Here is a 57,671-nt window from a genome sequence, read left to right on the forward strand (position 1 = left end):
CTTTAAAGCATTAGACAACCGCTATGTTACTGTTTCTGTTCTTAACAAAACAATATCGATCGCTGGTGTGGTCCTTTCAGAAGATTCGAAAAATCCTTTAAATGGAGCAACAATAATCGCTGATAATCAAGTTGCAATTACAACCAAAAACGGGTATTTTAGTTTAAAAAATATTCCTATAACTGCTGCAGTTACTATTTCATATATCGGTTTTGAGTCTCGAGAATACAGAGCAAACGAATTATTTTCGAATCAAACAAAACCCAAAGAAATACTTTTAAAATCCAGCAATGAAGAACTGAATCCCGTTTTAATCAATGTATATTTGACTCCGGGATTACAAAAATACTTAGACGGAAGTACCGTTTTGAACACTAAAAAATTTGGAATCTTACCGGGTTTAATTGAACCTGACGTATTGCAATCGATTCAAGCATTGCCAGGCGTAGAAAGTACGAATGAAAGTATTGCCAACATCAATGTGCGTGGTGGCACAAATGACCAAAATCTAATGGTTTGGGACAATATAAAAATGTACCATTCGGGTCATTTCTTCGGACTCATATCCGCCTATAATCCCAATTTGACTAATAAAGTTATTGTTACTAAAAATGGAACCAGTGCAGAATATAGTGATGGGGTTTCCAGTACCATCAATATGTTTACCAATGATGAAGTGAGCAATTCCTTTTCGGGCGGTGCAGGAATTAACTTAATCAATGCTGATGCTTTTTTGGCTATTCCCATAGCTAAAAACTTAGAAATTGACATCTCTGGAAGGCGTTCTGTAACGGATCTTTTTAACACGCCAACGTTTACCAACTATTACAAACGAAGTTTTCAGGATAGTGAAATTAATGCCGACAGCCATCAGAACAATACCAATTCGGATTTTTACTTTTACGATTATACCGCTAAAATTTTATTTGATCTCAACGAAAAACACCAATTTAGAGCAAATCTTATTGGAATCAACAACGCCTTGAATTATACAGAATACAATGCTAATGACACTAATTCCGAAACCAAAGCAAGCACGCTTTCGCAAAAGAATATTGGGTTTGGGGGAAACTGGAAAGCACAATGGAATTCTAAATTCAGTTCCAATCTGATTACGTATTTTTCCAAATACAATATTGATGCTGCGGATTACAGAATAGAAACAGCTCAACGACAAACCGAAGCCAATGAAGTATTGGAAACAGGAATTAAATTAAATACCCATTATAAAGCCAACGAATACTTTACCCTCTTGGCAGGTTATGAATTTAATGAAACGGGTATGCTCAACCAGACCACCGTAAGCGCTCCATCCTACTCTAGTACTAAGAAAGACGTACTAGATAATCACGGACTATTTACGGAAGGAGAATACCATAAAAACAACACCTATTTCAGAATTGGCGTTCGCTTGAATTATTTTCAAAAGTTTGATAAATTACTCGTAGAACCTAGGATAAACATCTGGCAGCAACTATCCAATCAATTTGCACTAAAACTGGAAGGGGAATTTAAAAACCAAACCGCTACTCAAATTATTGATTTTGAAGATGATTTTCTAGGTGTTGAAAAAAGACGTTGGGTATTAGTCAATAATCAAAGTATTCCTATTGCCACAAGCAAACAAGGTTCTTTTGGTGTAGAATTTAATGCCAATAAACTCAATATTGACCTGACTGGATTTTACAAAGTGGTTAATGGCATCACTGCGTCCAATCAAGGTTTTTATAATAATTTTCAATATAAAAATGCTCATGGAAGCTATACCGCAAAAGGAATTGAGTTTTTGGCTAATAAAACGGCAGGAAAATACAGCACTTGGTTAAGCTATACTTTTAGTATTAATAATTATGAATTTGATAGTTTCACACCCAATACATTTCCAAACAATGTAGACATCAGACATTCTGTTTCTCTAGGTTTCAATTATGATATTGTGAAAAATTTCAAACTCTCAGTAGGTGGAATTTGGCGAAATGGACAACCTTACACGGTACCATTAGAAGGTAATGAAACAGTGAAAAATGGTAATACAACCATGGTGAATTACGATTCTCCTAATAGTAAAAATTTGGATAATTTCATGCGTCTCGATGCCTCTTGCAGTTACCAGTTTAATCTTGCAACCGGAATCAAGGGAATCCTTCGTGCTGGAGTGATTAATACAACCAACGAAGACAATGTAATCAACCGGTATTACAAAGTAGACCCAAATGATTCTAATAAAACGATAAAAGTGGATAACAAATCCCTTGTTATGACTCCTAATTTGAGTTTTAGAGTGAATTTTTAATAGTATATCTTTTAATTCATACATTCCATTTTAGCTATTTTTATACGAATAGTCTTAAAGATAAATCCCTGTTCTTGTAAAAAGAATGCTATATTTGATTAAAATGCACTACTTAGTAGCGACTATATACAAGTTGACTGTTAGTTTAGAAAACCGAATTAAAAGTAAAATGAAATCTATTATAAAACATAAGATTTTCAAGGGATTAATTTTAACAACAATTCTTTGTTGTTCAATTGTGATTATTTGCTTTTTCTTTTTCTCATCTAGAGTTCAAATATAAGTTTGATATAAAAGCATTCATTGGAAAAGATTATTATAGTCTAAATTGGACAGAACATAAATAAAAAAACTTTAATTAATGGAAGCACTTTGGATTTTTCCTCTGTATTTTGTTTGTCCAATAGTTGGCATAATTTTACTAATCTTTGGCATATTTCAATATTATAAAAGAAAAGATAAATCTAGAATCATTACCGGAATCTTTTTTATTTCATTGCCAATCATTCATTTATTTTTAATGGAAGTAATTCAAAATAATTTTGAAAAAAATGTAGTTGGACATTATAATATCCTCGGAAAAAACGAAATAGTTTTAAAGATCAAAATTGATGGAACTTTTGAACTTAACAATTTACTTGGATTAAAACAGCAGGGAAAGGGTAAATGGGACATATTTAGGGGTGATATTACAACGCTTGATTTACACTTTAAAAATAATCAAGAAGCAGATGTTTCTTTTGAAATAAATGATGAAAAAAAACATCTAAAATTAACATCTAGTCCTTTCGAAAATTACCCTTTCGAGCTAATAAAAAAATAAAATATATTAATAACTAAGCGCTTATATTTAGTTGCACTTGTAGCACAAACCTTAAAACCGTATTAAACGGAACCGCTCTACATCCATCCCCTATGAGTTTAAAATCAATAAGTCATAGCAATTTCAAGAAGCCATTGTGCTTCTTTTTTTTTAGTCTTTTAATTAACAATCCTTTAGTCCTATTTTTTTTATTTATAAAACTACGGATGTTAAAAAACATCTATTTAACTGTTATTTAATACTTTAGATTTTTTAATATTTGTATTTTTAATAAAAATAAAATTGGAGTACCCTACTAAACTCTTATTTATTTAGTTATTAAATACTTTTCCAGAATAATTACCAACTACTCCTATAAATGAAATATAATTTTATAAAAAGTGGAGACCAGAAACCATTTTAAAAACGGGGCGTTATCGAAAAGCCAAACGAGTAGAAAATAAAATTACTACAAAATGGAAAATAAGAAAAAAGTTATGGTTCAATTTGACTTTCCTGGAATGTCAGTAAAGGAATACGATCAAATATGGAATGACCTTCGTGCCGCTGGACATCAAAACCCACAAGGATTGATTCACCATGCTGGTGCTCCAACCGATAAGGGCGTCAAAGTAGTTGATGTATGGGAAAACGCAGATAAGTTCAATGAGTTTGGACAAGCGCTAATGCCAATTCTAAACAAACACGGTGTCAAAGAACCTAAACCCGTTATTTTACCGCTACACTATGAATATAATAATGCCAAATCAGCGGTATTATAACCCAAACCAATCGCATTTAAAAAATAAAACCCTTTCAAAACAAGCATTTGAAAGGGTTTTACTATTTATAAAAACAGACCTTTTTAAACTTAATCTCAATTGTTATCTTCTAAATACTTTTATCAAAACCAATCAATTTGTATTTTAATTCCTTTATATTTACAGTATAACACCGTATTATGACTAAAATATCTGCTTAGTTTTATCTTAAATAGAATTTCAAATCTGCGTATTTAGTCCATTATTAATTAAAAACCAACCTTATGAAAACAATGACATGTAAACAACTAGGAGGAGCGTGTGATACTGCATTTCAAGCTAAAACTTTTGAAGAAATAGCTGAATTGAGCAAAAACCACGCTATGGAAATGATTCAAAAAGGGGATGAACCACATAGTAAAGCTTTGAGAGAAATGCAAGAACTCATGCATTTTCCGGAAGGAATGAATGCATGGTTTGAAAACAAAAGAAAAACTTTCGACTCTTTGTCATCTGATAAAATATAATAATCATAACAAAACATATAAATAGTACAACTAAATAAATGAAGTTAATTAGTTTTAAAGTACTATTCTGTCTTTTCATCTCTTCAAAAAAACACTAATCAATTATTAATATTATGAATAAAAATACCAATCTAGCCTTATTAATACTTCGAATTTCAGTAGGTGCATTAATGTTATTTCATGGAATCGCTAAACTAGGAGGCGTATCATTCATTGAAGGTATGTTAGGCGAAAAAGGGCTACCCTCTTTTCTAGCCTATGGGGTTTATATCACTGAAATTATTGCACCGCTCCTAATTCTAATTGGGTATAGAACAAGATTAGCCTCTGTAGCCTATATTTTTGGTTTATTATTTGCTACCCTATTAGTACACACTGGAGATTTATTTTCTTTAAACGAAAATGGTGGTTGGCAATTGGAATTAATAGGTTTATACCTTTTAGGTGCCCTTGCTTTATTCTTTTCTGGTAGTGGGAAATATGCAATTTCAACAACAAATAAATGGGATTAAATAAATTAGTGCTATTACTTTTTTTTAAATTATGTTCGTTCCATTTCAAGCTTAAAAACAAAACCCCTTTCAAAATAAAATTTGAAAGGGGTTTACTATTTAATAAATACGTTTTTTAAATTCCAGCTACCGCTTTTATTTCATCTATAATGCGCAATGCTAACGTATCCGCTTGAGCTTGCGTAGGTGCTTCTGTATAAATACGAATAATCGGTTCCGTATTTGATTTTCTTAAATGCACCCACTCATTAGCAAAGTCAATTTTCACTCCGTCAATTGTAGTGATATCTTCGTTTTTATACTTCTCAGTCATAGCAACCAGAATAGCATCAACATCAATTTGTGGTGTCAATTCAATCTTATTCTTACTCATGTAGTATTCTGGATAGGAAGCACGCAAAGCAGAAACTGTCATTTTTTTATTGGCCAAATGCGTCAAAAACAACGCTACGCCTACTAAACTATCACGACCATAATGCGATTCCGGATAAATGATTCCACCATTCCCTTCACCACCTATAATGGCATTGTTCTTTTTTATTAAGTCAACTACATTCACTTCACCTACAGCCGATGCTTCATAATTCCCGTTATGCTTGTTTGTCACATCACGCAAAGCACGAGAAGACGACATATTAGAAACTGTATTTCCTGGCGTTTTACTCAATACATAATCGGCGCAAGCCACAAGGGTATATTCTTCTCCAAACATTTCTCCGTCTTCACAAATGAAAGCCAAACGATCCACATCTGGATCAACAACAACACCTAAATCTGCTTTTTCTTTAACAACTAATTCTGAAATATCAGTCAAATGTTCTTTTAGAGGTTCTGGGTTATGAGGAAAATGACCATTAGGTTCACAGTACAATTTTACTACTTCTACTCCCATCAATTCTAGTAACTTAGGAATAATAATTCCTCCAGATGAATTCACACCATCAACAACCACTTTAAATTTAGCTGCTTTTACAGCTTCAACATCTACCAAAGGAAGATTCAATACTTCATCAATATGAATATCCATATAAGCATCGTTCTCTGTTATTTCTCCTAAACTATCTACATCCGAAAAATCAAAAGCTTCAGCCTCGGCAATAACAAGGATTTTTTCTCCTTCAATTCCATTCAAGAATTCCCCTTTTCCATTCAATAACTTTAAGGCATTCCATTGTTTTGGATTGTGAGAAGCAGTAAGAATAATTCCACCATCTGCATTTTCCAAAGGAACTGCTATTTCTACTGTAGGAGTTGTAGATAAACCTAAATCAATAACGTCAATTCCTAATCCAATCAAGGTATTTACTACTAAGTTATGAATCATTGGTCCTGAAATACGAGCATCACGACCTACGACTACTTTTAGTTTAGCATTTGTTCTTTCTAGTGTATTGTTTTTCAACCAAGTACCATATGCTGAAGCAAATTTTACTGCATCCACTGGCGTTAAGTTATCTCCCACTTTACCTCCTATAGTTCCACGAATTCCTGAAATTGATTTTATTAAAGTCATTTATATCTATTTAAATTTTGAGTGATTTATTTATAATTTCCACAAATATAATAATTGACAGTTTAAAAATGTCAATTAGAATTCATAATTTAGGCGAATGAATTTTCTAGCACACATCTATCTTTCAGGCGACAATGATTTAATCAAAATTGGCAATTTTATGGCTGATGGTATTCGAGGGAAACATTTTGAAACTTTTCCCTTGGATGTGCAAAAAGGGATTGTCTTGCATAGAGCCATTGATACTTTTACAGATGCCCATCCCGTTTTTAGACAAAGTACTAAAAAATTGCACAAAAGATACCATCATTATGCTGGTGTAATTGTCGATGTCTTTTACGATCATTTCTTATCAAAAAATTGGAATAACTATTCTAATGAAAGCTTAGAAAATTTTGTACAACGATTTTATCAGTCCTTGGATGACAACCGATCAATCCTTACTGAAAGAACCATTGGTTTAATGCCTTACATGGTCAAACAAAATTGGTTGTCTAGTTATCAAACGGTTGAAGGAATAAATCAAATCTTGACCCAAATGGATAGTCGGACTAAAAACAAATCAAAAATGCGTTTTGCAACTGATGAACTACTAGAATTTTATGTAGATTTTGAACAGGAATTCACTGATTTCTTTGAAGATTTAAGAGCACATGTAATACAAAAATTAACAACCTTATAAAACATATAATAAACCACAACCAAAACATGAAAAAAATAATTCTATTCCTTTCCTTAAGTATTCTAGGCTGTAAGTCAAATGAAAAAGTAATATCCCCAACTGGTCTTGTAACAAATAAAGCAATGGTTGTTTCGGCACGAGAAGAAGCCTCAGCAATAGGAGTTGCCATAATGAAAAAAGGCGGAAATGCATTTGATGCTATGGTTGCGACTGAGCTGGCTTTGGCTGTTTCTTATCCGCAAGCTGGAAACATAGGTGGTGGTGGTTTTATGGTATATAGAAAAGCAAACGGAGAAACGGGGGCCTTAGATTATAGAGAAAAAGCACCTTTGGCTGCATCGAAAGATATGTTTCTAGATAAAGATGGAAATGTAATCGAAGGTAAAAGTAGAGAAACTGCATTTGCTTCAGGAGTTCCTGGAACACTCGCTGGTTTATTTGCCGTGCATAAAAAATACGGTTCTTTACCGATTGCGGAAATTCTGGCTCCCGTAATCGCTTTAGCTAAAAAAGGAGTCGTTGTCACCGATCATCAAGCAAAAAGCTTATCTGATTATAGAGCTACTTTTATTAAAACCAATGGCCCAAATAGTTTGTTTTCTCAAGAATATAAGGCGGGAGACACTATAAAATATCCAGCACTAGCTGCCACTTTACAAAGAATATCTGATAATGGTCGTGATGAGTTTTACAAAGGGGAAACGGCTCAAAAGCTAATTACTTTTTTGAATAACAAAGGAGGTAATATGACTGTTAAAGACTTGAATACCTATGAAGCAAAATGGAGAACACCAATTACTTTTAAATACAAAGATTTAAAAATTACATCTATGTCTCCGCCTAGTAGCGGTGGAATTTGTTTGAACCAAATAATGAAAATGATTGAGCCTTTTGATCTGGCACAAATGGGACACAACAGCGTGAAAGCAATTCAGGTAATTACAGAAGCCGAACGCAGAGCGTATGCGGATAGAAATTCATTCTTAGGCGATCCTGATTTTGTACAACTTCCTGTAAAAGAACTATTAGATTCTACTTATATCAAAAATAGAATGAGTGATTTCTCATTCGATAAAGCATCAAAATCTTCTGAAATTGGAAAAGGTAAAATCCCAGGCTACGAAAGCAAACAAACCACACATTACTCTATAGTAGATGCCGAAGGTAACGCCGTTTCAGCTACAACAACTTTAAATGATAATTATGGCTCTAAAATATACTGCGATGAATTAGGCTTTTTTCTAAACAATCAAATGGATGATTTTAGTGCTAAGCCTGGTGTTCCTAACCTCTATGGCCTTACAGGCACTGAAGCGAATAGTATCGCTCCAGGAAAAAGAATGCTAAGTTCTATGACCCCAACTATTGTAGAAAAAGACAAAAAACTATTCATGGTAGTTGGAACTCCAGGAGGATCTACTATTATCACCTCAGTTTTACAAACGATTTTGAATGTATATGAGTATAATATGAGTATGCAAGAAGCGGTTAATGCTCCTCGTTTTCATCATCAGTGGTTGCCTGACGAAATCACATTTGAGCCCAACTCATTTGACAAAGAACTATTGAAAAAAGTAAAAGAAAAAGGATATAAAGTCAATGAGACTAATAAAGAAATAGTGGGTCAGGTTGATGCAATTTTAATCTTGGCCAATGGAAAATTAGAAGGTGGTGCAGATAAAAGAGAAGACAATAAAGCCGTTGGTTTTTAAAATTAATTTATAATTTATTCTATTCCAAAACAATTATTAAAATACCCCAGAAATGAAAAAAATTATTATTCTACTTAGTGTCATTTGTTTCGGTTGTAAAGCTCAAAACACTTCAGTAAAACCAACAGGACTGGTTGCCAATAAAGCTATGGTCGTTTCGGCACGAGAAGAAGCTTCTAAGATTGGTGTCGAAATCATGAAAAAAGGCGGAAATGCATTTGATGCTATGGTTGCCACAGAATTATCTCTTGCTGTTGCTTATCCTTATGCAGGTAACATAGGCGGTGGCGGCTTTATGGTGTATAGAAAAGCCAATGGAGAAACGGGGACTTTAGATTACCGTGAAAAAGCACCATTAGCAGCTACAAAAGATATGTTTCTTGATAAAGAGGGAAATGTAATCAAAGGAAAAAGTACTAAAACGCCTTTGGCCATAGGAATTCCAGGAACTATAGCTGGTGTTTTTGCTGTGCATAAAAAATTGGGTTCTTTACCAATGGCTGAAATTTTGAAACCTGTTATCGAGTTAGCTGAACGCGGAGTGATTGTGACTCACAAACAAGAAGAACGCTTAAATGAATACCGAGAGGAACTGACAAAAATAAACGGAGCTAACTCTGTTCTTTCTAAAGTGTATAAAGAGAATGACACTATTAAATATCCCGCTTTAGCAAAAACGTTAAAAAGAATCTCAAAAAATGGAAGAGATGAGTTTTACAAAGGAGAAACAGCAAGAACATTAGTAGCTTATTTAAAAGAAAAAGGAGCTATTATTACCATGGAAGATTTGGCGAAGTACGAGGCCAAATGGAGAAATCCCATTACGTTTAAATATAAAGATTTAAATATTATTTCTATGGCGCCTCCTAGCAGTGGTGGTATCTGCTTGGCGCAAATTATGAAAATGATTGCTCCTTATGATTTAGCAAAAATGGGTCACAATTCGGCTCAAGGAATTCAAGTTATTGTAGAAGCTGAGAGAAGAGCTTATGCTGATAGAAGTTACTTTTTGGGTGATCCAGATTTTGTAAAGATCCCTTTGAAAGCGTTAATGGATGACACCTATTTAAAAGGTAGAATGAGTAGTTTTAACGTTGATAAAGCCACATTATCCTTTGATATAAAAGAAGGAAAAGTAACTTACAATGAAAGCATGGAGACCACCCACTACTCTATTGTCGATCAGTTTGGTAATTCAGTTTCGGCAACAACAACACTGAATGCAGGATATGGTTCTAAATATTATTGTGACGAACTGGGCTTTATGTTGAATAATGAAATGGATGATTTTAGTTCAAAACCAGGAACCCCAAATATGTTTGGATTAGTTGGGAATGAAGCCAATAGTATCGCTCCCGAAAAAAGAATGTTGAGTTCTATGACTCCAACGATTGTTGAAAAAAACGGAAAATTATTTATGACCGTGGGTTCACCAGGAGGCTCTACTATTATCACTTCGGTATTACAAACCATTTTGAATGTATATGAATACCAATTGAGTATGCAAGATGCGGTAAATGCACCTCGTTTTCATCACCAATGGTTGCCTGATTTAATTACTTTTGAACCCAATACTTTTGACGTTAAAACATTAGAAACATTAAAAGAAAAAGGGTATTTGATTAACGAAAAAACGACTCCTGTTATCGGTAAAGTTGATGCAATTCTTGCGCTTCCAAATGGAAAACTGGAAGGTGGAGCCGACTTTAGAGGCGATGACAAAGCAGTCGGATTTTAGATTATGCCTTTTATTAGTGAGCTAGACAATACTTTTCAAGAAAATAGCCATGCCGAAAATGGTTTTGCTATGGCAAAATACATGAAAAATAAATTTCCTTTTTTTTTGGATAAAAACGCCCGAAAGAAGAAGTCTTTTTACAGCAATCTGGAAGAAAAACAAAATAGAAGTCACCGCTAACGCAAGAGCGATAGCGGTGCTTTTATTTAAAAAGAAAGAAAGGGAATTACATTATTGTGCAATTGAAATCATAATCAAAGAACTCAAAGGAAAATACCTATATGATGATATCGAACTTATTAAAAAATTAATTACAACCCATCCTTGGTGGGACAGTGTGGATAGCATTTCTAAATATATTTTAGGTCAATATTTAGTTGAGTTTCCAAAATCTATTCACTTAATCGTAACTGAATTTTCAAATTCCGAAAATATGTGGTTGAATAGAAGTGCCATTTTATTTCAACTTGGATATAAAACAAAAACCAATTTTGATCTATTAAAAAAGGTTTGTCTGAAACATCAAGATTCCTCCGAATTTTTTATTCAAAAAGCAAGTGGATGGTCATTACGAGAATATGCCTAAACAAATCCTCTTGATGTAGAAAAATTTGTTAATAGTGAAACCTTAAAGCCATTGAGCAAAAAAGAAGCTTTAAAAAATTTAAGAAATGCTTAAAATAATAGTAATTTAGCATTTTCAAATAAAGATAAATGTTCAAAAAATTTAGATCTAAATTAGAAAGCATAATAGCTTGGTCCCAATCCATCCTGACAGAAAAGCAATTTATCTTCTTATCTAGCGTACTAGTTGGTATCACTTCAGCATTTGCTGTAATTGTTTTAAAAACATTTGCCCACTGGGTTTTTTCATTTGCTACTTATATCAACGGAATTTTAAAATTGAGTTTCATCAATAGTGTTTTACCCATTGCCGGACTTTTACTTACCGTTTTTGTAGTCAAAAGAGTACTTGGTGGCTCAATTGAAAAAGGAACTTCACAAATTTTATACGGTGTAGCCAAGAAAGCCAGCATTATTCCCAAAAAACAAATGTATGCACAAATTCTTACTAGTTCCCTAACAGTAGGTCTAGGAGGATCCGCAGGACTGGAAAGCCCAATAGTAGTTACTGGTGCCGCTTTTGGATCTAATTATGCTCAAAAATACAAACTCAGTTATAAAGACCGAACTTTACTCATAGGTTGTGGAGTAGCCGCCGGAATTGCAGCTGCATTTAATGCTCCTATTGCGGGAGTTTTGTTTGCAATTGAATTTCTTTTGGTAGATGTGAGCATCTCTGCTTTTACACCTATTATGATTGCTGCTGCGACAGGAGCCCTAGTATCCGAAATTGTATTGGATGAAACGATCTTATTAAATTTTAGACAACAGCAAGTTTTTGATTACCACAAAATACCGTTTTATATTCTTTTAGGAATATTTACTGGATTTATTTCTATTTATTATACCCGAAATTTTCAGAAAACGGAGCACTTTTTTCACCGACTCAAATTAAACCCTTATAAAAAAGCTTTACTAGGTGCCTCCATTTTAGCCGTTCTAATATTCATTTTCCCTACTTTATTTGGAGAAGGTTATGAAAGTATTAAAGTATTATCTGATAATGATCCTGGAAAATTATTAGAAAACACCCTTTTTAGTGATTTTAGAAATAATAGTTGGGTTCTACTAGCATTCGTTGGTTGTACAATGATGTTAAAGGTTTTCGCCACGGGAATTACATTAGGTTCTGGAGGAAATGGAGGGAACTTTGCCCCTGCTTTATTCTTGGGTTCTTATCTTGGTTATTTCTTTTCAAAATTTATAAATTTAACTGGACTTACAAAATTACCCGTTAGTAATTTTACCATGGTAGGAATGGCTGGAATTTTGAGTGGCTTGTTTCATGCACCGTTAACAGCTATATTCCTTATTGCTGAAATCACAGGTGGCTATAGTTTAATGCTCCCACTAATGATTGTGGCGTCTATTAGTTTTGCTATTTCAAAACGTTTTGAAAAACATTCGATGGACGTAAAAGATTTAGTTCAAAAAGGACATGCTTTTACAAGTAATAAAGATACCAATGTACTTTCAACCCTAGACACTAATTCTATCATACAAACGGATTATTTAACCATTTCTCCAGATGAAAATCTAGAAAAATTAGTTGATTTAATATCACATTCCAATCAAGTGATTTTTGCTGTTGTTGACAATGAAAAACATTTATTAGGTATAGTTCATTTCAATCATATCCGAGAAATTATATTTAATTCTTATCGTGTTAAATACACTTTGGTCAAAAATATTATGTCAACCCCTGCAGAAGTTATCTATCCTTTTAATAGTATGGAGACGGTTATGAATAAGTTTGAAAGATCCAAAATGGCTTTTCTCCCTGTTATTAAAGATGAAAAATACCATGGATTCATCTCAAAATCTATTGCGTTAGAAGCTTACAGAACCAAGTTAAAATCAATGACCATCGAATAAATTCAATAAAATAGTTTATTTTAATATCGGATAGGTTAATTTTGTGATATTCCCGATAATAAGAGTATCTTTGTAGTTATGTGGAAGATAGATCTAAGCTATAGAGAAGAATTTCAAACAACCTTTGATCGTTTGTATGAAAAAAAGCAAGTTTTGCAAACCAGCAGACCCTTGCCCAATATCGCTTTGAATAAAATCAAAGAAAGTCTTTCCATAGAATGGACTTACAATTCTAATAGTATTGAAGGAAACACACTAAGTTTAAGAGAAACTCAAATGGTCCTACAAGAAGGAATAACCATCAAAGGAAAATCATTACGAGAACATTTTGAAACACACAATCACGATAAAGCAATCGATTATTTATTTTCAATTGTAAACGATGATTATGTATTGCGCAGTATTGATATTTTATCATTGCATGGACTAGTTTTACGTTCCATTGAAGATGATTTTGCAGGTCGCTTGCGCAATGGAGGTGTACGAATTTCTGGAGCTAATTTTGTCCCACCAAATGCCAATAAAGTCTCTGATTTGCTAGATGAGTTAATAGATTTTATCAATACAAATCCGCTAGGTCTTAATGATATTGAGCTCGCGGCAATTTTTCATCATAAACTCGTTTGGATTCATCCTTTTTTTGATGGAAATGGTCGTACGTTTCGCTTAGCTATGAATTTATTATTGATGCGTTGTGGTTTTCCACCTGCGATTATCTTAAAAAATGACCGCAAGAAATACTATGAAGCACTCAACCAAGCCAATGGTGGTAATTATCAAAAAATGACCTTATTGATGTGCCAAGCTTTGGAGCGTACGCTTAATATCTACTTGAATGCACTTCCTGGTAATGATAATGAATACATTGAAATTTCGAATCTTGTTCAAGAACCAGGGATGGCTTATGGTCAAGAATATATTAGCTTATTAGCAAGACAAGGTAAAATAGATGCTTACAAAGAAGGTCGTAACTGGCTTACTACAAGGGAAGCTGTCGAAAATTATATGACTACAAGAAAAAGAAAACGCTAACACAATTGTTAGCGTTTTTGTATTTAACTCTCAAATAAAAATTTAGTGCTCAATACAAATTCCTCATTTCAACAACAAAAGCCTCTCTCTAGCCCCGATTGAAGTGGAAATCCTTGTGGGGCAAGTGTTTTGCCACACAAGATTGAAATGAAAAGCGGGAAGACAACCTAATTGAAAACTAAATCGTACTGCTCCTAAAAAACAACAGCTTTTTTCTAAAAAATGCACTCCATTTTAACATAAACTTCTAAAGTGTTCTATGGAAAGAATAAATCAAAAGGTTAACTTTGCTTTTTTGCAAAAATTATGTTAGACAAAGACAATACCATAGAAGTTCAAGGGGCACGCGTTCACAACCTTAAAAACATAGATGTTTCGATTCCAAGAGAGAAACTAGTTGTTATAACTGGGCTTTCGGGTTCTGGGAAATCCTCATTGGCTTTTGATACTATTTATGCCGAAGGACAGCGTCGTTATGTAGAAACATTTTCGGCTTATGCACGACAATTCTTGGGCGGTTTAGAGCGTCCGGATGTCGATAAAATTGATGGACTTTCGCCTGTTATTGCCATTGAACAAAAAACGACTAGTAAGAGTCCGCGTTCGACCGTGGGAACTATTACAGAAATATATGATTTCTTGCGTTTGCTTTATGCTCGTGGCGCCGATGCTTACAGTTACAACACGGGTGAGAAAATGGTGAGCTACAGTGATGAGCAAATTAAAGACTTAATTACCCATGATTTTACCAATAAACGCATCAATATTCTGGCTCCAGTAATTAGAGCTAGAAAAGGGCATTATGGCGAATTGTTTCAACAAATTGCCAAGCAAGGTTTTCTAAAAGTTCGTGTAAACGGAGAAGTTCGCGAAATTACAACTGGAATGAAACTGGATCGCTATAAAACACACGATATCGAAATTGTTGTGGATAGAATGCTAGTAGAAGAAACGCCCGACAATCAAAAACGATTATCAGAAAGCATTAATACGGCCATGCATCATGGAGAAAATGTATTAATGGTGCTGGACCAAGATTCTAACGAAGTTCGTTATTTCAGTAGAAATTTAATGTGTCCTACAACGGGAATATCCTATCAAAATCCAGAGCCTAATTTATTTTCGTTTAACTCTCCAAAAGGAGCCTGTGATCATTGTAATGGTCTGGGAACGGTAAATGAAATCAACGTTAAAAAGATTATCCCCAATCCTAAATTGTCGATTAAAGCAGGGGGTTTTGCGCCTTTGGGCGAATACAAATCCTCTTGGATTTTTAAGCAACTGGAAATCATAGGAGAGAAATACGATTTTAAAATTACAGATCCCATAGAAAAAATTCCAGAGGAAGCGATGGAAATGATTTTGAATGGTGGGAAAGAAAAATTCACAATAAACTCGGCTCTTTTGGGAGTTGCAAGAGATTATAAAATTGATTTTGAAGGTATTTCTCATTTCATAAAAAACCAACATGATGAGAGTGGTTCAACTACTATTAAGCGTTGGGCCAAGGAATTCATGGACGAAATAAAATGTCCCGTTTGTGAAGGATCTAGATTAAAAAAAGAAGCGTTATTCTTTAAAATAAACGAGAAAAACATAGCGGAATTATGTGATATGGATATTTCTGATTTGACTGCATGGTTCAATGATTTAAACACCCATTTATCAGATAAACAAAAAAGAATCGCTACCGAAGTTATTAAAGAAATCAAGGATCGATTGCATTTTTTGATGAATGTAGGTTTGGATTATTTGGCTTTAAACCGTAGTTCAAAATCACTTTCTGGAGGAGAGGCACAACGCATTAGATTAGCCACTCAAATAGGTTCTCAACTAGTGGGAGTTCTTTATATTCTAGATGAACCAAGTATAGGTTTACACCAGAGAGACAATGAAAAACTAATTCATTCCTTGGAGCAATTACGCGATCTTGGAAACTCAGTTATTGTAGTAGAACATGATAAAGACATGATTGAGCAAGCTGATTATGTGATTGATATAGGTCCGAAAGCGGGGAAATTTGGTGGAGAAATTATCAGCATTGGTACACCTGCCGAAACACTTCAATCCAATACTATTACTGCTCAGTATTTGAACGGGAAAATGAAATTAGAAATTCCCAAGAAAAGAAGAGAAGGCAACGGAAAATTCATGAAATTGACTGGCGCTACCGGAAATAATTTAAAAAATGTTACTATTGACTTGCCTTTGGGTAAAATGATTTGCGTCACTGGAGTTTCGGGCAGTGGAAAATCAACGTTAATCAACGAGACTCTCTACCCTATTTTGAATGCCTTTTATTTTAATGGTGTCAAAAAACCAAAACCATATAAGAAAATTGAAGGACTGGAACATATTGATAAAGTTATTGATATCGACCAAAGTCCTATTGGGAGAACACCGCGTTCTAACCCTGCCACCTATACCGAAGTATTTACCGAAATCAGGGCTTTGTTTACCAAAACTCCCGAAAGTATGATACGCGGTTATAAAGCAGGCCGTTTTAGTTTTAATGTAAAAGGTGGACGTTGTGAAACCTGCGAAGGTTCAGGGGTTCGTACCATCGAAATGAACTTTTTGCCCGATGTGTATGTGGAGTGCGAAACCTGTCAAGGAAAGCGTTTCAATAGAGAAACATTAGAGATTCGGTTTAAAGGAAAATCCATTTCGGATGTATTAAATATGACGGTTGATGAAGCGGTTCCTTTTTTTGAAATGATTCCTAAAATATATAGAAAAGTAAAAACCATACAAGATGTAGGTTTGGGATATATCACGCTAGGTCAACAAAGCACTACCCTATCTGGTGGTGAAGCGCAACGTATAAAACTGGCGGGAGAACTGTCTAAAAAAGATACTGGAAATACGTTTTATATTCTAGACGAACCTACCACAGGCCTGCATTTTGAAGACATTCGCGTATTGATGACTGTAATTAATAAACTGGTAGACAAAGGGAATACCATCTTAATTATTGAGCACAATATGGATGTTATAAAACTAGCCGATTACATCATCGACATCGGCCCAGAAGGTGGAAAAGGTGGTGGAACACTAGTTGCCAAGGGAACTCCTGAAGAAATCATTAAAAACAAAAAAAGTTATACGGCGCAGTTTTTAAAGAAAGAATTAGAATAATTATAATCCGCTTCAAGGCGGATTTCCTTTTTATATCCATTAACATCCCATACATGAAAAAACAAATATGCTTTTTCAACACTTCAAGCGCCAATTAATTTACTAGATAGAAAGTGGTAAAATACTATTTCAAAAAAAACAAACCTTAAATTAAACCTTTTTAAAAATCTTAAGTCCAAAAGATAATTAATTTACAAAAAGGAATGCTGCTAATTCACCTAGCTAAATTGTGTTGATTTTCAGTATTTCAAAAATAGCATGCTTATTAATGACAACTCAAAGCTAATAATACATGAAAGATAACATGGACAACAGTAACCTAGGATGGTCAAGACGACAATTTATTATTAGTGCAACTGGAGCTGGAACAGCAATTGTGTTGAGTCCTTTTTCAAGTTGGGCTTCGAGCAGCAAAGAATTTGACCCAAGAATAGCCAAAATAGTAGCTAAAACTTTTGGAATTGACACTCACAGCCATATGGATGTGCCTTATAGGAAAGAAGAATTCATTGGGCAGAAATATAATTTAGCCGAGCAAATGAAAATATCAGGTTTGACAGCAGTATGTATGACTTTTCAAGTTGACCGCCCTGATTTAACAAAAGAAGGTGAAGCTTACGAAAGATTCAACACTTGCTTAGATGAAATGGATGAAATTTTAAAAAGAAACGATATCAATCGTGCTCTTAATTTAAATGATTTAAAAAAAGCTAAAAAAGAAAATAAACCTATTGTCATCCAGTCTGTAGAAGGAGGTCATTTTATAGAAGGGGAAATAGAACGTATCGCAATTGCTTATAATAGAGGAGTCAGACATTTAGGATTGCTACATGACAATCAATCTCTTATACCGTTAGGCGATATTTATACTGATACCCCTAGATTTGGAGGACTTACAGAAATGGGTAAAAAAGTAATAAGAGAATGCAATAGTCTTGGTATTCTAATTGACCTTACCCATTGCAGTAATGATACCATAAATGATGCACTACAATTATCTACAAAACCCATAATTATTTCTCATACTGGACTTGATACTCAATTAGGAAACGACCCAAAAATGTCCAAAATGATGAGGCCAAGGCTCATTAGTGAAAAACAAGCCAAAATTGTTGCAAAATCTGGAGGAGTAATTGGAGTTTGGACACATCTTGCCGAATCACCGATGGAGTATGCACAAAATATAAAAGCGATGGTAAATACTATTGGTATTGACCACGTTTGTTTAGGAACTGACACTAAAATGGTTGTCCCAGAGGGTTTCATTAAAAGACAAGGTGGCACAACTAATACTGCATGGAAAGAACAAAAAGAAGGTTTTTATTATGTTGTTGTAGATGCCTTATTGAAAACAGGTTTTAATCAAAATGATATTGAAAAAATTGGTGGTGGTAATTACTTGCGTGTTTTTGATGCCGCAACAAAAAAGTAATAAGATCATTTAAAATAGAGTATTTGAGACCTAATCCTAACCTTAATAATTCAAGCTCATAAATAACTTAAAGCATAAACCTAAACTTTACAACACTATTACAAAGCATTGAATAAGAGTGCTAATAAATCCCGTGTTACATGTATAACTTTATTAGAAATGAATCTGGGAGGTGTATCATTACTTCTTTTTAATAAAAAAACAAGCGCTACTTTTTGAAGTGAAATTTATTTCACTAGTATTTCCTCAAAAAAATAAAATAAAATTTTGCTCGATTATTTTATTTATTACATTTACATAACTAATTATATAATTAAATATGTATATGGATTTTTTTGAAAAAACTGGAAAAATGGCTTTAGGTAGCAGACTGCGTTTAATGACTGCCAAAGTAACGGAGGATGCCTCACAAATTTATGAATTATACGATGTAACCTTTTCGCCAAAATGGTTTCCCGTATTTTTTATTCTTTCAGAAGATGGAGAAAAGACAATTACTGAAATTGCAAATGAAATAAAACATTCACAACCATCTGTCACAAAAATAATTAAAGAAATGACTGCTGCTACACTAGTTCAAGTAAACCTAAATTCAGATGATAAACGCCGAAACGTAGTTGCATTAACTACAAAAGGAATAAAACTTTCAGAAAAAATAAGTCTTCAATATAAAGATGTTGATTTGGCTATAGAATCTATTATCAATGAAGCGACCCATAACCTTTGGGAGGCTATTGAGGAATGGGAATATATTTTAGAACAAAAATCACTATTTAAAAGAGTTCTAGAACAAAAAAAATTACGTGAAAGTAAAAATGTTAAGATTATTGAGTACAGTGCTGAATTCCAATCAGCTTTTAAGTCACTTAATGAAGAATGGATTTCAACCTACTTTGAAATGGAAGAAGCCGATTACAAAGCATTAGACAATCCAAACGAATATATAATAAATAAAGGAGGCAAAATAGTTGTTGCTCTTTACAACGATGAACCTCTTGGCGTTTGTGCTCTCATTAAAATGAATGATAACACCTATGATTTTGAACTGGCAAAAATGGCCGTTTCTCCCAAAGCACAAGGTAAAAATATTGGTTTTTTACTGGGTACGGCAGTTATTAATATGGCCAAAGAACTAGGTGCTTCAAATATATATTTGGAAAGCAACACTATTTTGAAACCAGCTATCCAATTGTACCAAAAATTGGGTTTTCAAAAAATAGTTGGACACACAACGCCTTACAAACGATGTAACATTCAAATGGAATTGATCTTGAACGATACCGTATAAAAGAATAAAACAACCCAATCGAAACTAATTTTTTCAGGAAATTATATCTTTCAGCTCAGAACCAACTAATTTATTGTAGGACAGCAGTTTTAACCCTCCTCCTATCTTTTTTACAAAAAAACCTATAAAAATAAGAAAAACAATATTGTATCATTTTTAAAAAAAGAATTACTTTAGTATCCAAGAGTACTAGCCCAGATTGCAACGGCATCCTTTTACTTGCTATTTTCAGCAAGGAAAAGATACAGTGAAAAGCTGGAAAAAGCTCCTGATAACTTTAACACTAAATATCAATAACTCTAAGTTGCTGATATTCAATTATCAATTTTACAAATATGAGACTAGAAGATTTTGACAATGATGAGGATAAGGTAATCCAAGACCATTTGAAACAAAAAACTTGGAATGAAATACGAACTAATGACAGCTGGGCGATTTTTAAAATCATGGCCGAATTTGTAAACGGTTATGAAACTATGGGGCGCATTGGACCCTGTGTTTCTATTTTTGGATCGGCGAGAACTAAGCCCGAAGACAAGTATTACTTACTTGCCGAAAGTATTGCCTTTAAAATTAGTAAAGCGGGTTATGGTGTCATTACTGGTGGTGGACCTGGAATTATGGAAGCTGGAAATAAAGGAGCGCACTTGGGCGGAGGAACATCCGTGGGGTTAAATATTGTGTTGCCATTTGAGCAACATTTTAATCCATATATTGACGGTGATAAGAATTTAAATTTTGATTATTTCTTTGTTCGAAAAGTAATGTTTGTAAAATATTCTCAAGGTTTCGTGGTAATGCCAGGAGGTTTTGGTACTATGGACGAATTATTTGAAGCAATTACGTTAATACAAACTAAGAAAATTGCTAAATTCCCTATTATACTTGTGGGAACGAGTTTCTGGTCTGGACTGATAGAATGGGTAAAAACGGTACTTATCGAAAAAGAACAAACGGTAAGTCCAGATGATTTGAATTTAATTAAAATTGTGGATACCGAAGACGAAGTGGTTGAAGTACTAGACAATTTCTATAAAAAATACAATTTAAAACCTAATTTCTAATCCTAAAGCTGTTTTTTTTAAAACAGCTTTTTTTTGTTCTTTATTACGTTTTTATCTAAATATACGTATCTTGGAATCCAATTTAATCTGGAATACATAATTGAAATCATTCGCTAAAATCGTTTTTTTTTCTTTGGCTTTATTGACATCAATAAAACAATTTGCGCAACATCATTCTCAAATGGTGGTTGAAGTTAATTCTGATGAAAAGACGCTCAATATTCAACAGGATATTACCTATTTTAATGAATCTGATGACAATTTAAAAGCAATCGTTTTAAATGATTGGAACAATGCTTATTCTAATGTTAATTCTCCATTGGCAAAACGTTTTTCGGATGAGTTTTACCGTGGATTTCATTTGGCCAAGGAAGCCGAAAGAGGAAGCACAAACAACATCACTATAATTGATGACCAAAAACTTTTTTTAACTTGGCTAAGAACAGAAGAAAACCCTGATGTACTTACTGTCAAGTTGAGAGCGCCATTAGCGCCACATCAAAAAACAACAATTCATCTTACGTATATTGTCAAGATTCCTAGTGATGCATTTACAAAATATGGTTATGGTGGACTGGGAGGCATGAACTTAAAAACATGGTACCTTACTCCTGCCCGATATGAAAACCATGAATTTGTAGTGTACAACAATGAAAATCTCGATGACATTGCCAATGCAGTATCTGATTTTGATATTGAACTAAAAGTTACTAAAGGACTGCAAGTTACTACCGATTTAAAAAGTACAGCATCGATTGAAAATCAAGATTTTTCAATTTACATGCTTACTGGAAAAAACAGACTCAATTTTGGTCTTTTTATAGAACCAAAAATTAGTTTTCATAGTTTTAAAAATAATTCTCTTGAGGTGATTACTAATTTAAAAGAGGATAAAATAAGTATCATTGAGCAATCCTTGGTCATCAACAATGTAGTTAATTATGTAAATACACTCGTTGGGGACTATCCATTTGATAAAATAATGATTACTCAGACGGATTACGATCGAAATCCATTTTATGGTTTGAATCAGCTGCCCTCTTTTATCAGACCCTTTTCTGATGAGTTTACGTATGAAATTAAGTTTCTAAAAACCTATTTGAATGTTTACCTAAAAAATAGTTTGCGCGCAGATATCAGGAAAGACGGTTGGATTTACGATGCGATTCAGGTGTATACCATGATGAAATATATCGATGAAAATCATCCAAACAGTAAAATGCTAGGAAGTGCATCCAGCTTTAAATTGTTAAAAAGCTTCAACCTGACCAATTTAGATTTTAATGAACAATACAGCTATTTTTATATGTTAATGGCTCGAAAAAACTTAGATCAAGCACTTGGAGATCCTAAAAATACACTTGTAAAATTCAATGAACAAATTGCAAGTAAATATAGAGCTGGACTAAGTTTACGTTTTCTAGACAGTTATTTAGATCAAAACTCAGTAGACAAAAGCATCCAACAATTCTATGCTCTAAATAAGGAAAAGCAAAGTACAGAAAAAGATTTTGAAACCATCTTGAAAAGCAACACAGCCAAAAATATCAATTGGTTTTTTAACACGATTATAAAGTCTAGAGCTATTATTGATTATAAATTTTCGGGTGTAGCAAAAACGAAAGATTCTATTTATTTTTCACTTAAAAATAAGACTGAAGTTATTGTTCCTGTGCCTATTTATGGTGTTAAAAATGGAGAAATTGTATTTAAAAAATGGTTAGAGCCCAATAATACCGATAGCATTTACAGAATATCTAGAAATAATGCTGATAAAATAATTCTAAACTATAAAAACGAAGTACCCGAATATAATTTAAGAAATAACTGGAAATCATTAAAACCCTTTTTTCCAAATAACCGTCCTATCAAGTTTGTATTCATGAAGGATCTTGAAGATCCTTACTATAATCAAGTTTTATATGTTCCTACTTTAACTTACAATCTATATGATGGGTTTTCACCTGGATTGAGGTTGCATAATAAAACCATTTTAGAAAAGCCTTTTATCTTTGATATTAATCCCGCATATTCAACAAAAGCTCAGACTTTTTCAGGTTCTGGATCCTTTGCAGTAAATCAAAATTACAGAGAAAGTTCTCTTTACAATGTAAAATACTCACTTTCAGGCGCCTATTTTCACTATGCACCCGATGCTGCCTATTTAAAAATAAATCCAATGGTGACCATGCGATTTAGGGAAAATGATTTTAGAGACAATAGAAAACAGTTAATTCTATTACGCCAAGTACTGGTAAACAGAGAAAAAAGCCAAATTGTTCTTGACAATTCAAATGTAAATTATTCGGTTTTTAATGCTAAATATTATGATACTAAAACCGAAATCACCAAACATTTAAGTTTCATAGGTGATTTGCAATTATCAAAGAAATTTGGAAAACTATCGACAGAATTCGAATACAGAAAACTATTTGAAAACAACCGTCAAATCAATTTACGCCTTTTTGCTGGTAGTTTTTTATACAATAATACCAATTCAGACTTTTTTAGTTTTGCTTTGGATAGACCAACTGATTATTTATTTGATTATAACTATTATGGGCGATCTGAAAATAGCGGTTTTTTTAGTCAACAATTAATTGTAGCCGAGGGTGGTTTTAAGTCAAAACTAGCAACCCCATTTGCCAATCAATGGATTACAACTTTGAATGGAAGTTACACCATTTGGAATTTTATAGAGGCTTACGGTGATGTTGGATTTCTAAAAAATAAACATCAAAATGAAACGTTTTCGTATGACAGTGGCATTCGTCTAAATTTAGTTCCTGATTATTTTGAAATGTATCTTCCTGTTTATTCTTCTAACGGCTGGGAAATAAGTCAGAAAAATTACAATGAAAAAATACGCTTCGTTATTACTTTATCACCAAAAATATTAATCAATTTATTTAATAGAAAATGGTTCTAATTAAATGATTTTAAGTGTTTATATTGAATTATATTCTGTAATATGGATTTTTCATTACATATAATTAATATTTTTTTCGGTATAAACGTTTTTATTTGTTAATAATTAAATTATATTTATTTCAATGAATTATGATAATCGCCAGTTTTTAAGTAAATTTGTCCCGCTAAGTAACCCTTTTCAATTATGATAAAAGAAAAAACTAATTCTACATTAACATTCGAAGATTTCAAAACTGAAGTATTAAACGATTACAAGATCGCTATAATAAGTAGGGAATGTAGCTTGTTAGGTCGTAGAGAAGTGTTGACTGGAAAGGCTAAATTTGGGATTTTTGGTGATGGAAAAGAAGTTCCACAACTAGCCATGGCGAAATTTTTTAAAAATGGTGACTTTCGTTCTGGATATTATCGCGATCAAACTTTTATGATGGCGATAGGTCAATTGACTGTAGAACAATTTTTTGCCGGATTATATGGCAATACTAATATTGAACAAGAACCTATGTCTGCTGGGAGACAAATGGGAGGCCATTTTGTCACTCATAGTTTGAATGAAGATGGTTCTTGGAAAAATTTAACAAAACAAAAAAATTCTAGTGCGGACATATCTCCTACAGCAGGGCAAATGCCTCGTCTATTAGGTCTTGCCCAAGCTTCTAAAATTTATAGACAAGTACCTGGAATTCCGAATAAAGAAAATTTTTCGATTGACGGAAATGAAGTTGCATGGGGAACAATCGGAAATGCTAGTACATCTGAAGGCCTATTTTTTGAAACTATAAATGCGGCTGGAGTTTTACAAGTACCAATGATTGTAAGTGTTTGGGATGATGAATATGGAATTTCAGTTCATGCCAGACATCAAACAACTAAAGAAAATATCTCGGAAATTTTAAAAGGATATCAAAGAGATAAAGACGATAAAGGTTATGAAATTTTAAGAGTAAAAGGATGGGATTATTCTGATCTTATTGCGACTTATGAAAAAGCTTCAGCTATTGCTCGTGAAAAACACATTCCGGTTTTAATTCATGTTAATGAATTAACGCAACCACAAGGTCATTCTAGTTCCGGTTCTCATGAACGATATAAAGATGCGGATCGCCTAGCCTGGGAGAAGGATTATGACTGTATTCGTCAAATGAGATTATGGATGATTGCAATCAATATTGCATCGCCAGAAGAACTTGATGCTATTGACGCCAATGCCAAAAAAGAAGTTCTTGAAGGTAAAAAAGCGGCATGGACAACATTTATACAGCCTATTGTAGCGGAACAAAAAGAATTAGTTGCCTTACTAAATAAAATAGCGGAAACAAGCATACATAAAGTTGCTATCTTAAAACATTCAACAAATTTAAATACAATTAAGGATCCTTTGAAAAAGGAAATACTAATTGCTGCTCGCAAAACATTGCGTTTAATCTTTAATGAAAAAGGAAAAGACGAATTGTCCAATTGGATCACGAGCTACACCAAGAAAAATCAATATAAATTTAGCAGTCACTTATATTCAGAATCTGATTCAAATGTTTTTTCTGCCAAAGAAGTTTTGCCTAAATATTCTGAAAATATAAAAGAAGAAACGGATGGTAGAATGATTTTACGTGATAACTTTGATGCAATTTTTACAAAATATCCTGAAGTTTTAATATTTGGTGAAGACTCAGGGGCTATTGGTGATGTAAACCAAGGTTTAGAGGGAATGCAAGAGAAATATGGTGAATTACGCGTTGCCGATGTTGGTATTCGTGAAGCTACAATAATAGGACAAGGAATTGGTATGGCATTAAGAGGTTTAAGACCTATTGCCGAAATACAATATTTAGATTACTTATTGTATGCGATCCAAATCATGAGTGACGATCTAGCTACATTACAATACAGAACGGTAGGAAAACAAAAAGCACCTTTAATAATTCGTACTCGTGGACATCGATTAGAAGGCATATGGCATTCTGGTTCTCCTATGGGAATGATCATTAATGCTGTTAGAGGAATTCATGTATTAGTTCCTAGAAATATGACAAAAGCAGCTGGTTTTTATAATTCATTACTAGAATGTGATGAACCTGCATTAGTAATAGAATGCTTAAATGGATACCGCTTAAAAGAAAAAATGCCATTGAATTATGGAGAATTTAAAACTCCTATCGGAGTGGTTGAAACCATAAAAAACGGTAGTGATATCACATTAGTTTCTTATGGATCCACTTTACGATTAGTAGAACAAGCGGCCAATGAACTTTTGGAATTAGGAATTGACTGTGAAGTGATTGACATACAGTCATTATTACCTTTTGATATCAATCACGATCTTGTAAAAAGTATTGGCAAAACCAATCGCCTTTTAGTAATTGATGAAGATGTCCCTGGTGGTGCATCAGCATATATTTTACAACAAATTATTGAACAACAAGATGGTTATAATTATTTAGACAGTAAGCCACAAACATTAACTGCAAAAGCACACAGACCTTCCTATGGAACAGATGGAGATTATTTCTCAAAACCTTCTGCAGAAGATATTTTTGAAAAAGTATATGCTATGATGAACGAAGTAAATCCTTCGAAATTTCCAAGTTTATATTAAACAAAATCTAAAATCCCAATCTAGTACCGATTGGGATTTTTTTTATAAAAATAAAAATAGTATATTGTGAATCAATAAATTAGTCACAAATCTAAAAAAATGAAAATGAAAAAAATAACACTGCTCGTAGGAATGCTTTCAATTATGGCATTTATATCTTGTAAAAAGAAAGAAGAAACACCACAACCTACCGAAACAACTGTGGAAGTAACTACTCCAGCAGCAGAACCAGAAGAAACAAATCCTGATGGAACTTCAATAAGTGTAGGAACTGATGGTGTAGACGTAAGTACAAAAGACGGGGCAAGCGAAACCAATGTTACAGTTGGTGGTGGTGATGCTAAAGTTGAAATCAAGAAATAAGATACTTAGTCTTAAATAAAAGTTATAAAGCCAACGTAAATTTTTTATGTTGGCTTTTTTTAATTTATTTTAAACCTCATAATAAAAAGCTCTTAAATGACCCTTTTAGAAAAATTACTATATCAAACGCAAGACGTAAAAGTAATTCCTGATTCTATTACTAGTAATCAATATATCCCTTTAGATTTATCTGTTTCTAATATTCAATTAGCTGAAGAATCAATTGGAAATGCTGTTGCTTTCGAAAAATACATTGAGCACTACTTATCTACAAATAACTCAAAAGTAGCTTATGGTGGATACAATGAAGAAAGAAACCTTTATAAGCGAAGTATCATATTTAAAGATGACACAACAGCAGAGCGCAATATGCATATTGGCCTAGATTTATGGATAAAAGCAGGAACATCTATATTGGCAGCATTAGATGGAAAAGTACATAGTTTTAAAAACAATGCTGACTTGGGAGATTATGGTCCAACAATTATTTTAGAACATGAAATCGAAAATCAAGTTTTTTATACTTTATACGGTCATTTATCGTTAGAAAGTTTAGAAGATCTAAAAATTGGTGCGTTTTTCAAAAAAGGACAAGCCATAGGCACATTAGGAGATGCTAGTGTAAATGGAGACTATTCCCCGCATTTACATTTTCAAGTTATAAAAAATATTGCCAATAATCTTGGTGATTATCCTGGTGTTTGCAGTAAAAAGGATTTACCCTTTTATTTAGAAAACTGCCCAGACCCTAACCTATTACTAAAAATTAAAAGACAATAAATGAAAAAAATAATTCTAATCTTAAGTATTATTGTATTAGCCGGATGTAAATCAAAAAAAATAGACACACCTATTGTAGAAGAAGTTACTACGGTAAAATTAGCAATTAATGAAGTCTCTACTTTTCAAAAAGACAGAGCCTATAATTTGGGAAAACGCATATTAATGACTTGCAACACATCAAAATTTAAACCTTTTACTGAAAGTGAAGCAACTAGATCAGTAATAAATAATATTACATTAGAAAAGCTGTCTAAAACATGTACAAAATACAGACAATGGTATGGTGATTTTAAAGATTTACAGTTAATGGAAATATACAAAGACATAAATAAAAGCACTACCATTTTTCGTTACAAAGCATTATATAGTAAAAAAGTGGCGAATAAAGAACTTCGAGTTTATATGAATGAGGAAAACAAAATTTCAGCAATAAAATCAATGGATTGGGTAGACTTATTTGAAAGAAAATAATACTTAATTAATCCCTATTTACAATAAGCAATGAATAACAAACTTCTCGTTCTATTATTATTAGTTTCATTTACAGTTTCAAGTCAAGAATTAATGTCTTTTAACGGTCATAAAGGCTACAAAGCAACTAGTCAATGGAATTTTATCTGTGAAAACTACGCCTTGACAGGATTTGTAAATGTACAAATTGCAAAAACGGATACAAATGGAATCCTCAAATTAGCAGTTGAGACTACAAATCCCAAATTTATTATTGCAGGAACTATTTATGTTTATTTAACTGATAATACCATTATTACTTGTTTAGACAAAGGGAATTCAGAGGTTAATGGTAATACAATAATTGGGTATTATTCATTTTCAAATTCAGAAATGGAAAAACTAAAAAATACTGATATCGCATCCATACGGTTTAATATAAAAGGAGATTACAATGTATTTAGTAGTCAATTAGGGAATTTTACCGCCTATAATAAAACATCCCTTATTGAATCATCAAATAATAAAATTAAAAGAAAATATGTCACAGCTAAAGAGTTAACTTCTTTATAAAATAATACCGTATTATCGGAAAATAAGGGTCAAGTATGTTTCAGGTATAGCAATTGCTACTGAAACATACTTGACCCTTATCTTATTTAATTTCTAGTAAAATTACTATTTACAAATACAATTTACACACCTTTGTTCGTACCTTACAATCATTGAAATTATTTAGCATTAAAAATCAGTAAATTATACAACTTATTTTTACTATTATATAAGTTTTTTCAATAAAATAGCGCAAAATTTACTCATTAGTTTAAAATTAAAAAATTTGAAATTATATATCAAATACATGGTCAGCAATCGCTGTAAAATGGCAGTAAAAGAAGAGTTGAAAAAACTTGGATTGCACTTTATTCTTGTTGATTTAGGAGAAGTTGACGTGATGGAAAATATCACAATGGAACAACGCGAACTATTAAAAGCTGGTCTACTTAATTCGGGTTTTGAATTAATGGATGATAAAAAATCGATGCTAATAGAAAAAATAAAAAATGTAATTATTCAAATGGTTCACCATTCTGATGAAATTATTAAGGTAAACTTTTCTAATTATTTAAGTGATAAATTAAATCACGACTATACCTATTTGTCTAATTTATTTTCAGAAGTTCAAGGAACAACTATTGAACATTTTATCATTTCTCATAAAACAGAACGCGTTAAGGAACTAATTATTTATGGAGAACATAATATCACTGAAATAGCATGGAAAATGGGATACAGTAGTGTTGCGCATCTATCCAGTCAGTTTAAAAAAGTCACTGGGCTTACGCCTTCTCACTTTAAAAACATGAAAGATAAAAGACGTTGCCCAATTGAAGAAGTAGGAATTAAAAATAACACTATTACAAATAGCATCAATTAAAGTTGCCAAACCATCATGAAATTAATTTCAGAAAAAAGATTTCAACTCTACTCCATTCTTATAGCTATTATACTAGTAATGGTTTTGGCAGTTTTTTATTATAACAATCTAAAAGTAAAATCTACAAGTGACTCCACTGACTTAGCACAAGAAATATTACGCAAAAACGATAATGTTCTTTTGGATATTCTTGATATTGAAACTGGAGTAAGAGGGTACATTATTTCTGAAAATAGCCTTTTCTTAGAAACATTCAATAATGCCGTAAAAGCCATGAACAGGAATCTATCAGCATTATCAGTACTTACTCAAAACAATCCAAAACAACAACAACAAGTTAATTCATTAAAGGCAAAAACAGCCGAAAAATTAATTTTATTGAGAAAATTAATTGACGACAGAAATATAAAACTATTAAATGAAGAGGAGAAAATTACGATTCTTAAGAATGGAAAAATTATTACTGATGAGATAAAGGATATTATATCTGATATTAATTATGATGAGTATAATTCTTTAAAACTAAGAAAAACGGAGAACGAAAATAGTCGCCAAAATTCAGAAGTGCTGTTTTTTTTACTACTATTATTAATCTTAGTCATATTTACCCTTGTTTTTATAATAGTCAAGAATTTAAAAATTAGAAATCAAGAATTAGAAACATTTACAGCCTCCCAAAAATTACTATCTAATTATTCACTTAGTCTTATTGAAGCTAGTAAAGATCCATTGGTAACAATAAATATCAATGGAAAGATTACTGATATGAATGAAGCAACAGTTAAAATAACTGGAGTTAATCGTGAAAAATTAATTGGTTCTGATTTCTTAGATTATTTTACCGAACCAAAAATGGCTCAAGAAGTATATCAAGAAGTATTTGCTAAAGGATCAGTAGCTGATTCCCCATTAACAATTCGACATAAAAACGGTAAGTTGACTGACGTCTTGTTTAATGGATCTGTTTATAAAGATGATAAAGGAGCTGTATTAGGAATTGTAATTGTAGCGAGAGATATTGCTGAGCAAAAGTGGGCCTTGGATTTACGAATTGCTAATAGAGAACTTGCTTTTCAAAATGAAGAGAAAGAGAAAAGAGCTAATGAATTAATTATTGCAAACAAAGAACTTGCTTTTCAAAACGAAGAGAAAGAAAAAAGAGCTAATGAATTAATTATTGCAAACAAAGAACTTGCTTTTCAAAACGAAGAGAAAGAAAAAAGAGCTAATGAATTAATTATTGCAAACAAAGAACTTGCTTTTCAAAATGAAGAGAAAGAAAAAAGAGCCAATGAATTAATTATTGCAAACGAAGAACTTGCTTTTCAAAACGAAGAGAAAGAAAAAAGAGCCAATGAATTAATTATTGCAAACGAGGAACTTTTGTTTCAAAATAATGAAAAAGAAAAACGAGCTGCTGAATTATATTTGGCCAATAAAGAGCTAATTTTTCAAAACGATGAAAAAGAGAAACGAGCTGCTGAATTAGTAATTGCTGGCATCGAACTAGACTTTCAAAACAAAGAAAAAGAAAAACAAGATATTGTAAACGAGGAACTCAAATCACTTAGTGACTCTTCTAAATTAGCATCTCAATATTCTCTTAGTTTAATTGAAGCTAGTCGTGATCCATTGGTAACAATAAACATAGAAGGTAAGATTACGGATATGAATGAAGCCACCGTGAAAATTACGGGCATCGATCGTGAAAAACTAATTGGCACCGATTTCTTAGATTATTTCACAGAACCACAAATGGCTCGGGAAGTTTATCAAGAAGTATTTGCAAAAGGATCTGTTGCTGATTCTCCATTGACTCTTCGTCATAAAGATGGGAAACTGACAGATGTGCTTTTTAATGGTTCAGTTTATAAAAACGAATTAGGAAATGTACTTGGTGTTGTTGTTGTAGCCAGAGATATTACAGATCAAAAAAGAATTGAAACCGAATTAATTGAAGCTAAAGTATTTGCTGAACTAGCTACTGGAATTGCTGAGGAAGAAAAAAGAAATGCTGAACTTTCAACATTAATTGCTGAAAATGCGGTAAAGGCAAAACAACAGTTTTTATCTAACATGAGCCATGAAATAAGAACTCCCATGAATGCCATTATCGGCTTTACGAAAGTAGTTCTTAAAACTGAATTATCGGCAAAACAAAAGGAATATTTGACAGCCATAAAAATGAGTGGTGATGCACTTATTGTTCTTATAAATGACATTCTTGATTTAGCAAAAGTAGATGCAGGTAAAATGACTTTTGAAAAAATACCATTCAAATTAAAGTCTTCAATTTCTTCTATGCTTCATCTTTTTGAAACAAAAATTCAAGAGAAAAATTTAAAATTAGTAAAGGAATATGACCCAAACATTCCACCAATTGTAATTGGTGATCCAGTACGTTTGCATCAAATCATTTTAAATTTAGTAAGTAATGCAGTAAAATTTACTTCAAAAGGAAAAATCACAGTTAGTGTGAATCTAATTGATGAAGATGAAGAAAATATAACTATCGAATTTGCAGTTACAGATACGGGAATTGGAATTTCTAAAGAAAAAATCGCAACCGTATTTGACAATTTCCAGCAAGCAACAAGTGGAACATCCCGAATTTATGGTGGTACCGGATTAGGACTTGCCATTGTAAAACAATTAGTAGAACCTCAAGGAGGAACTATAAATGTAGAAAGCGAAGTTAATGTAGGAACTACATTTAGTTTTAGATTAGACTTTCAAAAAACAAACCTTGATGCAGAAGTAAATAACGAATTTCTTGAATTGGATACTGAAATTAATAATATAAAAGTATTAGTAGTTGAAGATATTGCATTGAATCAGTTGTTGATGAAAACCTTGTTAGATGATTTTGGTTTTGAAAGAGATATAGCCGAAAACGGAAAAATTGCCATTGAAAAACTGCAAAACAACTCCTATGACATTATCTTAATGGATCTACAAATGCCAGTAATGAATGGATTTGAGACAACTGAATACATTAGAAAAACAATGAATTCACAAATACCAATTGTTGCTTTAACTGCTGATGTTACCACTGTAGATTTAGCCAAATGCATGGCAGTAGGAATGAATGATTACATTGCAAAACCAGTAGATGAACGATTATTATATAGCAAAATTGTAAGTATTGTAAAAAAAACTTCCTATTTAAAATCAGATGAATTAGAACCAAAAGATATCCAAAAAAGTATTGATTTGGAATATTTGAAAACTAGGACTAAATCGAATCCAGAATTAATGATGGCAATGATAGATGCTTATTTACAGCAAACACCCCCATTAATAACTGCCATGAGAGAAAGCTTAAAAGACAAGGACTGGCAACTGTTAAAAGCTTCTGTACATAAGATGATCCCGTCCTTTTCAATAATGGGAATAAGCCCAAAGTATGAAGATATGGCAAAAAAAGTTCAAGATAGTGCTCTTGAACATGAAAATATAGAAGAAATAGGACATTTGGTTTTAGAGCTAGAAACCATTTGTACCTTATCTTGTAAAGAATTAGAAATAGAATTTAATAATATAAAAAATAGTAACTAATGAAAAACGATAACAAAATAAAACTCTTTTTAGTAGATGATGATGCCGTTTTCTTAAAATCATTAGAAATAGAATTTCTTCATCACACTGATTTTATTGTTGAAACTTTTGCAACTGGTGAGCTATGCATTGCCAATTTAGGAAAGAAACCTGACGTAATTATTCTTGATTACCATCTGGATGGAATTGATAAAAATGCTATGAATGGCATTGAAACATTGGATAAAATAAAAGAATTTAATCCTGATATTCCAGTAGTAATGTTATCATCTCAAGATAAAATTGATGTAGCCATTAGTTGTATGCACCATAAGGCATTTGATTATGTTGTAAAAAGCGAAACTGCTTTTTTACGCCTTCAAAAAAACATTACAGCCTTTTTCCATTTTGAAAGAATTGAAAAAGAATTAAACTGGTATATGGCCAGAATGTAATTTAATACTATTCCCTTTTAAGATAAAAGAGCAATGTTCATCATTAGAGGAGCATTGCTCTTTTATCTTAAAAACACCCATAACCATTCAAACATTTGAATTTCACAACATTTAACGACAATACAGCAACTAATTAGCATATAAATAACTGAATTTTGGAATGTGATAAATAAGTCACATTTCAAAAATAAAATTATGAAAATAGTAAAAATGTTTCCTGTTTTGGCAGTGCTTTTAGTTGGATTAATGACGAGCTGTAGTACTGATACGGATTCAGGCACAGCTGTTGTTGCAAATTCAATTTTTAAAACCACACCAATACCTTCAACTGACAAGTCAACCTCAAATTTGACAAACAGCGCTACATTAGAAACAATAAATCTTGGTGTTGCAGGAAATTTTGCAATACTATCAAAAACAGGTATTACCGATGTCTATAAATCCGCGGTCACTGGTGATGTAGGAGCTAGTCCAATTACAGGAGCGGCTATTCTTTTAAAATGTGATGAAGTAACCGGAACTGTTTATTCAGTTGACGCTACAGGTCCTGCATGCAAGATAACCGATGCAACCAGATTAACAACAGCTGTAGGTGATATGGAAACGGCGTATACGAATGCCGCGGGTCGTATTAATCCCGATTTTCTAAATTTAGGAGCTGGAAGTATAGGTGGAAAAACACTTACACCAGGTTTATATACATGGACAAGTACATTAAACATCCCAACTGATATTACAATCTCAGGTAGTCCAACTGATGTTTGGATTTTTCAGGTTGCAGGAAATCTTAATATGAGTTCAGCTGTTAGAATTACTTTAGCTGGAGGTGCACAAGCCAAAAACATTTTCTGGCAGACGGCTGGTGCAGTTACTCTAGGAACAACTAGCCATTTTGAAGGAAATATATTAAGCCAAACTGGTATTAATTTAAAAACAGGAGCCTCCATTAACGGAAGAATGCTTGCTCAAACTGCTGTTACACTTCAAATGAATACAGTTGTATTACCCCAATAAACATTTGGTTATTTAAACTACTAAAAGTGCTGTTTATCAACTGATAAACAGCACTTTTTCTTTACTTAAAAGGAATAGTAGCACCTCTAAATGTGTGAAAGATGAAAGTATTATTTAAAATAATGTAAAACTTACTGGGTACAAGACCTTTATCTTTGACATAGAAATTAGCACTAGATATTTAACAAGTCAAATAAGATTAAAAATTTATACTAATGCATATTCATTTTAACAGCATTTGTATTTTAAAACGAATTTAAAATATAAATAAACAAATTATTAATTCTTAAAAAAATAAAATTATGAATCTTAAAAGAATCTTTGGAGCATTACTTACAGCGCTTGGAATTGGAGCTCTTATTTATACAGCTGTTGTATTTGCAAATACAGGTGGTAGTAATAATGATGTTAAAGCATTAATTATTTACGGAGTACTAGGTATTGTGTTTTTTAGTGCCGGAATAAGCTTAGTACGCACAACAAAAGATGAATCTTAACTAATCGAAAGAATTAGTCTTATTATTTAAGAAATCGAAATCAATATTAAAAAACAGGTTATGAAATCAAAAAACATAGGAATTCTTATAATTGTAATTGGAGCAATCATGATTTTTTATAACGGGTTCAATTATATTACTAAAGAAAAAGTAGTTGATATTGGACCTATTGAAATCAATAAAGAAACAAATCACCCAGTACAATGGTCACCAATTGTAGGTATTGTTCTACTTGTTGGAGGAGTACTACTTGTAGTACGTGACAAAAAATAATAGAATCCAAATTACAAGATTACGTAATAATTTAAATTTACAATATGAAGCCACAAATAGGAATAACAGCCGATAATTTAAAAAACAGTACTGATTTACTTTCATCCGTTTTAGCAGATGAAATGACATTATATATTAAAACTAGAAAATTTCATTGGAATGTCTCTGGTGAAAGTTTTATGGAAATTCATAAATTATTTGAAAATCAGTACAAACAATTAGAAGAAAGTATTGATAATGTAGCAGAACGTATCAGCAAGCTTGGCGAAAAAACTATCGGTACAATGAATGAGTTTATAGCACATTCAAAACTAAAAGAATCGCCTAATAAATATCCTTCACAAAAAGAAATGATTAAAGAGCTTCTAGATGACCATGAAACTGTTATTGTAGCGCTACGCAAAGGAATAAAGCAGTCTGAAGAAGATAATAAAGATATTGGTACAGCCGATTTTTTAACAAGCTTAATGACAGAACATGAGACGACAGCTTGGATATTAAGACGCTATTTAAGTTAATTATACAAGCTTTCAAAGATTTACATCGTAAATAACCAATCATAACAATTGAAAATATTTTTATTAGTAAAACAACCATTTGAAATAAAAATACATTCATAAATAATAAACAAAAATGAAAAAAATTACATTCAATATAATTTCAAAAAAAATACTTTTAAGTGTATTTGCTCTCATGACACTAATATCCTTTACATCTTGTGCCAAAAAAGTGGCTTTTCAAACCTCATCCATTGTACCTGCAGCACGTGGAGATGTAAAAATAAAAAAAGATGAAAATAAAAATTACTTGATTAAAATTGAATTGGAAAATCTTGCTGAAGTTAACCGAATTGAGCCTCCAAAAAGTGCGTATGTTGTTTGGATGGAGACTGATGACTCCTCAGTGAAAAATATTGGTCAAATAAAAAGTGATTCAAAGTTTTTATCTTCTAAACTTAAGGCTTCTTTTGAAACTGTAACTCCATTCAAGCCTTCGAAAATATTTATAACTGCAGAGGATAATGCAGGTGTTCAATATCCGGGAATGCAACTTATAATGGAAACAAGTACCTTTTAAAATAAATAGTCTAAAAAATAAAGATTTGGTTGGTTTTTGGTTGAATTGAGGACTGTTTTAATCTACAGTCCTTTTTTTTATCTGAAATTAAACTATCAAAAATTTACGTTTTCAGGATATCTTAAAAGAAGTTCTAAATCAATTAAACCCCTAAAAAACAATTCCAATTTAAGTCCAATTACAAAAAAGAATCTACATGGAATTTCATATTAAACATACTGGCAAACTATTGAAAACAACTTATGAAGGATGGAATGAAAAAGATCCGTTTAGACAAAGTGCTGTAATTGCTTATTATGCTATTTTTAGTATACCTGGTTTATTAGTTTTAATTATTTCTATAGCTGGTTATTTCTTTGGAAAAGAAAGTGTAAACAAAAATATATTAGAACAAATTACTAATACAATGGGGTCCGAAACTGCCATTCAAATTAGCCAAATTTTAGCTAAATCTACTGAAACGAAATCAAGTTTTTTAGGGTCAATTGTTGGTGTTATAGTGTTACTAATTGGTTCCACAGCAGTTTTTGTTGAACTACAAAAAACGCTGAACTTAATATGGAAAGTGGAAGTATTACCAAAGAAAGGGATAATTACAATATTGAAAGCACGTTTTTTTTCCTTTGGATTAATATTAGCTATTGCATTTTTATTGATGATTTCTCTAGTTATATCTACAATGCTTTCTAGTATGGGAAATTGGATTGGAATATATACTTATAATTATTCCGTTCTTTTTTTCAATTGCATTAATTTTATATTTTCATTGGCTGTTATATCAATACTTTTTGCCCTAATGTTCAAAATTTTACCCGATGCAAAAATAAAATGGAAACATGTTTGGTTAGGATCAATAGTTACTGGTATCCTTTTTACAATTGGTAAAACTATTTTAGCATACTACTTTAGCACGGCTGAACCAGCATCTGTTTATGGTGTAGCGGGGTCTGTAATTTTAATTTTATTATGGGTTTCTTACTCCTCTATGATTTTGTTTTTTGGGGCCGAATTTACGGCCGCCTACGCAAAAATTTACACCGGTGTTGTGCCACCTACTGAAATTGCAAAAAAAATAACAAGCACAAACTAACTATTTATAAATCAAATAACATTTCTTCCATTTTTGCTATTTCATCAATGAAACACATACGTTAATTATATAAATTTCCGTTGAAATTGTATAATGTAATTTACAATTAAAATACTGAAATTTAACCTTTTACAAAGTATTAGCTAGACTATAATTAATTAAAGCAAAAGGTATGAAAAGAGTTAAAAAATTAGGTATATGGATGGATCATTCCATTGCTTATTTAATGGAATTTACAAATAATCCATTTGAAATAAAAACGATAGAATCACAATTTTCAATAGAAGAAAAAGAGTTACAAATCTCAAAAAAAGCATCAGTTTTAATAAACACAGAAAAACATGTTTTATATGAATATTATAATAAAATAGGTGACGCAATAAAAAATTATAAACAAATAATTCTATTTGGTCCATCATGTGCAAAAATGGAATTCTTTGATGTTTTAAGTGAGGATGAACGTTTCTTAAAAATGAAAATTGAAATTAAAGAAACTGATAAAATGAGTTTGAATCAGCAACATGATTTTATTTTAAAATATTTCGCAAACAACTAATTTTTATAGTAATAAATGGTAATGATTTAATGCAGGTCATTTTGGTTTTCGGATAAAATAACTTGAAATGAAATGACCATAATACATAATTTCAATTGAAAACTAAGCCTATGTTTATTTATAAAATAAAATTTCTAACTAAAAATTAAAAAAATGGATAATGAAAAAGCAATTAGCGTATTAAATTCATTTATAGTAATCAATAATGCTAGAATTAAAAGATATAAATGGGCATCGACAGATAGCAAGGAATCTTTTTTGAAAAAAACATTTATGAGTTTTCAAAAAACGAGTCTAGCATGTAAAAAAGAACTTAGAAAAGAAATTATAAAATTAGGAGGCACACCAATTGAAGAAAAAAGTAAAAATACTTTGCTTCATCACTTTTGGTTGAAGTTTACAAAATTTGTTTTTAATACTGATTTAAACAATATAATATATTCCTGTGAACGAAATGAGTCTATTATAATTCAAAGTTATTATGAAGCAATATACAGTAATCTAGGCAACCTTAATTATAAACAAAAGGCGATGCTAAACAATCAATATTTTTTAATTAATGATGATCATGACAAAATGAAATCATTAAACATTCACTCTCATCGTTTATAATATTTATCTAGTAAAATCAAATGTAATCTGAAGAGTCTTAAACAGTATGATTTATTCAAACATAACTATTTTTCAATTACCAAACATTAAACTTAATAACACCCACCATTTTGATTATTTATTTTAAGAACCTCTTTAGTGATGTAGGTGATGTAACAAAATTTGCATCAAAATTTTTCAAAGAAGCTGTAGCTCCCCCTTATGAATTTAAAGAATTTATAAAGCAGTGTTATATTATTGGATACAAATCATTGCCCTTAGTAGCCCTTACTGGTTTTATAATGGGCTTAGTACTTACGCTTCAATCACGTCCTACCCTAGCCAAATTTGGGGCTGAATCTTGGTTACCTGGAATGGTGGCACTTTCATTGATTAGAGAAATTGCTCCTGTGATAACTGCATTAATTTGTGCAGGTAAAATTTCATCTGGAATTGGTGCTGAACTAGGTTCTATGAAAGTGACTGAACAAATAGATGCTATGGAAGTCGCAGCAATTAATCCTTTTAAATACCTCGTTGTTACTCGTATTTTAGCAACTACACTTATGATTCCCATGTTGGTCATCTTCGCAGATGGAATTGGAATATTAGGTGGTTATATAGGAATCAATATGCATGGAGATGTAAATCTATTTAGATATGTTTCTAAAGTTTTCGATTCATTAGCCTTTATTGATATCATTCCTGCAACAATCAAAACCTTTTTCTTTGGTTTTTTCATTGGAATGATTGGCTGTTACAAAGGGTTCACCGCCGAGAATGGAACTGAAAGCGTGGGTAAAGCAGCAAATTCAGCAGTCGTGACTGCATCATTAACTATTTTTATTATAGACATGTTAGCAGTTCAATTAACCGATTTATTTTTTTAGAATGAAACAAGAGCACCTAGTTTTAGAAACACCAGTCATTGTAAAAGATGCAACTCCCCTTATTGAAATAAAAGATCTACACAAGTCTTTTGGAAAAAATAGTTCCGTTCTAAAAGGAGTTAACCTTACACTTAACAAAGGCAAGGATTTAGTCGTTCTAGGAAAATCTGGATCTGGAAAATCAATAACTATAAAATGCATTGTAGGATTAGTTCAGGCAGATAAAGGAGAAATAAAAGTATTTGGTCAAGAAATACTTGATTTGCAAACAGAGGAACTAAATAAAATAAGAGTTCGAATTGGTTTTTTATTTCAAAATTCAGCCTTATATGATTCTATGACTGTAGAACAAAACCTTGCATTTACTTTAACCCGCCATGTGAAAAATTTAACCGATGAAGAAATAGAAAAGGAAATTATAGATGTATTGGAAAGTGTTGGATTGGCGGAAGCAATTCATAAAATGCCTTCAGAACTTTCTGGAGGAATGAGAAAAAGAATTGCACTTGCTCGAACTCTAATCTTAAAACCCGAAATTATTCTTTATGATGAACCCACTACTGGACTAGATACAATTACTTCTAGGGAAATTAGTGAGTTGATTTTAGAGATAAAGAAAAAAAATAATACAACGTCAATTATTATCACCCATGATATGGCTTGTGCAAAACTTACCGCAGACAACATTGCAATATTAAAAGATGGAGTAATTCATGTTGAAGGCAGTTACGAAGAATTAGAAAACAGTAAGGACGAATGGGTTCGTTCCTTTTTTATATAATTAGTTAATTTAAGAATTTAAGAATGAAAAAGGAATCAGGAAGTACATGGAAATTAGGAATGTTTGTATTAATAGGATTGGTCGCTTTTACGTCCACTATTTATTTTGTTGGAAAACAAAAAAATTTATTTGGCTCTACATTCATTTTAAACTCACATTTTAAAAATGTAAGTGGTTTAGAAGTGGGGAATAATGTGCTTTTTTCGGGTATAAACGTTGGAACTGTTAGTGAGATTCAATTAATAACAGATACATCAGTTGTTGTTCGATTATTAATAGAAAAAGACGTGCAAAAATTCATAAAAAAAGATGCCCATGCAAGCATAGGATCAGATGGATTAATGGGTGATAAAGTACTTATTATTTCTCCAGGTACTGCTTCAAAAAATAAAGTAAAGGACAATGATAATATAGCCTCAATAAACCCCATTGAAATGGATGAAATAATGAGAAGCCTTAAAACCAGTATTGATAATGCTAGCATAATAACCGATGAGCTTGCTCAATTTACTTATAAGATGAATAATGGAAATGGTGCTTTGAATAAATTAATTACCGATGAAAAATTTGCTAACAGTCTAACAAAAACACTTACAAACCTACAAACAGGTTCCAAAGGATTGAGTGAGAATATGGAAGCGGCAAAACATAATTTTCTACTAAAAGGATATTTTAATAAAAAGAAAAAAGTAGAAGAAAAGAAAATCGAAGAAATAGAAAACGCAAAAAAAGAGAAGATCAATACTGAACAAAAAAAATAAGATTAAACATTTTAAACAACTGTTTTTTAACGATTAATAAGTAAATAGTAAAACATTACTGATTTTTAAAAATTATAAAGAAACACTTCATTTTTAAATAAATGTGGTGTTTTTTTTTTAAATTATAGCCTATCTCTTCTATAAAATAAACCAAAATAAGTAAATCATATAAATTCTTTAAAAAGTTATGTAAGACTTTCTAGCATAAACCCCCCCACCTTTGTAAAACATATTTCAAATTAAATATAATGAAAAATAAATCAGAAAAAATTAAAGAGACCTGGGAAGTACAGAAAGCAAAGTTAAAAGAAAAATTTGCTGGACTAACAGATACTGATTTTCTTTTTCTGGAAGGTAAGGAAAATGAAATGATAGAGAAGCTTAAACTTAAGCTTGGCAAAACAGAAGTTGAAATATACCAAATTCTTAATTCCATTTAATAGCTATTGCAGATAGCTGAATGAATAAAAGTGACTCTTTTCAAAATTTTACAGCATCAAAAAAAGTAAAAAGTGTTAATAATGTAACTTTTAAATAAAGTTGTGTAACAGATTCCTTTAGTAAAATAATGACCTTTGTTATATATAAAAACAGAAACTCAACAAACAAATATTAATTAATAAAACTAAAGATCATGAGCAATCTACTTTACACATTAGCAGTCATTTTAATCATTTTTTGGGCAATTGGATTCTTTGCATACAGTTTAGGATCGATAATACATATTTTATTAGTTATTGCAATCATAGCAATAATATTAAGAATAATCCAAGGAAGAAGATTATAAAATAATCAACTAAAAATTAAAAAAAATTAACATTAAAAAAATTATTATGAAAACAGATAAAGTAATATTAGGAGTATTAGGTGGACTTGCAGCAGGTGCAATAATGGGAATCTTATTTGCTCCAGATAAAGGCGAAAAAACTAGAAAAAAAATCAAACGTAAAAGCAATGATTATGCTGATGATTTAAAAGACAAATACGAGACTGCTTTAGATACTATCTCTAAAAAATATGAAACTCTAAAACAAGAAGGTCAAGATCTTTATATAGAAGGAAAATCAAAATTTGATAAAACAAAAAAAGAATTGGAAAATTTAGATATCAAGAATTTAAATAACTAATTTATATTATGAACAATAATACAACATCAACAATAGAAATTCTTTTTGAAAAGGCTGAGAATTACACCCGCACTTCTATAGAGTTAGCTAAGCTAAATGTTATAGATAAATCTTCGGACGTTTTATCCTCATTAATTTCAAGACTAGCAATTGCTATTGTTTTTGTTATGTTCATTTTACTCTTTAATTTTGGTTTGTCTTTTTGGATTGGAGAAACGCTTGGTAACTTCTTTTATGGTTTTTTTATTGTAGCCGCTTTCTATCTCATTATTTCTATTGTATTGTATTATTATAAAGATCAATGGATAAAAATGCCAGTGAGCAATTTTATCATTAGAAAAATGCTAAAACAGAAATAAAATGAAAAAATTAAACGAAACCGATCTTTTAGACCAAACGATTTTAGCTCTAAAAACAAAAAAAGCAGATGAATTCGAATCTCTAAAAGAACAATTTCATTGCACATATGAGAGCATAAAACTAATGAATTTAATTAAAAATGCTTTTACAGATTTAACAGATTCTCCAGTCATTAAAAATAGCATTCTCAATAATGTCATTGGTCTATCAACAGGATATTTGTCTAGGAAATTAATATTAGGGAGTTCACAAAATCCTATAAAAAGAGTTTTGGGTTCTGTATTTCAATTTGTAGTTTCTAATTTTGTTTCTAAGCACTCCTCTTTATGATTCAATCAAATTTATTTAAGTTAATAATGCCGTTAATTTATATAAGTAATTGTTTTTCAGACCAATAATTTACTTTTAAAAGGCATACGATTTATTTATAACTATTTAAGATTTCATGAATTGTTGTCGGTAAATCACAAAAAAGTAGCTTTTTATTATGGACATGAAAATGAAAAAAGAAGATTTGATAATTACTAATTTGCAGCTTGAATTTCAAAATAATGAAAAAGAAAAAAAAGCAGCTGAACTAATTATCGCCAATACCGAACTCGCCTTTCAAAATGATGAAAAAGAGAAAAGAGCGGCTGAATTAATTATTGCCAATAAAGAACTTGCTTTTCAAAATGATGAAAAGGAAAAAAGAGCGGCTGAATTAATTATTGCCAATAAAGAGCTTGCCTTTCAAAATGATGAAAAAGAAAAAAGAGCAGCTGAATTAATTATTGCCAATAAAGAGCTCGCCTTTCAAAATGATGAAAAAGAAAAAAGAGCAGCTGAATTAATTATTGCTAATAAAGAGCTCGCCTTTCAAAATGATGAAAAAGAAAAAAGAGCAGCTGAATTAATTATTGCTAATAAAGAGCTCGCCTTTCAAAATGATGAAAAAGAAAAAAGAGCAGCTGAATTAATGGCTACTAATTTAGAACTTAAGAATGCCGAAGAATCCCAAAAAGAATATATCCGAGGATTAGAAAAAATTATGTACATGACTTCCCATAAAGTAAGACAACCAATAGCCAATATTATAGGTTTGTCTCAAGTCATTGATTTATCCAACGATTCAAAAGAAGAAATTAATCAATCTATAGGTTACATTAAAGACTCCGCTTTATCACTAGACCTTTTAACTAGAGAATTAAATGCACATGTTTTATACCTAAAGAAAAAAGTGAAAATGTAAATCAAATTTATCTATATAAAAGATTTCCCCTTACTACAAATTGTAATAAGGGGAATTTTTTTATACCTAATGGACACAACATGGTTTTCGAACTCTTTTGCTATTTTCTAAATCTCACTTTATTTCTCTGAAATTGAAATAAATACTGCTATTGTAAAATAAAAGCAGTACTACCATTATTTTGTAAAAAACTAACATTGAGCATTTTATCATATTTTATAAATATACTATCAGTGAATTATAAAACAATGAAAGTTAATAGTATAACAGGTAAGAGGCATTAACAATGAACCTTTGTTCCACATAACAATCAATCCCCAAAATTAAATAAAAATGAAAACAAAAAAATTACTATTAACCGTCGCAGTACTCTTTATTGCATTATTTTATGGTTGTGCAAAAGATGATTTTCAAGAAATAGATGGTGTTTGTCCGCTTGTGACAATTACCAGTCCTATTAATGGAGCTACAAATGTTCCCCTTGATCAAATAATTACTGTAAGCTTTAATGAAGAAATGAATGCTGAAACTATAAATCAGTCTTCATTTACTTTAAATGGAACTTCTCAAGTTGCTGGTGTAGTTACATACAGCGGAACTACTGCAACTTTTACCCCATCCGCTTTACTTACCCCTAATACAACGTACAGCGCAAGAATAACAAGAACTGTAAAAGATCTTACGGGTAACGCATTACAAACCGAAACTATTTGGACTTTCAGTACTGGTTTAACTATTACCCCAATGGTATCTTCTACTGATCCTGAAAATAACACCAATAATGTTGTTTTAAACAAATTAGTAAGTGTTAATTTCAATATGCCAATGAAAGCTTCAACTATTAATACAACTAACTTTACTTTAAAACAAGGAACTACAGCAGTTTCAGGAACTGTATCGTATAGTGGTACTACTGCTATCTTTACTCCAACAGGACCTTTAGCTCCTAATACTGTATACACAGCAACAGTTTCTAAAGCAGTTACAAATTTAGATAATACTGCATTATTAAGTGACTATGTATGGAAATTTACAACGGGTGCTTTAGTAGCTCCTACAGTAACTGCAACAGATCCAATAAACAATACGACAGGAATTAATCTAAATCAAACGGTTACAGCTAACTTTAGTATGATTATGGATCCGTTAACAATTAATGGAACGACTTTTACTTTAAAACAAGGTATAACAACAATTGCAGGAACAGTAAGCTATTCTGGAACAACTGCCTCTTTTAATCCAACAAATGATCTATTGGAAGGGAAACTTTATACTGCGACAATTACAACTGGTGCAAAAAATGCTGCAGGTGTTGCTTTAGCTAATGATTATGTATGGAGCTTTACAACATTGGTTACAAACCCAACTATCCCTTCTACTTCAAAATTAACTTTCGGAGTCTTTGGTGGAAATGCTGGAATAACGAATCAAGGATTATTAACAAGAATTAATAATGGAGGAATTGGTACAACAGCTGCTTCTACATTAGTAACAGGTTTTACAGATATTTTAGCTTCACCATTTGAAGTATATACTGTTACACCTCTTAATAACGGTCTTGTAGCTGGTGGAGTCTTTGCTGCAGCACCTGCACCAGGAAATGGTACAAAAGCACAAATAGCACTTGAAGGATTGAATGCTGCAAGAGATGTTTATAATAGTATTTCTCCAGCTTCGAAACCAGGTGGAAGTGATCAAGGATCTGGTGAATTAGGAGCCTTATCATTGGCGCCTGGTGTGTATAAATCAGCAAGTGGTACCTATAAAATTACAAATGGTGATTTAGAATTAGATGCACAAGGTGATGCAAATGCAGTTTGGTATTTCCAAGCAGCATCATCCCTAACAGTGGGATCTCCAGCAGCTTCTAGAAGTGTTAAATTTAAAAATGGAGTTGGTTCAGCAAATAATGTGTATTGGTACGTAGGTAGCACAGCCGTAATTAACTACGGTGGTGGTGGTGTAATGGTAGGAAACATTATTGCTAATAATGGTGTGACATTGTCTTCTCCAGGAAATAGTACAACTCTTGTAGGTCAAGAAACAGTATTAAATGGTAGAGCTATTTCATTAGTTTCTTCTGTAACTATGGTAAATACAATTATTAATATCCCTGCTAATTAAGTAAACAATCAAAGTTTTAAATATCCCGTCTTAGGGCGGGATTCATTTAAATAAAACCTAATAATAAAATACATCAAAAATGAAATCAAAAAATATTTATAACGAGACACCATCTACTGCATGGTCTCTTACTAATAGTACCTTAAAAAGTATCGGAATTATTACTTTAGCTTGGTTGAGTTTTCAAACTTCAGTTCAAGCACAAGAGACTCTAGAAGCTAAGTATACAAAACCTTCATGGTATTTTGGTTTAGCTGGTGGTGCTAATTTTAATTTTTACAGAGGGTCAACACAGCAAATGAATGCTAGTTTTACTTCTCCTAAAACATTTCATGATGGATTTGGAGCTGGTCTTTTTATTGCACCACTTTTAGAATATCGTCCTGCTGATTCAAGATGGGGAGTTATGTTACAAGCTGGATATGACAATCGTAAGGGTAAATTTGACCAAGTAGTTACAGCATGTGACTGTCCTGCGGATTTAAAAACGAACGTGAGTTATATTACAGTGGAGCCAAGTTTGCGTTTCGCTCCTTTCAAATCTAATTTCTATATATATGGAGGTCCACGTTTGGCTTTCAATATGGATAAATCATTTACCTATCAATTAGGTATAAATCCTGCATATCCAGATCAAACAGCTAATCCAGCTGTGAAAGGTGATTTTGACAATGTCAATAAAACGATTGTTTCTATGCAAATAGGAGCTGGATATGACATTCCACTTTCAACAGATAGTAACAAAACGCAATTTGTATTGTCTCCTTTTGTTTCTTTCCAACCTTATTTTGGTCAAGATCCTCGTTCAACTGAAACTTGGAATATTACTACTGTAAGAGCTGGTGTTGCACTTAAATTTGGACAAGGCCAAAATATCCAACAGTCTACTGATATGGTAAAAGACGCCGAAGTGAAATTCTCTATTAATTCACCAAGTAATCTACCAGGTGAGTCTAGATATAATGAAATATTCCCACTTAGAAACTATGTGTATTTTAATGCCGGTTCAACTGAAATTCCAAACCGTTATGTTTTATTAACTAAAAATCAGGTAAAAGATTTCAAAGAAGATCAATTAGAAGTTTATGCTCCTAAAAACTTGTCTGACCGTTCAAAACGACAAATGACTGTTTACTATAATATTTTGAATATTTTAGGTGATCGTATGCAAAAAAATCCTACATCAACAATTTCTTTAGTAGGGTCTTCAGAAAATGGTCCTACAGATGGATTAGTAATGGCAGAATCTGTTAAAACGTATTTAGTAAATGTATTTGCAATTGATGCGTCAAGAATCATAACTAAAGGTCAAACAAAACCTAATATCCCTTCTTTACAACCAGGAGGAACATTAGAATTAGAACTTCTTAATGAAGGAGATCGTAGAGTATCAATTGAAAGTACTTCACCAGATTTATTGATGGAATTTCAAAACGGACCTGATGCCCAATTGAAACCAGTAAAAATTGTAGCACTACAAGAAGCACCAATTGAAAGCTATGTTACTTTTGATAATACAGGAGCTACTGAAGCTTTATCGTCATGGTCTTTACAAATTGCTGATGAACAAGGAAAAGTACAATCTTTTGGTCCATATACAGAAGATGTAGTTCGTATACCTGGTAAAGCAATCTTAGGTAACCGTGCAGAAGGGGATTACAATGTAAAAATGATTGGTCAATCAAAAAGCGGTAAAATTGTAGAGAAAGAAAGCCCTATACATGTTGTACTTTGGACACCAGCAAAAGTGGAAGAAGGAATTAGATACAGTATTATTTATGAGTTTAATAAAGCTAAAGCTATTTCAATTTATGAAAAATACCTTACTGATGTAATTACTCCAAAAATTCCAGCTGGAGCAACCGTAATTATTCATGGACATACTGATATAATCGGTGAAGAAATTCACAATCAAGATTTGTCTTTAGCTCGCGCTAATGATGTGAAAAACATTATTGAAAGTGGTTTATCTAAAACTGGAAGAAATGATGTGAAATTTGAATTACATGGATTTGGAGAAGATGAAAACAAAGCTCCTTTTGAAAATAAAACTCCAGAAGAACGTTCTTATAATAGAACTGTAATAATTGACATTATTCCAGCTACTAAATAAAAGAGTAGCGAAGATACTTATATCATTCAAAAAAGAGGATAGAAACTTAAAAGTCTATCCTCTTTTTTTGTGTTCTATTTTTATTTGATAATCAACTAAAATATAATTAAAGCCAATATTCATGCTATGAAAATTTTAATTCTATAATAATTTAAATCAATAAATATAATTATCTTTATATCAACAATTTAACAATAATATCATGAGAGAAAATCTATTATACACCCCTATAAAAATTGGCTCAATCGAATTAAAAAATCGAATTGTTATGGCCCCAATGACTCGATGCAGAGCATTAAAAAATATTCCCAATGAACTTATGTGCGAATATTATAAGCAACGTTCAACTGCAGGATTGATCATAACTGAAGGAACATCACCTTCTCCAAACGGTCTAGGTTATGCCAGAATTCCAGGGATATTTAGTGAAAAACAAGTTGAGGCCTGGAAAAAAATCACAGAAACAATTCATAAAAATAAAGGCAAAATAATTGTTCAATTAATGCACTCAGGAAGAATAAGTCACCCCCTTAATATGCCTGTAGGTTCAAAAATACTGGCACCCTCAGCCGTTAAAGCAAGTGGGCAAATGTGGACTGACTTAAAAGATTTTCAAGACTTTGAAACCCCAGCTGAAATGACTTTACAAGATATAATCCATGCAAAAACCGAATTTATTTGTGCTGCTGAAAATGCCCTATTTGCTCATTTTGACGGAGTAGAATTACATGCTGCCAATGGGTACTTATTAGAAGAATTTCTTTCACCTATCACCAATACTCGTACTGATAATTATGGTGGGAGTATTGAAAACCGATGTCGTTTTGTACTCGAAGTAACCAAAGCAGTAGCACAAACAATTGGAAAAGACAAAACAGGAATTCGTTTATCTCCTTATGGTGTCGCAAGTGACATGCCTCATTATCCCGAAATTAATCCGACTTACGATTACTTATCTAAAGAACTTAACAAACTTGACATTGCTTATATCCATTTAGTAGATCATTCTGCAATGGGAGCACCTCCTGTTCCTTTAGAAATTAAAAAAATGATTCGTGAAAATTTTAAAAATGCTATAATACTTTGTGGTGGATTTAATACTGAAACAGCCGAAGAAGCTATTGAAAGTGGTCTAGCTGATGGTATTGCTTTTGGTAGACCATTCATTGTTAACCCTGATCTTGTGGATCGACTTAAAAATAATTGGCCCATTTCTGAGGATCTAGATATGGATCTATTCTATACTGCCGATGAAAAAGGATATACTGATTACCCATTTTATACCTCTTGAAAATAATACTTAATTTATTAAAATCATGATGAAAGATATATTCCAATTATTAGATTTATTAGGTAATGATAAAGAGAACTTGTTGAATCATGTCTGTAAAACAATTGTCAAGAATCAAATCCAATTACCCAATAAAGATAGTGTTGATTTATTTTTAAACAGCAACCGAAATGGACAATCCATTAGAAGTTTAAACCAACTTTATCAAAATGGAAATCTTTCTGCAACTGGTTACCTATCAATTTTACCAGTTGATCAGGGAGTCGAGCATACTGCTGGTAGTTCCTTTTCTCCAAATCCAATTTATTTTGACCCAGAAAATATAATAAAATTAGCATTAGAAGCTGGTTGCAATGCAGTTGCTTCGACTATGGGCGGTTTAGCATTGCTTTCTAGAAAATATGCACATAAAATTCCTTTTATAGTAAAAATAAATCATAATGAATTAATGACGTACCCAAATAAATACGATCAAATTATGTTTGCCAGTGTACGTGATGCATGGAATATGGGAGCTATTGCTGTAGGTGCTACTGTTTATTTTGGATCAGCTGAGTCAGACAGACAAATCATAGAAGTCGCACATGCATTTGAAGAAGCACATAATTTAGGTATGGCAACTATACTTTGGTGCTACACCCGAAACACTGCATTCACAAAAGACAATATCGATTACAATACTGCTGCAGATATTACGGGACAAGCCAATTATCTGGGAGTCAAATTACAAGCAGACATTATTAAACAAAAGTTGCCTACTAATAATGGTGGCTTTACTGCTTTAAAATTTGGCAAAACTAATCCAGATATGTATACTAAACTTTCAAGTGAGCATCCTATTGATCTCTGTCGGTATCAAGTTCTAAATTGTTATTCAGGTCGTATTGCAATGATCAGTTCTGGCGGAGAATCAAAAGGTAAAACTGACTTTGCAGAAGCGGTAAGAACAGCAGTAATAAATAAAAGAGCAGGAGGTTCTGGAGTGATAATGGGGCGAAAATCTTTTCAACGCTCTTTTAGTGAAGGCGTAGCGCTTATAAACTCAGTTCAAAAAATTTATTTGGCAAAAGAAATAACAATTGCTTAATTGTGCTATAATAGTAAATCAGTGAAAATTAATCGAAATCATTAAAAAAATTAAATTAAAAAATCAAATTCATTTTTACTTATTGATTATAAAATTAATTCTTAACAAATAAATTATTATTTTTACTGTTCATTAATTATAAATATGACCGAAAACGAAAAAACACTAACCAAATTCTATTCTGCTTTTTCTAATGCTGATGCTTCAACAATGTGTGAATGTTATCATCCAGATATTAAATTTAGAGATCCTGTTTTTGGACCATTAAAAGGAAACAGAGTCTGTGACATGTGGAAAATGCTTACTGAAAAAAGCAAAGGAAACTTAATAATCGAATTTTCACATATAGAAGCTAATGAATATTTAGGTAGTGCAAAATGGGTAGCTACTTATAATTTTAGCAAAACGAATCGGAAAGTTATAAATCAAGTTAGTTCTCAATTTCATTTTAAAAATGGCTTAATTATTAAGCATACTGATGATTTTGATATTTGGAAATGGTCAAAACAAGCTTTTGGTATTACTGGAGTTTTATTTGGTTGGACTGGTTTTATGCAAAAAAAAATTCACGAAAAAGCACTTTTATCACTCAAGAATTATCAAAAAAAAATAACTAATGATAATTAATACTTTAAAAACGATATTTAAACGAGATCTTAATCAGTTAAAAACTGAAATTGATCTGTATCAAAATGAAAGTAAAATATGGCAGGTAGAAAATGGAATATCAAACTCTGCCGGAAATTTATGCCTTCACTTAATAGGAAATCTTAACACCTATATTGGAACCGTTTTTGGGAAAACAGACTATATCCGAAACAGATCTCTTGAATTTTCATTAAGGAATATTCCAAAATCCGAATTGTTACAAAAAATCGATGCCACACTACTTGTAGTCGAGGAAGCCTTAAATGCAATAAAAGAAGATGATTTAAAAATGGACTATCCAATGTTAGTATTCGAAAACAAAACAACAACTGAGTTTATGCTTATCCATTTGACTACGCACCTAGCTTATCATCTTGGACAAATAAATTACCATCGCCGTTTATTAAATGAATAAGATAGCTTTTGCAAAATAGATAGAAGAAATTCAATCTATATCATTTTTTTTAAGTTACTAATTCTCTCCTATTTTTTTTTCATGCTTCTGCTGTAGATAACTCCCCATTTTCATACTCCTTTTCAACATTTCCAAAAGAGATTCCCTTTCTTTAAATTTATCGGTATTGGATTTACCAAAAAAACAATATTTGCAACCATAGAATCCAAATCATTCACACATTCCAATAATTAATATTATTAAGATATTTGCTGTTATGTTTGAATTAAAACACATAAATATTTTTTAACCCAAACCCAATTTAACTTATTTATGTAATTTATAAACAGTACAATTATTCACCATGACCGTTTTTCAAATCAATAGAATCCATTTCCATACTATTACCAATTATCATCTTTTGATTGCCAATAATATGTGTTGCATTTTTTTTATTTTTTATAACAGATTTGAATTGCCTCACCAGCGGTTTATCTTCACTTATCGTTTTAAAAATTTCTTTTTGTTGAAGGGAATCATTTAACGATATCTTTACAGGCTGTTTTTGTGCATTTACTTGGATACTAGTAAAAAGTACTAAAGCAACTAACCATTTAAGTTTTAGAATAGGTTTCATATTATCAATTTTTACGATTCATTTTACGCTATTTAAAGGTAAAGAATTAAAAATTAAAAAAATACTCAAACTACTATAAATCAGTAACTTAAAATTACAAAAAAAATAAACGATCTCAAAAATACTTTTCATTTCTCATTTATAATAAATTCGTAATTTATATTCTAATTTGGCAATCTATTACAAATGATTATCTTGCGAGCAATATCCAAAAACAATTATTGAGCTAAATCTAAAAAAATAATGAAAAAAGTATTACATAAAAAATTAAATGAACTACAAGCAACCGCTATTTGCGGAAATGATATTAGCTCATCTTGTCTTTACGTATCGGCACTTACAATTATGTATGCAGGGCAATATGCTTGGATTTCATTATTATTAGTTGCAGTTGTATTATTTTTATTCCGAAAAATATATGGTGAAGTTGTTGGTGCCATACCTCTAAACGGTGGTGCTTATAATGTATTATTAAATACTTCTTCAAAAAGACTAGCTTCGCTTGCTGCTACTTTAACGGTATTATCATATATGGCGACAGCTGTTATATCGGCATCTGAAGGAATGCATTATCTTCACGGCATTGCACCAGGAATAAATGTAGCCATCGCAACAGTTGTTGTTCTGCTTGCATTTACTGGATTAGCTATTTTAGGAATTGGTGAATCAGCGATTGTGGCTGTTGTCATTTTTATTATTCATTTATCAACCTTAAGTATATTAGTCCTAGCGTCTTCTTGGTTTATTTTTTCCAATGGATTAGACACATTTCACATCAACTGGAGTCTGCCTGTAACTTCAGGAGGAATCATAAATGCTTTATTCTTAGGGTTTTCCGCAGCAATGTTAGGTATTTCAGGTTTTGAAAGTTCAGCTAATTTTGTTGAAGAACAAGAGCATGGTGTTTTTCCAAAAACACTTCGCAATATGTGGGCTATAGTAAGTTTTTTCAATCCAGTTATAGCATTATTATTAATTTGTATTATCCCCCTTGCGCAAGTTGGAGAACATCAAGAGTCATTATTAGCTTATTTAGGACACACAACTGGTGGATCTTGGTTAGCTTATCTTATCTCTATAGATGCTGTTCTAGTGCTTTGTGGTGCTGTTTTAACATCATTTGTAGGAGTTTCAGGTTTATTAAATCGTATGACTTTAGACCGTATTTTACCCAACTACTTTTTAAAACAAAATAAGCGTGGTTCTAATTATAGAATAATCATCAGCTTCTTAATATTATGTGTATCCGTTTTATTCGTTACAGCAGGTAATCTTATTGCATTAGCTGGAGTTTACACCTTCTCGTTCTTAGCGGTAATGGGATTATTTGGAATTGGAAATTTATTATTAAAATTCAAACGTAAAAAATTACCAAGACCAGAAAAAGCAAGAGGAATTGCAGTAGTTTTTGCAGTTTCACTTATCATAGCTGCCTTTATAGGAAATGTTCAATTAAATGTAGACTCTTTCTACACTTTTATTAAATACTTAATTCCAGCTTTACTTTTTGTCTCAATTATGCTCAACCGATCTTTTCTTATAAAAGTATTGATTGAAGCTTTAGAATATTTTTACAAACCATTACGAAGAATGGTTATTTTCAGTAATCGTTATTTATTGAAAATGAATTTAAAAATCAATTCACAAGAACTTGTGTTTTTCACAAAAGGGGATGACGTCGCTATCATAAATAAGGTAATGCAATACGTTCAAAATAACGAAACCACTAAAAAATTAAAAATTGTCAATGTAAAAAGTGAAGGGGAAAATAACGATTTACTTATAAAAGATCTTAAAGTATTAGATCGCGCCTATCCTGAAATTGATATCGAATTTATTGAACTAGAAGGTGTTTTTGGTCCTGAAATCATCGATGAACTATCAAATAAATGGAAAATTCCAAAAAACTTTATGTTTATTGGTTCTCCAGGAAATCGTTTCTCTTATAGAGTATCTGAACTTGGTGGTGTACGTTTAATTATGTAATTTTAATATTCTCTTATTTAATTCTCTCAATAACAATGCAATGAAAGAACTATTAAACTATACTCTTTTTCAAGATGGAGAATTCAATATTAAGATTATTAGCATTATAAAGCTATTCGTCTTTCTTATCGTAACGGGTCTTCTTTTGAAAATTATTAAAAAAACAATTTACAAAGTTGACAAAATTGACGAAGCTAAAAAATATTCCATTTACAGTTTAGTCAGATATTTAATTATTGTAATTTCGATTATTACTGGTTTACAACTATTTGGATTTAATTTATCGGTACTAGTAGCAGGTTCAGCAGCATTATTAGTTGGGATTGGTTTGGGATTACAAAACCTATTTAGTGATTTTGTTTCTGGAATTATACTCTTGGTTGACTCTTCAGTTAAGGTAAATGATGTTATAGAAGCTGACGGATTAATATGTATTGTAAAGGAAATCAACTTAAGAACAACCACCGTTTTAACGCGAGATGATAAATACATTATCCTACCTAATTCTAATTTAACAAAAAATCAGTTAATAAACTGGACACATAATGATCTCTCGTCAAGGTTTGACGTCAATATAGGTGTAGATTATTCATCGGATATAAAACAAGTAATGCAAGTACTTAAGGAAGCTGTTGATAGTCAAAACGGTGTACTTAAGGAACCAAATCCTTTTGTTCGATTTACTGATTTTGGTGATTCATCACTAAATTTTTCTGTTATTTTCTGGTCTGAAGATGTTTTTAGAGTCGAAAGTATAAAAAGTGAAATGAGGATCAAAATATTTGAATTATTTAAAGAAAATAATATCATCATTCCTTTTCCTCAAAGAGTAATACACATCAACAAATAGACAAAAATGGAAAAGCAAATCCAAGAATACCTATATAATCCCACTGTTGGGAAAATTGTGACTTTTCTTGTTGGTGTTGCCATAATTTGGATGATTATTAATGCCCTTCAAAAAAAGCTGTTTTCAAAAATTAAAGACAATGACAATCGATATAAAGCTAAAAAGTTCAGCACTTTTGTGGGTTATTTGATAACTATTATTTTTTTGACTGTTGTTTTTAGTGATAAGTTAGGTGGATTTACTGTTGCATTAGGCGTTGCAGGTGCAGGAATTGCGTTTGCCTTACAGGAAGTTATTGCTTCATTTGCAGGTTGGTTAGCCATCATGTTTGGTGGATTTTATAATACAGGAGATCGCGTACAACTAGGAGGAATAAAAGGAGACGTAATGGATATTGGAGTGCTACGAACTACAATTATGGAAACAGGGCAATGGGTTGATGGTGATTTATACAATGGAAGAATAGTATTGATTGCCAATAGTTATGTTTTTAAAGAACCTGTTTTTAATTATTCTGGAGATTTTCCTTTTTTATGGGACGAAATAAAAATACCCATTCAATACGGAAGCAATTACGATAAAGCTCAAGAAATAATATTGAATGTAGGTATCGAAGTTGCAGGTGATTTAACCAATACTTCAAAAGAAAAATGGAAAAAACTTCAAAATAAATATAGATTAGAAGACGCACAAACTGAACCCATGATTTCCTTGGTTGCCAATGACAATTGGGCCGAATATACGCTTCGTTATGTGGTAGGTTATAAAAAAAGAAGATTTACCAAAACGGCATTGTTTTCTAAAATCTTAAGCCAAATAGAAGCTACAAACGGAGAGGTAAAAATGGCTTCCGCCACATTCCACTTGGTTCAAGCACCTGATTTCAATATCAATATCAAAAAATAATAATGGACGTATTTCATCTTTTTTCAATACTAATTGTAGTATCAGCAGTCTTTGCTTACATTAATTTTCGTTACCTAAAATTACCAAGCACTATTGGTTTAATGCTTGTGTCCTTAGTTTTTTCTCTATTTATATTAGTTTTCGGGAATAATTTCCCTGATTTCAAGCGAGACATAACCGCTACCATGTACAATATCAATTTTAGTGAATTACTACTGGAAGGAATGTTGAGTTTTATGCTTTTTGCAGGAGCAATTCACATTAAATTCAAAGATTTGAACAATGAAAAATTAAGTATCTTATTATTTTCAACCATAAGCGTGCTGATTAGTACCTTCCTAATAGGATTTGCATCTTATTATGTATTGACTTTTATGGGTTTCAAAATAGATTTGATCCACTCCATGCTTTTTGGAGCTTTAATTTCACCTACAGATCCTATTTCAGTTTTGAGTATTTTAAAGAGTACTGGAATTTCAAAATCATTAGAAACAATCATCGCAGGAGAATCTTTATTTAACGACGGTGTAGCTGTTGTAGTATTCATTACACTATTAAAACTAGCTAGTCCTGGTGCAAACTTGGACGCAATTAGTATAATGATGTTGTTTGGTCAAGAAGCTATCGGAGGTTTAATTCTAGGTCTGATAGTGGGTTATATTGGATTTAAATTCATAGCCAGTATAGATCATTACCAAGTAGAAGTATTAATCACTTTAGCAATCGTTATGGGAGGTTATACACTTGCACACTATCTTCATGTTTCAGGCCCACTAGCTATGGTTGTTGCGGGGTTGATTACTGGTAACCAAGGAAAAACTTTAGGTATGTCAGATATAACAGCACGATATGTAGACGGATTTTGGGAACTAATAGATGAAATCCTAAATGCACTTCTTTTTGTACTTATAGGATTAGAACTTTTAGTTATTCAAACCAATCAAAAAATACTTATTGCAGCTTTTATTATTTTAGTCATTACACTAATTACTCGTTACATATCCATTTTTATTCCATCCATTTCGGTACGACTTAAAGAAAAAATAACTCAAAAAACGAGACTAATATTAACGTGGGGAGGTCTAAGAGGAGGCATTTCTATTGCTCTAGCTTTATCAATTAATCCAGAATATCACAAAGAAATATGGGTAACAATCACCTATGTAATTGTTTGTTTTTCTATTTTAGTACAAGGACTAACTATTGGAAAATTTGCTAAAAAAATGCAATAAAAATAAGCTAATAAAACCTGAATCGACATTTTACAAAACACGCCTTTTCGATAGTTAAACCGTTTCTAATTGGTTAAAATCAAAGTCCCAACCACGGTCTTTTTCATACCATAATTGCCCTTGACTAACTTGTAATGGGCAATCAAAATTATTAGTATAAAGTGCTCCAGTCCCTAACCCTTGTGGCATTAAATTGTGCTGTAAATAAGTCCATTGTGCGATGGCATTTAAACCAATATTACTCTCCAAAGCCGAAGTAATCCACCAACCAATTTGATACTTATCGGCCAGTAAAATCCACTCTTTCGTTCCTCTAAAACCACCTATAAAACTAGGCTTCAAAATGATATATTGTGGCATTATTTTTTGCAATAGTCGTTCTTTATCTTCAAATGAAAACACGCCAATCAGTTCTTCATCCAAAGCAATCGGCAGGGGAGTGGTTTTACATAGCTCTGACATCCTGTCAGTGTTGTTTTTAGCAATAGGCTGCTCTATGCTATGCAATACATAACCAGCTAGTTGTGTTATTTTAACTAAAGCTTTATTTAAACTAAAAGCGCCGTTAGCATCCACTCGGATTTCGACTTGTTCAGGACTGAAATTTGCCCTAAT

Annotated in this window: 55 protein-coding genes (2 of these 55 cut by a window edge); 52 read left to right on the top strand and 3 right to left on the bottom strand. The window is 31.8% G+C overall.

Annotation, left to right across the window (positions count from 1 at the left end; genetic code table 11):
- The 5 genes from AB3G33_RS13620 to AB3G33_RS13640 form a co-directional block, all read left to right on the top strand.
- On the top strand, positions 1-2,293 hold the 3' portion of the coding sequence (locus tag AB3G33_RS13620; protein WP_367770473.1) for a carboxypeptidase-like regulatory domain-containing protein. It extends 236 nt beyond the left edge of the window; 2,293 of the gene's 2,529 nt are visible here — the last part of the coding sequence; the start codon falls outside the window, past its left edge; it ends in the stop codon at positions 2,291-2,293.
- A gap of 361 nt (positions 2,294-2,654) precedes the next feature.
- A complete protein-coding gene (locus AB3G33_RS13625; RefSeq protein WP_367770476.1) occupies positions 2,655-3,116 on the top strand; it encodes a hypothetical protein in 462 nt (153 codons plus the stop codon).
- Positions 3,117-3,571: 455 nt separating this feature from the next.
- Complete coding sequence (locus tag AB3G33_RS13630; RefSeq protein ID WP_367770478.1) at positions 3,572-3,877, top strand: hypothetical protein; 306 nt, start codon at positions 3,572-3,574, stop codon at positions 3,875-3,877.
- 263 nt (positions 3,878-4,140) lie between these two features.
- Entirely contained in the window at positions 4,141-4,383 is a 243-nt protein-coding gene (locus tag AB3G33_RS13635; RefSeq protein ID WP_367753574.1) for a DUF1059 domain-containing protein, read from the top strand.
- A gap of 113 nt (positions 4,384-4,496) precedes the next feature.
- Complete coding sequence (locus tag AB3G33_RS13640; RefSeq protein ID WP_367770481.1) at positions 4,497-4,895, top strand: DoxX family protein; 399 nt, start codon at positions 4,497-4,499, stop codon at positions 4,893-4,895.
- Between the two features lie 115 nt (positions 4,896-5,010).
- Here the strand turns inward: AB3G33_RS13640 and glmM are convergent, their stop codons facing one another.
- Positions 5,011-6,408, bottom strand: coding sequence for a phosphoglucosamine mutase (gene glmM, locus AB3G33_RS13645; RefSeq protein ID WP_367770484.1), 1,398 nt, complete (start codon positions 6,406-6,408; stop codon positions 5,011-5,013).
- A gap of 97 nt (positions 6,409-6,505) precedes the next feature.
- On the opposite strand from glmM, the gene AB3G33_RS13650 reads away from it, so the two are divergent.
- The 43 genes from AB3G33_RS13650 to AB3G33_RS13860 all read left to right on the top strand — a co-directional run bounded on the left by AB3G33_RS13650 (position 6,506) and on the right by AB3G33_RS13860 (position 51,466).
- A complete protein-coding gene (locus AB3G33_RS13650) occupies positions 6,506-7,090 on the top strand; it encodes an ACP phosphodiesterase (protein ID WP_367770487.1) in 585 nt (194 codons plus the stop codon).
- Between the two features lie 26 nt (positions 7,091-7,116).
- A complete protein-coding gene (gene ggt, locus AB3G33_RS13655) occupies positions 7,117-8,802 on the top strand; it encodes a gamma-glutamyltransferase (protein WP_367770490.1) in 1,686 nt (561 codons plus the stop codon).
- A gap of 52 nt (positions 8,803-8,854) precedes the next feature.
- The gene (ggt, locus tag AB3G33_RS13660) at positions 8,855-10,540 is read left to right on the top strand and encodes a gamma-glutamyltransferase (RefSeq protein WP_367770493.1); all 1,686 of its coding nucleotides are present in this window, start codon (positions 8,855-8,857) and stop codon (positions 10,538-10,540) included.
- A gap of 3 nt (positions 10,541-10,543) precedes the next feature.
- Positions 10,544-10,720, top strand: a complete 177-nt coding sequence (locus AB3G33_RS13665) for a hypothetical protein (RefSeq protein WP_367770496.1) — start codon at positions 10,544-10,546, stop codon at positions 10,718-10,720.
- Complete coding sequence (locus AB3G33_RS13670) at positions 10,686-11,126, top strand: DNA alkylation repair protein (RefSeq protein ID WP_367774154.1); 441 nt, start codon at positions 10,686-10,688, stop codon at positions 11,124-11,126. Before AB3G33_RS13665 ends, AB3G33_RS13670 begins: the two co-directional genes overlap by 35 nt.
- 128 nt (positions 11,127-11,254) lie before the next feature.
- Complete coding sequence (locus AB3G33_RS13675) at positions 11,255-13,039, top strand: chloride channel protein (RefSeq protein ID WP_367753588.1); 1,785 nt, start codon at positions 11,255-11,257, stop codon at positions 13,037-13,039.
- Between the two features lie 78 nt (positions 13,040-13,117).
- Positions 13,118-14,071 (top strand): Fic family protein, encoded by a 954-nt coding sequence (locus tag AB3G33_RS13680; RefSeq protein WP_367770499.1) that lies wholly within the window; start codon positions 13,118-13,120, stop codon positions 14,069-14,071.
- Positions 14,072-14,377: 306 nt separating this feature from the next.
- A complete protein-coding gene (gene uvrA, locus AB3G33_RS13685; protein ID WP_367770502.1) occupies positions 14,378-17,209 on the top strand; it encodes an excinuclease ABC subunit UvrA in 2,832 nt (943 codons plus the stop codon).
- Positions 17,210-17,501: 292 nt separating this feature from the next.
- Positions 17,502-18,641: a dipeptidase gene (locus tag AB3G33_RS13690; RefSeq protein ID WP_367770505.1), complete on the top strand. Its 1,140-nt coding sequence runs from the start codon at positions 17,502-17,504 to the stop codon at positions 18,639-18,641.
- A 325-nt stretch (positions 18,642-18,966) separates the two neighbouring features.
- The gene (locus tag AB3G33_RS13695) at positions 18,967-19,929 is read left to right on the top strand and encodes a GNAT family N-acetyltransferase (protein WP_367770508.1); all 963 of its coding nucleotides are present in this window, start codon (positions 18,967-18,969) and stop codon (positions 19,927-19,929) included.
- Between the two features lie 335 nt (positions 19,930-20,264).
- Positions 20,265-20,993: a TIGR00730 family Rossman fold protein gene (locus AB3G33_RS13700; RefSeq protein ID WP_367753596.1), complete on the top strand. Its 729-nt coding sequence runs from the start codon at positions 20,265-20,267 to the stop codon at positions 20,991-20,993.
- Between the two features lie 181 nt (positions 20,994-21,174).
- Positions 21,175-23,922, top strand: coding sequence for an aminopeptidase (locus tag AB3G33_RS13705; protein WP_367774156.1), 2,748 nt, complete (start codon positions 21,175-21,177; stop codon positions 23,920-23,922).
- Between the two features lie 186 nt (positions 23,923-24,108).
- The gene (locus AB3G33_RS13710) at positions 24,109-26,517 is read left to right on the top strand and encodes a thiamine pyrophosphate-dependent enzyme (protein WP_367770510.1); all 2,409 of its coding nucleotides are present in this window, start codon (positions 24,109-24,111) and stop codon (positions 26,515-26,517) included.
- Positions 26,518-26,622: 105 nt separating this feature from the next.
- Positions 26,623-26,880 carry a hypothetical protein gene (locus tag AB3G33_RS13715; protein WP_367770512.1) on the top strand — a complete coding sequence of 86 codons (258 nt, stop codon included), beginning with the start codon at positions 26,623-26,625 and terminating at the stop codon, positions 26,878-26,880.
- Positions 26,881-26,976: 96 nt separating this feature from the next.
- The gene (locus AB3G33_RS13720) at positions 26,977-27,660 is read left to right on the top strand and encodes a peptidoglycan DD-metalloendopeptidase family protein (RefSeq protein WP_367770515.1); all 684 of its coding nucleotides are present in this window, start codon (positions 26,977-26,979) and stop codon (positions 27,658-27,660) included.
- Positions 27,661-28,134 (top strand): hypothetical protein, encoded by a 474-nt coding sequence (locus AB3G33_RS13725; protein WP_367770518.1) that lies wholly within the window; start codon positions 27,661-27,663, stop codon positions 28,132-28,134.
- Between the two features lie 30 nt (positions 28,135-28,164).
- Positions 28,165-28,686 carry a hypothetical protein gene (locus AB3G33_RS13730; protein ID WP_367770520.1) on the top strand — a complete coding sequence of 174 codons (522 nt, stop codon included), beginning with the start codon at positions 28,165-28,167 and terminating at the stop codon, positions 28,684-28,686.
- Positions 28,687-28,972: 286 nt separating this feature from the next.
- Entirely contained in the window at positions 28,973-29,548 is a 576-nt protein-coding gene (locus AB3G33_RS13735) for a helix-turn-helix domain-containing protein (protein ID WP_367757943.1), read from the top strand.
- 15 nt (positions 29,549-29,563) lie between these two features.
- Positions 29,564-33,106, top strand: a complete 3,543-nt coding sequence (locus AB3G33_RS13740; RefSeq protein WP_367770522.1) for a PAS domain S-box protein — start codon at positions 29,564-29,566, stop codon at positions 33,104-33,106.
- The gene (locus tag AB3G33_RS13745) at positions 33,106-33,540 is read left to right on the top strand and encodes a response regulator (RefSeq protein WP_367770525.1); all 435 of its coding nucleotides are present in this window, start codon (positions 33,106-33,108) and stop codon (positions 33,538-33,540) included. Before AB3G33_RS13740 ends, AB3G33_RS13745 begins: the two co-directional genes overlap by 1 nt.
- Before the next feature lie 195 nt (positions 33,541-33,735).
- The gene (locus AB3G33_RS13750) at positions 33,736-34,554 is read left to right on the top strand and encodes an ice-binding protein (RefSeq protein WP_367770527.1); all 819 of its coding nucleotides are present in this window, start codon (positions 33,736-33,738) and stop codon (positions 34,552-34,554) included.
- A gap of 302 nt (positions 34,555-34,856) precedes the next feature.
- Positions 34,857-35,051, top strand: a complete 195-nt coding sequence (locus AB3G33_RS13755; protein WP_367753614.1) for a hypothetical protein — start codon at positions 34,857-34,859, stop codon at positions 35,049-35,051.
- A 60-nt stretch (positions 35,052-35,111) separates the two neighbouring features.
- Positions 35,112-35,324, top strand: coding sequence for a hypothetical protein (locus AB3G33_RS13760; RefSeq protein WP_367753616.1), 213 nt, complete (start codon positions 35,112-35,114; stop codon positions 35,322-35,324).
- Positions 35,325-35,368: 44 nt separating this feature from the next.
- Positions 35,369-35,842, top strand: coding sequence for a Dps family protein (locus AB3G33_RS13765; protein ID WP_367770530.1), 474 nt, complete (start codon positions 35,369-35,371; stop codon positions 35,840-35,842).
- Between the two features lie 115 nt (positions 35,843-35,957).
- Entirely contained in the window at positions 35,958-36,401 is a 444-nt protein-coding gene (locus AB3G33_RS13770; RefSeq protein WP_367753620.1) for a hypothetical protein, read from the top strand.
- A gap of 196 nt (positions 36,402-36,597) precedes the next feature.
- A complete protein-coding gene (locus tag AB3G33_RS13775) occupies positions 36,598-37,491 on the top strand; it encodes a YihY/virulence factor BrkB family protein (RefSeq protein WP_367770532.1) in 894 nt (297 codons plus the stop codon).
- A gap of 172 nt (positions 37,492-37,663) precedes the next feature.
- Positions 37,664-38,047 carry a hypothetical protein gene (locus AB3G33_RS13780; protein WP_367770534.1) on the top strand — a complete coding sequence of 128 codons (384 nt, stop codon included), beginning with the start codon at positions 37,664-37,666 and terminating at the stop codon, positions 38,045-38,047.
- Positions 38,048-38,200: 153 nt separating this feature from the next.
- The gene (locus AB3G33_RS13785) at positions 38,201-38,659 is read left to right on the top strand and encodes a PA2169 family four-helix-bundle protein (RefSeq protein ID WP_367753626.1); all 459 of its coding nucleotides are present in this window, start codon (positions 38,201-38,203) and stop codon (positions 38,657-38,659) included.
- Positions 38,660-38,769: 110 nt separating this feature from the next.
- A complete protein-coding gene (locus AB3G33_RS13790; protein ID WP_367753628.1) occupies positions 38,770-39,528 on the top strand; it encodes an MlaE family ABC transporter permease in 759 nt (252 codons plus the stop codon).
- Between the two features lies 1 nt (position 39,529).
- A complete protein-coding gene (locus AB3G33_RS13795) occupies positions 39,530-40,309 on the top strand; it encodes an ABC transporter ATP-binding protein (RefSeq protein ID WP_367770536.1) in 780 nt (259 codons plus the stop codon).
- Positions 40,310-40,332: 23 nt separating this feature from the next.
- The gene (locus tag AB3G33_RS13800; protein ID WP_367770539.1) at positions 40,333-41,070 is read left to right on the top strand and encodes an MlaD family protein; all 738 of its coding nucleotides are present in this window, start codon (positions 40,333-40,335) and stop codon (positions 41,068-41,070) included.
- 248 nt (positions 41,071-41,318) lie between these two features.
- Complete coding sequence (locus AB3G33_RS13805; RefSeq protein WP_367770541.1) at positions 41,319-41,510, top strand: hypothetical protein; 192 nt, start codon at positions 41,319-41,321, stop codon at positions 41,508-41,510.
- A 194-nt stretch (positions 41,511-41,704) separates the two neighbouring features.
- Complete coding sequence (locus AB3G33_RS13810; protein ID WP_367753636.1) at positions 41,705-41,857, top strand: lmo0937 family membrane protein; 153 nt, start codon at positions 41,705-41,707, stop codon at positions 41,855-41,857.
- Positions 41,858-41,903: 46 nt separating this feature from the next.
- The gene (locus tag AB3G33_RS13815) at positions 41,904-42,197 is read left to right on the top strand and encodes a YtxH domain-containing protein (protein WP_367753638.1); all 294 of its coding nucleotides are present in this window, start codon (positions 41,904-41,906) and stop codon (positions 42,195-42,197) included.
- A gap of 8 nt (positions 42,198-42,205) precedes the next feature.
- Positions 42,206-42,556, top strand: a complete 351-nt coding sequence (locus tag AB3G33_RS13820) for a hypothetical protein (RefSeq protein WP_367753640.1) — start codon at positions 42,206-42,208, stop codon at positions 42,554-42,556.
- 1 nt (position 42,557) lies between these two features.
- A complete protein-coding gene (locus AB3G33_RS13825; protein ID WP_367770543.1) occupies positions 42,558-42,887 on the top strand; it encodes a hypothetical protein in 330 nt (109 codons plus the stop codon).
- 169 nt (positions 42,888-43,056) lie between these two features.
- Positions 43,057-43,788, top strand: coding sequence for a diguanylate cyclase (locus AB3G33_RS13830; protein ID WP_367770545.1), 732 nt, complete (start codon positions 43,057-43,059; stop codon positions 43,786-43,788).
- Between the two features lie 333 nt (positions 43,789-44,121).
- Positions 44,122-45,912 carry an Ig-like domain-containing protein gene (locus AB3G33_RS13835; protein WP_367770547.1) on the top strand — a complete coding sequence of 597 codons (1,791 nt, stop codon included), beginning with the start codon at positions 44,122-44,124 and terminating at the stop codon, positions 45,910-45,912.
- 79 nt (positions 45,913-45,991) lie between these two features.
- The gene (locus AB3G33_RS13840) at positions 45,992-48,025 is read left to right on the top strand and encodes an outer membrane beta-barrel protein (protein ID WP_367770550.1); all 2,034 of its coding nucleotides are present in this window, start codon (positions 45,992-45,994) and stop codon (positions 48,023-48,025) included.
- A 202-nt stretch (positions 48,026-48,227) separates the two neighbouring features.
- Complete coding sequence (locus AB3G33_RS13845) at positions 48,228-49,316, top strand: alkene reductase (protein WP_367770553.1); 1,089 nt, start codon at positions 48,228-48,230, stop codon at positions 49,314-49,316.
- A gap of 28 nt (positions 49,317-49,344) precedes the next feature.
- Positions 49,345-50,403: a class I fructose-bisphosphate aldolase gene (locus tag AB3G33_RS13850; RefSeq protein ID WP_367774158.1), complete on the top strand. Its 1,059-nt coding sequence runs from the start codon at positions 49,345-49,347 to the stop codon at positions 50,401-50,403.
- A gap of 144 nt (positions 50,404-50,547) precedes the next feature.
- Positions 50,548-51,030 (top strand): nuclear transport factor 2 family protein, encoded by a 483-nt coding sequence (locus AB3G33_RS13855; protein ID WP_367770556.1) that lies wholly within the window; start codon positions 50,548-50,550, stop codon positions 51,028-51,030.
- Entirely contained in the window at positions 51,020-51,466 is a 447-nt protein-coding gene (locus AB3G33_RS13860; protein WP_367770559.1) for a DinB family protein, read from the top strand. The genes AB3G33_RS13855 and AB3G33_RS13860 overlap by 11 nt, the downstream gene beginning before the upstream one ends.
- Positions 51,467-51,800: 334 nt before the next feature.
- On the opposite strand, the gene AB3G33_RS13865 is transcribed toward AB3G33_RS13860, so the two are convergent.
- Positions 51,801-52,082 (bottom strand): hypothetical protein, encoded by a 282-nt coding sequence (locus AB3G33_RS13865; protein WP_367770562.1) that lies wholly within the window; start codon positions 52,080-52,082, stop codon positions 51,801-51,803.
- Positions 52,083-52,325: 243 nt separating this feature from the next.
- Between AB3G33_RS13865 and AB3G33_RS13870 the strand changes: the two genes are divergently transcribed.
- The 4 genes from AB3G33_RS13870 to AB3G33_RS13885 are packed head-to-tail and all read left to right on the top strand — an operon-like array spanning position 52,326 to position 57,056.
- A complete protein-coding gene (locus tag AB3G33_RS13870; RefSeq protein WP_367770564.1) occupies positions 52,326-54,068 on the top strand; it encodes an APC family permease in 1,743 nt (580 codons plus the stop codon).
- Between the two features lie 40 nt (positions 54,069-54,108).
- The gene (locus tag AB3G33_RS13875) at positions 54,109-54,918 is read left to right on the top strand and encodes a mechanosensitive ion channel family protein (RefSeq protein WP_367753660.1); all 810 of its coding nucleotides are present in this window, start codon (positions 54,109-54,111) and stop codon (positions 54,916-54,918) included.
- Positions 54,919-54,924: 6 nt separating this feature from the next.
- Positions 54,925-55,824, top strand: coding sequence for a mechanosensitive ion channel family protein (locus AB3G33_RS13880; protein WP_367770567.1), 900 nt, complete (start codon positions 54,925-54,927; stop codon positions 55,822-55,824).
- Between the two features lie 2 nt (positions 55,825-55,826).
- Complete coding sequence (locus AB3G33_RS13885) at positions 55,827-57,056, top strand: cation:proton antiporter (protein ID WP_367770570.1); 1,230 nt, start codon at positions 55,827-55,829, stop codon at positions 57,054-57,056.
- Positions 57,057-57,110: 54 nt separating this feature from the next.
- Here AB3G33_RS13885 and AB3G33_RS13890 read toward each other — a convergent pair whose 3' ends face one another.
- A protein-coding gene (locus AB3G33_RS13890; RefSeq protein ID WP_367770573.1) for an o-succinylbenzoate synthase crosses the window boundary here: on the bottom strand, positions 57,111-57,671 show its 3' portion. It continues 492 nt past the right edge of the window; the window shows 561 of its 1,053 coding nt (coding positions 493-1,053); its start codon lies off the right edge, out of view — the gene reads right to left on this strand; the stop codon is at positions 57,111-57,113.

This window comes from Flavobacterium sp. WC2421, from assembly GCF_040822115.1.
Classification (GTDB): Bacteria; Bacteroidota; Bacteroidia; order Flavobacteriales; family Flavobacteriaceae; genus Flavobacterium.

Bases quoted from the DNA above. Each gene is read 5' to 3' on its own strand.
- AB3G33_RS13665 (WP_367770496.1), top strand. From the start codon at position 10,544: ATGCCTTTTATTAGTGAGCTAGACAATACTTTTCAAGAAAATAGCCAT.
- AB3G33_RS13885 (WP_367770570.1), top strand. From the start codon at position 55,827: ATGGACGTATTTCATCTTTTTTCAATACTAATTGTAGTATCAGCAGTC.
- glmM (WP_367770484.1), bottom strand. From the start codon at position 6,408: ATGACTTTAATAAAATCAATTTCAGGAATTCGTGGAACTATAGGAGGT.
- AB3G33_RS13810 (WP_367753636.1), top strand. From the start codon at position 41,705: ATGAGCAATCTACTTTACACATTAGCAGTCATTTTAATCATTTTTTGG.
- ggt (WP_367770493.1), top strand. From the start codon at position 8,855: ATGAAAAAAATTATTATTCTACTTAGTGTCATTTGTTTCGGTTGTAAA.
- AB3G33_RS13750 (WP_367770527.1), top strand. From the start codon at position 33,736: ATGAAAATAGTAAAAATGTTTCCTGTTTTGGCAGTGCTTTTAGTTGGA.
- AB3G33_RS13825 (WP_367770543.1), top strand. From the start codon at position 42,558: ATGAAAAAATTAAACGAAACCGATCTTTTAGACCAAACGATTTTAGCT.
- AB3G33_RS13740 (WP_367770522.1), top strand. From the start codon at position 29,564: ATGAAATTAATTTCAGAAAAAAGATTTCAACTCTACTCCATTCTTATA.
- AB3G33_RS13650 (WP_367770487.1), top strand. From the start codon at position 6,506: ATGAATTTTCTAGCACACATCTATCTTTCAGGCGACAATGATTTAATC.
- uvrA (WP_367770502.1), top strand. From the start codon at position 14,378: ATGTTAGACAAAGACAATACCATAGAAGTTCAAGGGGCACGCGTTCAC.
- AB3G33_RS13730 (WP_367770520.1), top strand. From the start codon at position 28,165: ATGAATAACAAACTTCTCGTTCTATTATTATTAGTTTCATTTACAGTT.
- AB3G33_RS13680 (WP_367770499.1), top strand. From the start codon at position 13,118: ATGTGGAAGATAGATCTAAGCTATAGAGAAGAATTTCAAACAACCTTT.
- AB3G33_RS13795 (WP_367770536.1), top strand. From the start codon at position 39,530: ATGAAACAAGAGCACCTAGTTTTAGAAACACCAGTCATTGTAAAAGAT.
- AB3G33_RS13775 (WP_367770532.1), top strand. From the start codon at position 36,598: ATGGAATTTCATATTAAACATACTGGCAAACTATTGAAAACAACTTAT.
- AB3G33_RS13780 (WP_367770534.1), top strand. From the start codon at position 37,664: ATGAAAAGAGTTAAAAAATTAGGTATATGGATGGATCATTCCATTGCT.
- AB3G33_RS13705 (WP_367774156.1), top strand. From the start codon at position 21,175: ATGGTGGTTGAAGTTAATTCTGATGAAAAGACGCTCAATATTCAACAG.
- AB3G33_RS13860 (WP_367770559.1), top strand. From the start codon at position 51,020: ATGATAATTAATACTTTAAAAACGATATTTAAACGAGATCTTAATCAG.
- AB3G33_RS13785 (WP_367753626.1), top strand. From the start codon at position 38,201: ATGGATAATGAAAAAGCAATTAGCGTATTAAATTCATTTATAGTAATC.
- AB3G33_RS13805 (WP_367770541.1), top strand. From the start codon at position 41,319: ATGAAAAATAAATCAGAAAAAATTAAAGAGACCTGGGAAGTACAGAAA.
- AB3G33_RS13840 (WP_367770550.1), top strand. From the start codon at position 45,992: ATGAAATCAAAAAATATTTATAACGAGACACCATCTACTGCATGGTCT.
- AB3G33_RS13770 (WP_367753620.1), top strand. From the start codon at position 35,958: ATGAAAAAAATTACATTCAATATAATTTCAAAAAAAATACTTTTAAGT.
- AB3G33_RS13745 (WP_367770525.1), top strand. From the start codon at position 33,106: ATGAAAAACGATAACAAAATAAAACTCTTTTTAGTAGATGATGATGCC.
- AB3G33_RS13675 (WP_367753588.1), top strand. From the start codon at position 11,255: ATGTTCAAAAAATTTAGATCTAAATTAGAAAGCATAATAGCTTGGTCC.
- AB3G33_RS13755 (WP_367753614.1), top strand. From the start codon at position 34,857: ATGAATCTTAAAAGAATCTTTGGAGCATTACTTACAGCGCTTGGAATT.
- AB3G33_RS13820 (WP_367753640.1), top strand. From the start codon at position 42,206: ATGAACAATAATACAACATCAACAATAGAAATTCTTTTTGAAAAGGCT.
- AB3G33_RS13875 (WP_367753660.1), top strand. From the start codon at position 54,109: ATGAAAGAACTATTAAACTATACTCTTTTTCAAGATGGAGAATTCAAT.
- AB3G33_RS13830 (WP_367770545.1), top strand. From the start codon at position 43,057: ATGAAAAAAGAAGATTTGATAATTACTAATTTGCAGCTTGAATTTCAA.
- AB3G33_RS13865 (WP_367770562.1), bottom strand. From the start codon at position 52,082: ATGAAACCTATTCTAAAACTTAAATGGTTAGTTGCTTTAGTACTTTTT.
- AB3G33_RS13690 (WP_367770505.1), top strand. From the start codon at position 17,502: ATGAAAGATAACATGGACAACAGTAACCTAGGATGGTCAAGACGACAA.
- AB3G33_RS13870 (WP_367770564.1), top strand. From the start codon at position 52,326: ATGAAAAAAGTATTACATAAAAAATTAAATGAACTACAAGCAACCGCT.
- AB3G33_RS13835 (WP_367770547.1), top strand. From the start codon at position 44,122: ATGAAAACAAAAAAATTACTATTAACCGTCGCAGTACTCTTTATTGCA.
- AB3G33_RS13720 (WP_367770515.1), top strand. From the start codon at position 26,977: ATGACCCTTTTAGAAAAATTACTATATCAAACGCAAGACGTAAAAGTA.
- AB3G33_RS13700 (WP_367753596.1), top strand. From the start codon at position 20,265: ATGAGACTAGAAGATTTTGACAATGATGAGGATAAGGTAATCCAAGAC.
- AB3G33_RS13765 (WP_367770530.1), top strand. From the start codon at position 35,369: ATGAAGCCACAAATAGGAATAACAGCCGATAATTTAAAAAACAGTACT.
- AB3G33_RS13845 (WP_367770553.1), top strand. From the start codon at position 48,228: ATGAGAGAAAATCTATTATACACCCCTATAAAAATTGGCTCAATCGAA.
- AB3G33_RS13725 (WP_367770518.1), top strand. From the start codon at position 27,661: ATGAAAAAAATAATTCTAATCTTAAGTATTATTGTATTAGCCGGATGT.
- AB3G33_RS13760 (WP_367753616.1), top strand. From the start codon at position 35,112: ATGAAATCAAAAAACATAGGAATTCTTATAATTGTAATTGGAGCAATC.
- AB3G33_RS13625 (WP_367770476.1), top strand. From the start codon at position 2,655: ATGGAAGCACTTTGGATTTTTCCTCTGTATTTTGTTTGTCCAATAGTT.
- AB3G33_RS13695 (WP_367770508.1), top strand. From the start codon at position 18,967: ATGGATTTTTTTGAAAAAACTGGAAAAATGGCTTTAGGTAGCAGACTG.
- AB3G33_RS13880 (WP_367770567.1), top strand. From the start codon at position 54,925: ATGGAAAAGCAAATCCAAGAATACCTATATAATCCCACTGTTGGGAAA.
- AB3G33_RS13855 (WP_367770556.1), top strand. From the start codon at position 50,548: ATGACCGAAAACGAAAAAACACTAACCAAATTCTATTCTGCTTTTTCT.
- AB3G33_RS13635 (WP_367753574.1), top strand. From the start codon at position 4,141: ATGAAAACAATGACATGTAAACAACTAGGAGGAGCGTGTGATACTGCA.
- AB3G33_RS13815 (WP_367753638.1), top strand. From the start codon at position 41,904: ATGAAAACAGATAAAGTAATATTAGGAGTATTAGGTGGACTTGCAGCA.
- AB3G33_RS13640 (WP_367770481.1), top strand. From the start codon at position 4,497: ATGAATAAAAATACCAATCTAGCCTTATTAATACTTCGAATTTCAGTA.
- AB3G33_RS13630 (WP_367770478.1), top strand. From the start codon at position 3,572: ATGGAAAATAAGAAAAAAGTTATGGTTCAATTTGACTTTCCTGGAATG.
- AB3G33_RS13710 (WP_367770510.1), top strand. From the start codon at position 24,109: ATGATAAAAGAAAAAACTAATTCTACATTAACATTCGAAGATTTCAAA.
- AB3G33_RS13735 (WP_367757943.1), top strand. From the start codon at position 28,973: ATGGTCAGCAATCGCTGTAAAATGGCAGTAAAAGAAGAGTTGAAAAAA.
- ggt (WP_367770490.1), top strand. From the start codon at position 7,117: ATGAAAAAAATAATTCTATTCCTTTCCTTAAGTATTCTAGGCTGTAAG.
- AB3G33_RS13800 (WP_367770539.1), top strand. From the start codon at position 40,333: ATGAAAAAGGAATCAGGAAGTACATGGAAATTAGGAATGTTTGTATTA.
- AB3G33_RS13850 (WP_367774158.1), top strand. From the start codon at position 49,345: ATGAAAGATATATTCCAATTATTAGATTTATTAGGTAATGATAAAGAG.
- AB3G33_RS13715 (WP_367770512.1), top strand. From the start codon at position 26,623: ATGAAAAAAATAACACTGCTCGTAGGAATGCTTTCAATTATGGCATTT.